Origin of the sequence: Micromonospora qiuiae (genome assembly GCF_016863555.1) — a bacterium.
Taxonomy (GTDB): domain Bacteria; phylum Actinomycetota; class Actinomycetes; order Mycobacteriales; family Micromonosporaceae; genus Micromonospora; species Micromonospora qiuiae.
On record NZ_BOPC01000049.1, the window covers coordinates 1 to 57,671 of the forward strand.

At 72.3% G+C, this 57,671-nt stretch carries 48 protein-coding genes, 1 tRNA gene and 2 pseudogenes (1 of these 51 running past the window's edge); 31 read left to right on the forward strand and 20 right to left on the reverse strand.

The window, feature by feature from the left end; translation table 11 throughout:
- The 3 genes from Vqi01_RS18030 to Vqi01_RS18040 form a co-directional block, all read left to right on the forward strand.
- Window positions 1–1,430, forward strand: a 1,430-nt coding sequence (locus tag Vqi01_RS18030) for a S1C family serine protease (protein ID WP_239098474.1), incomplete at its 5' end; no start/stop codon positions are given.
- Between the two features lie 230 nt (window positions 1,431–1,660).
- Complete coding sequence (locus Vqi01_RS18035; protein ID WP_204035974.1) at window positions 1,661–2,335, forward strand: BON domain-containing protein; 675 nt, start codon at window positions 1,661–1,663, stop codon at window positions 2,333–2,335.
- Window positions 2,336–2,494: 159 nt separating this feature from the next.
- On the forward strand, window positions 2,495–3,556 hold the full coding sequence (locus Vqi01_RS18040) for a glycosyltransferase family 4 protein (protein ID WP_204036023.1): 1,062 nt from the start codon (window positions 2,495–2,497) through the stop codon (window positions 3,554–3,556).
- Window positions 3,557–3,562: 6 nt separating this feature from the next.
- Here Vqi01_RS18040 and Vqi01_RS18045 read toward each other — a convergent pair whose 3' ends face one another.
- Window positions 3,563–5,149, reverse strand: coding sequence for a serine/threonine-protein kinase (locus tag Vqi01_RS18045; protein WP_204035975.1), 1,587 nt, complete (start codon window positions 5,147–5,149; stop codon window positions 3,563–3,565).
- A 209-nt stretch (window positions 5,150–5,358) separates the two neighbouring features.
- On the opposite strand from Vqi01_RS18045, the gene Vqi01_RS18050 reads away from it, so the two are divergent.
- The 5 genes from Vqi01_RS18050 (at window position 5,359) to Vqi01_RS18070 (ending at window position 12,635) form a co-directional block, all read left to right on the forward strand.
- Window positions 5,359–6,189 carry a patatin-like phospholipase family protein gene (locus tag Vqi01_RS18050; RefSeq protein ID WP_204035976.1) on the forward strand — a complete coding sequence of 277 codons (831 nt, stop codon included), beginning with the start codon at window positions 5,359–5,361 and terminating at the stop codon, window positions 6,187–6,189.
- Complete coding sequence (locus tag Vqi01_RS18055) at window positions 6,189–7,205, forward strand: 1-acyl-sn-glycerol-3-phosphate acyltransferase (RefSeq protein WP_204035977.1); 1,017 nt, start codon at window positions 6,189–6,191, stop codon at window positions 7,203–7,205. Before Vqi01_RS18050 ends, Vqi01_RS18055 begins: the two co-directional genes overlap by 1 nt.
- Before the next feature lie 120 nt (window positions 7,206–7,325).
- The gene (locus Vqi01_RS18060; protein WP_204035978.1) at window positions 7,326–11,051 is read left to right on the forward strand and encodes an SCO7613 C-terminal domain-containing membrane protein; all 3,726 of its coding nucleotides are present in this window, start codon (window positions 7,326–7,328) and stop codon (window positions 11,049–11,051) included.
- A gap of 145 nt (window positions 11,052–11,196) precedes the next feature.
- On the forward strand, window positions 11,197–11,490 hold the full coding sequence (locus Vqi01_RS18065) for a 4a-hydroxytetrahydrobiopterin dehydratase (protein WP_204035979.1): 294 nt from the start codon (window positions 11,197–11,199) through the stop codon (window positions 11,488–11,490).
- Window positions 11,487–12,635 carry an FHA domain-containing protein gene (locus tag Vqi01_RS18070; protein ID WP_204035980.1) on the forward strand — a complete coding sequence of 383 codons (1,149 nt, stop codon included), beginning with the start codon at window positions 11,487–11,489 and terminating at the stop codon, window positions 12,633–12,635. Before Vqi01_RS18065 ends, Vqi01_RS18070 begins: the two co-directional genes overlap by 4 nt.
- Before the next feature lie 68 nt (window positions 12,636–12,703).
- Here Vqi01_RS18070 and rocD read toward each other — a convergent pair whose 3' ends face one another.
- The 3 genes from rocD to Vqi01_RS18085 all read right to left on the reverse strand — a co-directional run bounded on the left by rocD (window position 12,704) and on the right by Vqi01_RS18085 (window position 15,814).
- Window positions 12,704–13,918: an ornithine--oxo-acid transaminase gene (rocD, locus tag Vqi01_RS18075; RefSeq protein WP_204035981.1), complete on the reverse strand. Its 1,215-nt coding sequence runs from the start codon at window positions 13,916–13,918 to the stop codon at window positions 12,704–12,706.
- On the reverse strand, window positions 13,915–14,730 hold the full coding sequence (gene ddaH, locus Vqi01_RS18080) for a dimethylargininase (protein ID WP_204036024.1): 816 nt from the start codon (window positions 14,728–14,730) through the stop codon (window positions 13,915–13,917). The genes rocD and ddaH overlap by 4 nt, the downstream gene beginning before the upstream one ends.
- A 322-nt stretch (window positions 14,731–15,052) precedes the next feature.
- Window positions 15,053–15,814: a thrombospondin gene (locus Vqi01_RS18085; RefSeq protein WP_204035982.1), complete on the reverse strand. Its 762-nt coding sequence runs from the start codon at window positions 15,812–15,814 to the stop codon at window positions 15,053–15,055.
- Between the two features lie 401 nt (window positions 15,815–16,215).
- Between Vqi01_RS18085 and Vqi01_RS18090 the strand changes: the two genes are divergently transcribed.
- Entirely contained in the window at window positions 16,216–17,022 is an 807-nt protein-coding gene (locus Vqi01_RS18090; protein ID WP_204035983.1) for an Fpg/Nei family DNA glycosylase, read from the forward strand.
- 14 nt (window positions 17,023–17,036) lie between these two features.
- On the opposite strand, the gene Vqi01_RS18095 is transcribed toward Vqi01_RS18090, so the two are convergent.
- The 4 genes and pseudogenes from Vqi01_RS18095 to Vqi01_RS18110 form a co-directional block, all read right to left on the reverse strand.
- Window positions 17,037–17,780 (reverse strand): aminoglycoside phosphotransferase family protein, encoded by a 744-nt coding sequence (locus Vqi01_RS18095; RefSeq protein WP_239098475.1) that lies wholly within the window; start codon window positions 17,778–17,780, stop codon window positions 17,037–17,039.
- Between the two features lie 110 nt (window positions 17,781–17,890).
- Complete coding sequence (locus tag Vqi01_RS18100) at window positions 17,891–18,232, reverse strand: hypothetical protein (RefSeq protein WP_239098476.1); 342 nt, start codon at window positions 18,230–18,232, stop codon at window positions 17,891–17,893.
- Window positions 18,233–18,273: 41 nt separating this feature from the next.
- Window positions 18,274–19,644 (reverse strand): FAD-dependent oxidoreductase, encoded by a 1,371-nt coding sequence (locus Vqi01_RS18105; RefSeq protein WP_204035984.1) that lies wholly within the window; start codon window positions 19,642–19,644, stop codon window positions 18,274–18,276.
- Window positions 19,629–19,936 (reverse strand): annotated as a pseudogene (locus Vqi01_RS18110) (glutamate-cysteine ligase family protein); the annotation flags it as partial. The gene Vqi01_RS18105 and the pseudogene Vqi01_RS18110, both read right to left, overlap by 16 nt.
- A gap of 222 nt (window positions 19,937–20,158) precedes the next feature.
- Here Vqi01_RS18110 and Vqi01_RS18115 point away from each other — a divergent pair.
- From Vqi01_RS18115 to fabG, 3 genes are all read left to right on the forward strand, one after another.
- Entirely contained in the window at window positions 20,159–21,580 is a 1,422-nt protein-coding gene (locus Vqi01_RS18115; protein ID WP_204035985.1) for a carbohydrate-binding protein, read from the forward strand.
- Window positions 21,581–21,770: 190 nt separating this feature from the next.
- Window positions 21,771–23,414 carry an alpha-amylase family protein gene (locus tag Vqi01_RS18120; RefSeq protein WP_204035986.1) on the forward strand — a complete coding sequence of 548 codons (1,644 nt, stop codon included), beginning with the start codon at window positions 21,771–21,773 and terminating at the stop codon, window positions 23,412–23,414.
- 104 nt (window positions 23,415–23,518) lie between these two features.
- Entirely contained in the window at window positions 23,519–24,277 is a 759-nt protein-coding gene (gene fabG / locus Vqi01_RS18125; RefSeq protein WP_239098477.1) for a 3-oxoacyl-ACP reductase FabG, read from the forward strand.
- A gap of 70 nt (window positions 24,278–24,347) precedes the next feature.
- Here the strand turns inward: fabG and Vqi01_RS18130 are convergent, their stop codons facing one another.
- Together Vqi01_RS18130 and Vqi01_RS18135 are read right to left on the reverse strand one after the other, a co-directional pair.
- Window positions 24,348–24,755 carry a hypothetical protein gene (locus Vqi01_RS18130; protein ID WP_204035987.1) on the reverse strand — a complete coding sequence of 136 codons (408 nt, stop codon included), beginning with the start codon at window positions 24,753–24,755 and terminating at the stop codon, window positions 24,348–24,350.
- Window positions 24,748–25,134, reverse strand: coding sequence for a hypothetical protein (locus Vqi01_RS18135; RefSeq protein ID WP_204035988.1), 387 nt, complete (start codon window positions 25,132–25,134; stop codon window positions 24,748–24,750). The genes Vqi01_RS18130 and Vqi01_RS18135 overlap by 8 nt, the downstream gene beginning before the upstream one ends.
- 124 nt (window positions 25,135–25,258) lie before the next feature.
- Here Vqi01_RS18135 and Vqi01_RS18140 point away from each other — a divergent pair.
- Window positions 25,259–25,738: pseudogene (locus Vqi01_RS18140) on the forward strand (Gfo/Idh/MocA family protein); the annotation flags it as partial.
- A gap of 327 nt (window positions 25,739–26,065) precedes the next feature.
- Window positions 26,066–26,863, forward strand: coding sequence for an ErmE/ErmH/ErmO/ErmR family 23S rRNA (adenine(2058)-N(6))-methyltransferase (gene erm, locus Vqi01_RS18145; protein ID WP_204035989.1), 798 nt, complete (start codon window positions 26,066–26,068; stop codon window positions 26,861–26,863).
- Between the two features lie 76 nt (window positions 26,864–26,939).
- On the opposite strand, the gene Vqi01_RS18150 is transcribed toward erm, so the two are convergent.
- Window positions 26,940–27,131, reverse strand: a complete 192-nt coding sequence (locus Vqi01_RS18150) for a DUF2795 domain-containing protein (protein ID WP_204035990.1) — start codon at window positions 27,129–27,131, stop codon at window positions 26,940–26,942.
- An 84-nt stretch (window positions 27,132–27,215) separates the two neighbouring features.
- Here Vqi01_RS18150 and Vqi01_RS18155 point away from each other — a divergent pair, with 84 nt between their 5' ends.
- On the forward strand, window positions 27,216–28,472 hold the full coding sequence (locus tag Vqi01_RS18155) for an erythromycin esterase family protein (RefSeq protein ID WP_204035991.1): 1,257 nt from the start codon (window positions 27,216–27,218) through the stop codon (window positions 28,470–28,472).
- A gap of 71 nt (window positions 28,473–28,543) precedes the next feature.
- Here the strand turns inward: Vqi01_RS18155 and Vqi01_RS18160 are convergent, their stop codons facing one another.
- Both Vqi01_RS18160 and Vqi01_RS18165 read right to left on the reverse strand, forming a co-directional pair.
- The gene (locus Vqi01_RS18160) at window positions 28,544–30,844 is read right to left on the reverse strand and encodes an MMPL family transporter (protein ID WP_204035992.1); all 2,301 of its coding nucleotides are present in this window, start codon (window positions 30,842–30,844) and stop codon (window positions 28,544–28,546) included.
- A 36-nt stretch (window positions 30,845–30,880) separates the two neighbouring features.
- Window positions 30,881–31,429 carry a TetR/AcrR family transcriptional regulator gene (locus tag Vqi01_RS18165; RefSeq protein ID WP_204035993.1) on the reverse strand — a complete coding sequence of 183 codons (549 nt, stop codon included), beginning with the start codon at window positions 31,427–31,429 and terminating at the stop codon, window positions 30,881–30,883.
- A 127-nt stretch (window positions 31,430–31,556) separates the two neighbouring features.
- Between Vqi01_RS18165 and Vqi01_RS18170 the strand changes: the two genes are divergently transcribed.
- Window positions 31,557–32,033, forward strand: a complete 477-nt coding sequence (locus tag Vqi01_RS18170; protein WP_239098478.1) for an isocitrate lyase/phosphoenolpyruvate mutase family protein — start codon at window positions 31,557–31,559, stop codon at window positions 32,031–32,033.
- A 31-nt stretch (window positions 32,034–32,064) separates the two neighbouring features.
- Window positions 32,065–33,027 carry a DNA polymerase domain-containing protein gene (locus Vqi01_RS18175; protein WP_204035994.1) on the forward strand — a complete coding sequence of 321 codons (963 nt, stop codon included), beginning with the start codon at window positions 32,065–32,067 and terminating at the stop codon, window positions 33,025–33,027.
- 148 nt (window positions 33,028–33,175) lie between these two features.
- On the opposite strand, the gene Vqi01_RS18180 is transcribed toward Vqi01_RS18175, so the two are convergent.
- The 5 genes from Vqi01_RS18180 to Vqi01_RS18200 form a co-directional block, all read right to left on the reverse strand.
- Window positions 33,176–33,838, reverse strand: coding sequence for a 4'-phosphopantetheinyl transferase family protein (locus tag Vqi01_RS18180; RefSeq protein WP_204035995.1), 663 nt, complete (start codon window positions 33,836–33,838; stop codon window positions 33,176–33,178).
- 290 nt (window positions 33,839–34,128) lie between these two features.
- Window positions 34,129–34,203 (reverse strand) — tRNA-Arg (locus tag Vqi01_RS18185).
- A 62-nt stretch (window positions 34,204–34,265) separates the two neighbouring features.
- Window positions 34,266–34,958 carry a winged helix-turn-helix domain-containing protein gene (locus Vqi01_RS18190; RefSeq protein WP_204035996.1) on the reverse strand — a complete coding sequence of 231 codons (693 nt, stop codon included), beginning with the start codon at window positions 34,956–34,958 and terminating at the stop codon, window positions 34,266–34,268.
- 163 nt (window positions 34,959–35,121) lie between these two features.
- The gene (locus tag Vqi01_RS18195) at window positions 35,122–35,778 is read right to left on the reverse strand and encodes a DUF305 domain-containing protein (protein WP_204035997.1); all 657 of its coding nucleotides are present in this window, start codon (window positions 35,776–35,778) and stop codon (window positions 35,122–35,124) included.
- A gap of 1 nt (window position 35,779) precedes the next feature.
- Window positions 35,780–36,583: a thioredoxin-like domain-containing protein gene (locus Vqi01_RS18200; RefSeq protein WP_204035998.1), complete on the reverse strand. Its 804-nt coding sequence runs from the start codon at window positions 36,581–36,583 to the stop codon at window positions 35,780–35,782.
- A 101-nt stretch (window positions 36,584–36,684) separates the two neighbouring features.
- On the opposite strand from Vqi01_RS18200, the gene argS reads away from it, so the two are divergent.
- From argS to rho, 8 genes are all read left to right on the forward strand, one after another.
- Window positions 36,685–38,349: an arginine--tRNA ligase gene (gene argS / locus Vqi01_RS18205; RefSeq protein WP_204035999.1), complete on the forward strand. Its 1,665-nt coding sequence runs from the start codon at window positions 36,685–36,687 to the stop codon at window positions 38,347–38,349.
- A gap of 5 nt (window positions 38,350–38,354) precedes the next feature.
- Window positions 38,355–39,767, forward strand: coding sequence for a diaminopimelate decarboxylase (lysA, locus tag Vqi01_RS18210; RefSeq protein WP_204036000.1), 1,413 nt, complete (start codon window positions 38,355–38,357; stop codon window positions 39,765–39,767).
- Window positions 39,768–39,775: 8 nt separating this feature from the next.
- Window positions 39,776–41,077 (forward strand): homoserine dehydrogenase, encoded by a 1,302-nt coding sequence (locus tag Vqi01_RS18215; protein ID WP_204036027.1) that lies wholly within the window; start codon window positions 39,776–39,778, stop codon window positions 41,075–41,077.
- Between the two features lie 158 nt (window positions 41,078–41,235).
- Window positions 41,236–42,285, forward strand: a complete 1,050-nt coding sequence (gene thrC, locus Vqi01_RS18220) for a threonine synthase (protein WP_204036001.1) — start codon at window positions 41,236–41,238, stop codon at window positions 42,283–42,285.
- A 152-nt stretch (window positions 42,286–42,437) separates the two neighbouring features.
- Complete coding sequence (locus tag Vqi01_RS18225) at window positions 42,438–45,728, forward strand: efflux RND transporter permease subunit (protein ID WP_204036002.1); 3,291 nt, start codon at window positions 42,438–42,440, stop codon at window positions 45,726–45,728.
- Between the two features lie 97 nt (window positions 45,729–45,825).
- Window positions 45,826–47,064, forward strand: coding sequence for an MFS transporter (locus tag Vqi01_RS18230; RefSeq protein WP_204036003.1), 1,239 nt, complete (start codon window positions 45,826–45,828; stop codon window positions 47,062–47,064).
- Between the two features lie 71 nt (window positions 47,065–47,135).
- Window positions 47,136–48,080, forward strand: coding sequence for a homoserine kinase (thrB, locus tag Vqi01_RS18235; RefSeq protein WP_204036004.1), 945 nt, complete (start codon window positions 47,136–47,138; stop codon window positions 48,078–48,080).
- A gap of 295 nt (window positions 48,081–48,375) precedes the next feature.
- Window positions 48,376–50,295 (forward strand): transcription termination factor Rho, encoded by a 1,920-nt coding sequence (gene rho / locus Vqi01_RS18240; RefSeq protein WP_204036005.1) that lies wholly within the window; start codon window positions 48,376–48,378, stop codon window positions 50,293–50,295.
- A gap of 53 nt (window positions 50,296–50,348) precedes the next feature.
- Here the strand turns inward: rho and Vqi01_RS18245 are convergent, their stop codons facing one another.
- Complete coding sequence (locus Vqi01_RS18245; RefSeq protein ID WP_204036006.1) at window positions 50,349–51,245, reverse strand: phosphatase domain-containing protein; 897 nt, start codon at window positions 51,243–51,245, stop codon at window positions 50,349–50,351.
- A gap of 283 nt (window positions 51,246–51,528) precedes the next feature.
- Here Vqi01_RS18245 and rpmE point away from each other — a divergent pair, with 283 nt between their 5' ends.
- A complete protein-coding gene (rpmE, locus tag Vqi01_RS18250; RefSeq protein ID WP_204036007.1) occupies window positions 51,529–51,753 on the forward strand; it encodes a 50S ribosomal protein L31 in 225 nt (74 codons plus the stop codon).
- A gap of 96 nt (window positions 51,754–51,849) precedes the next feature.
- Window positions 51,850–52,938, forward strand: coding sequence for a peptide chain release factor 1 (prfA, locus tag Vqi01_RS18255; protein ID WP_204036008.1), 1,089 nt, complete (start codon window positions 51,850–51,852; stop codon window positions 52,936–52,938).
- Between the two features lie 7 nt (window positions 52,939–52,945).
- On the opposite strand, the gene Vqi01_RS18260 is transcribed toward prfA, so the two are convergent.
- Entirely contained in the window at window positions 52,946–54,499 is a 1,554-nt protein-coding gene (locus tag Vqi01_RS18260) for a GGDEF domain-containing protein (protein WP_204036009.1), read from the reverse strand.
- Window positions 54,500–54,570: 71 nt separating this feature from the next.
- On the opposite strand from Vqi01_RS18260, the gene prmC reads away from it, so the two are divergent.
- The 4 genes from prmC to Vqi01_RS18280 all read left to right on the forward strand — a co-directional run.
- Entirely contained in the window at window positions 54,571–55,524 is a 954-nt protein-coding gene (gene prmC, locus Vqi01_RS18265) for a peptide chain release factor N(5)-glutamine methyltransferase (protein ID WP_204036010.1), read from the forward strand.
- Window positions 55,503–56,165: an L-threonylcarbamoyladenylate synthase gene (locus tag Vqi01_RS18270; RefSeq protein WP_239098479.1), complete on the forward strand. Its 663-nt coding sequence runs from the start codon at window positions 55,503–55,505 to the stop codon at window positions 56,163–56,165. The genes prmC and Vqi01_RS18270 overlap by 22 nt, the downstream gene beginning before the upstream one ends.
- A complete protein-coding gene (locus tag Vqi01_RS18275; RefSeq protein ID WP_204036011.1) occupies window positions 56,165–56,776 on the forward strand; it encodes an arsenate reductase/protein-tyrosine-phosphatase family protein in 612 nt (203 codons plus the stop codon). The genes Vqi01_RS18270 and Vqi01_RS18275 overlap by 1 nt, the downstream gene beginning before the upstream one ends.
- A 96-nt stretch (window positions 56,777–56,872) precedes the next feature.
- Window positions 56,873–57,671, forward strand: partial view of a transglycosylase domain-containing protein gene (locus Vqi01_RS18280; RefSeq protein WP_204036012.1) — the start only. Its footprint extends 1,313 nt past the window's final position; 799 of the gene's 2,112 nt are visible here — the first part of the coding sequence; the start codon lies at window positions 56,873–56,875; its stop codon lies off the right edge, out of view.

Here is a 57,671-nt window from a genome sequence, read left to right on the forward strand (position 1 = left end):
CGACGACGCCGGGCGGCCCCACCGCAGCCCCGCCGCCCTCGGCGCCGCCGGTCTCCGGGCAGCCCGGGCAGCCCGCCTGGGCGCCCGCGGGCCAGCACCCGTACCAGGCCGGCCAGCCCGGTTCCGCCCCGCCCTACCCGGGAGCGCCCTGGTACGCCGGCCAGTCCGGCTGGACCGGCAGCCCGCAGCCGACCTCGCCCGGCGGGCAGCCGGGGTATCCCGGGCCGCACGCGGGCTACCCGGGCGGCCCGCGCACCGGCTACCCGGGCGCGTCGCCCACCGGCTACCCGGGCGGCCCGGCCACCGGCTACCCGGGCGGCCCGCCGACCGGCTACCCGGGGCAGCCGGCACCGTGGACACCGGCACCCTCCAGCGGGGTACGGCCGGCCCGGATCGCCAAGTTCGTCGGTGCCGGTGTCGCGGTGTTCGCGCTGATGCTCGGCAGCGGCGTCGCCGGTGGGTCGCTCGCCCTGGCGTTGAGCGACGGGGGTGGGATCACCCGCACCTACTCCGCCGCGCCGGTCATCGACAGCGCCGACCTGCCCCGCATCGCCGCCTCCGTGCAGGACAGCGTCGTCTCGATCAGCACCGGCAGCGGCGAAGGCTCCGGGGTGGTCCTCACCGCCGACGGATTCGTGCTGACCAACAACCACGTGATCGCCAGCGCGGGCGGTGGCGCCAGTGTCCGGGTGTTCTTCATCGACGGCACCAACGCTCAGGCGCAGGTCGTCGGCACCGACCCGAAGACCGACCTGGCCGTGTTGAAGGCCAGCGGGGTACGCGATCTCAAGCCGGCCACCTTCGGTGACAGCGATGCGATGCAGGTCGGCGATCAGGTGCTCGCGCTGGGCAGCCCGCTCGGCCTGCAGGGCTCGGTCACTGCGGGCATCCTCAGCGCCCGGGACCGCACCATCCAGGCCGGCGGCGGGCAGCAACTGCCCGGCCAGGCGGTCAGCTCGATCTCGGGGCTGCTCCAGACCGACGCGCCGATCAATCCGGGCAACTCCGGCGGCGCCCTGGTCAACACCCGGGGCGAGGTGATCGGCATCAACACCGCGATCGCCACTGCGGGACAGGGCAACACCGGCAACATCGGTGTGGGCTTCGCCATCCCGAGCAACAAGGCGAAGGATGTCGCGGACAAGCTCCAGCGGGGCGAGAAGATCAGCCACCCGTCGCTCGGCGTAAGCGTGAGCAACGCGCCGGACGGGGGTGCCGTGATCAACAACGCCAACCCGGGCAGCGCCGCCGAGCGGGCCGGGCTGCAACGCGGGGACGTAATCACACGATTCGGCGACAAGGCGATCAACGACGCGAACGATCTCGTCGGTGCCGTGCAGGCCGGCAAGGTCGGCGATCAGGTCGAGGTGACCTTCCAGCGAAACGGGGCCGAGGCGACGACAACCGTAACGCTCGCCGAAGCGTCCTAATCGAAGAACCTTCCTCCCTCGGGGCGGCGGGTGGCGCGGCCAAGGGGGTTGGCCGCGCTGCCCGCCGCCCTCCTCCGTCTGCCGCCCGCCGCCCTCCTCCGTCTGCCGGGCGGCCCGCGAGAGCCACCTCCGCCGCCCACCGCGGGTTCACCCCCGCTGGGTGAACCCGCCTCACCCACTCGGCGGGCAGCCTCTTTTCGGTGAAGACCTCGTGCGGCGGAGGGGATGCCATGACCACCACGGCAGCGGCTGCCCGGACCGATGACCGGATCCAGCGCGACGTGCTCGACGAACTCGCCTGGGACGCCCAGGTGCGCTCGAATGACATCGGGGTGACCGTGCACGGCGGTGTGGTGACCCTGACCGGCCAGGTGGACAGCGCCGCGCGCAAGTGGGCCGCAGTCCGCGCTGTTCAGCGGATACGCGGGGTGCGAGTGGTGGCCGACGACATCGAGGTACGTCCGGTCGGGCCGATCGACATCACCGACGACGCGGTGGCCCTCGCGGCCAGCCGGGCGCTGGAGTGGAACAGCTTCGTGCCGGCCGAGCGGCTCGACCTGACCGTCTCGAACGGCTGGGTGATGCTGCGGGGCGAGGTGGAGTTCGGCTGGCAGCGGCGTACGGCCGAACGGGAGCTGCGCCGACTGCGGGGCGTACGCGGCGTGACCAACCTGGTCGAGGTGGTCCCCGCCGCCCCCGCCGACGTCGACCGGATCCGCCGCGACGTGCAGCGCGCCCTGCTGAGGGGGATCGGCACCGAGCGGATCACGGTCGAGGTGCACGACGACACGGTGGCCCTGAGCGGGGTGGTGCGCTCCTGGTGGGAACGCGACCAGGCGGAACGGGTGGCCTGGTCGGCCGAGGGGGTGTGCGCGGTGCGGGTCGACCTGCTGGTGGGCGGCTGAGCGGCGTAGCCGATGTCCGGTTTGCCGGTGTCGACGCCGGGAAAGCGCTCCGGTCCGGCGGGATCTCGGCGCCGGGCGCCGGGATTGACGCACCCGACCGACGGGGGAGGACTCGTGCCCGACAACCACGCCGCGGGTAATCAGGGTTTGCGGATCGCGATGGTGGTGCCACCGTGGCTGTCGGTGCCCCCGCCCGGCTACGGAGGGCTGGAGCAGGTGGTGGCCGGCCTGGTGGACGCCCTGGTCGACCGGGGCCACGCGGTGACCCTGATGGGTGCCGGGGATGAGCACCGCACCGCCGCCGAGTTCCTCGCCATGCTCGACGACCTCCAGTACGACCGGCTCGGCGAATCGTTGCCGGAACTGGCCCACCTGGCCCGGGTGAATCATCTGCTGAGCATGGCCGACTTCGATCTGGTGCACGACCACACCACGGTCGGCCCGCTGGTCGCTGGCCGACGCGCGGTGCCCACCGTGGCGACGGTGCACGGCAACCCGGTGGGCGAGTACGGCACGGTGCTCAGCGACACCGACCGGGGCGTCGGCCTGGTGGCCATCTCGCACGCCCAGCGTCGGCTGAACCCCCGGCTGCCGTGGGTCGGCACCGTGCACAACGCGATGGAGACCGAGCTGTTCCCCCGCAAGAGCGAACCCAGCCACGGCCCGGTGCTGTGGCTGGCCCGGTTCAGCCCCGACAAGGGGCCGAACCTGGCCATCCGAGCCTGCCGCGCTGCGGGCCTACCGCTGGTGCTGGCCGGCAAGTGCACCGAGCCCGCCGAACTGGGCTATTACGACGAGGTGATCCGGCCGATGCTGGGCCCGGATGTCACGGTGGTGCTCGACGCCGACCGGGATGCGGTGCTCCGGCTACTGGTCGAGGCGTGCTGCCTGATCATGCCGATTCAGTGGGAGGAGCCTTTCGGCGTCGTGATGCTGGAGGCGATGGCCACCGGCACACCGGTGGTGGCGCTGCGCCGGGGGGCGGTGCCGGAACTGGTCCGGCCGGGAGTGACCGGGCTGATCTGTGACCAGGCGGACGAGTTGCCGGCGGCACTGCGCGCGGCCTCCGGTCTCGACCCGTCGGAGTGCGTGGCGCACGTCGCGCAGACCTTCTCCACCGAGCGGATGGCGGCCGGCTACGAGGCGGTGTACCGGCGCTTCCTCGCCGGGGGGTTCCCGAACGGCCGAGTGCGGGAAGCGACCCGCAGCACGCCGGGCTGATGCCGGTCAGGTCCGCGCGGCGCCGAGCGCGGCGATGGCCGCGTCGAGCTGTTGGGCGTACGCGGGGCTCAGCGCCTGCTCGCCGAGCCGGGTGGCCACCTTCTCGCGCAGCCGCGCGACTCCCGGCCCCAGCTCGCCATCTCCACCGGCCACCGCCCGGGTCAGGTTGCGCAGCTCGTTTTGCAGGTCGAGGCCGACATCCTCGCGGATGCCGCCGTCGGCGAGACCGGCGCCGATCACCGCTTCGAGCCGGTTCGCGGCCTCGGTCAGGGTGTCCGTCCCGCCCGGCTGGGGCCGTGCGGTGGTCGGGCTGGGCTGGGGAGCCGGAGTGGTCGACGGCGCGACCGGTGGCTGGGCGCTGGCGGTGTTCTCCGGCGGGGGCGGTTCGACCTGCCCGGTCGGGCCGTCGCTGGGCAGCGCGGCGGGCGGCTCGCCGCCGTCCTCCGGGAGCAGCGCCGGAACGGCAAGTGCTGCGGCGACCAGGATCGCCGCCGCGGGCACCAGGAAAGCAGGGCGTAGCAGCCGCGATGGCCCGGACCGTCGTTGGTCGGGTTCGGAGCTGTCCGGATCCGGCCCGGCGGGCCCGGTGGCCGCCTCCTTGTGGGGCTGGCCGCTGGCGGCCGATTGCGACGTCGGGGCGGCAGCGCCCGGTGACGCGGCGGCAACGGCCTGGGGCGTGCCGGCGGGAACGGCGCCGTGCGGCTCGACCGAGGGGAGCGCCACGGTGGGGACGAGCATCGTGCTGGCCTGCGGATCGGCCGGCAGCAGATGGTCGCGGAGCACGGTGGCCACCTGGCGGGCGGTGGGGCGGTCGGCCGGGTCGCGGGACAGGCAGCGCAGGCAGACCTCGGCCACTGTCGGTGGCAGGCCGGGCACGCCGGCGAGCGTGGGCGGTGCGCCCTCAGCCAGTGCGACGCTGAGTTCCTCCCAGGTGTCCGCCGGGTACGGGACCCGGCCGGTCAGCGTCTCGTACAGCAGCACGCCGAGCGAGTAGACGTCGGTCGCCGGCTGGGCCGGCGCCCCGTCGAGCCGTTCCGGCGCCACGTACGCCGGGGTGCCGAAGGTGGCGCCGTCCTCGTCGTCGTCGGGGGTGCCGATCCTGGTGGCGATGCCGAAGTCGAGCACCTTGGCGCCGACCTGGGTCATCATCACGTTGGCGGTGGTGACGTCCCGGTGCACGATGCCGAGCCGGTGCGCGCTGGCGAGTGCGTCGGCGACCTGTGCGCCGATCTCCACCGCCTCGGGCCAGGGCAGCGGCCCCTCGGTGAGCCGGAACTCCAACTCCTCGCCGGAGAGCAGTTCCATCACCACGAACGAGGTGATGGAGCCGTCCGGCGACACCGTCTCGCCGTAGTCGTGCACCGACGTCACGTGCGGGTGGACGAGTTGGGCGGCGGCCCGGGCCTCCTCGCGGACCATGTCGCGGAACCGGGCGTCGGCGGCCAGTGACGGGGCGAGCACCTTCAGCGCGACCACCCGGTCGAGCACCTCGTCGCGGGCTCGCCAGATCACCGACATGCCACCGGCGCCGATCTGGTCGATCAGCCGGTATCTGGTGGCCAGCAACCGGCCAGGCTGCAGCGCTGGCTTCAAGAAATCGCACCTGCCTCTTAGGTGGGAGCGGTATCAGGTTGCGGGAATGTTGCTTCGCTGTCAACGGCACGGCGGGCCATCGCTGTCGACCCGGATCCGATCGGTGCCGGGGATCGCTGGGGTACGCGCAGCGAGCGACGCGACGGACGGCGGGCGCTCGGGCAGATCAGGATGACCGCGCTCGAGCGGGGCGTGCCAGGATTGACGGCATGGGGCGGGGACCGGTGGCGTTCGTGCTCGGGGGTGGAGGTGTCCTCGGCGCGGTGGAGGTGGGCATGTTGCGTGCCCTGTTCCGCGCCGGGATCCGGCCGGACATGGTGCTCGGCACGTCGATCGGCGCGGTCAACGGGGCCCTGGTCGCTGCCGATCCCTGCGAGGCGGTCACCGACCGGCTGGTGCGGCTCTGGGCCTCCCCCGAGGCGAGTGAGGTGTACGGCGACTCGGTGGCCCGGCAACTGCGTCGCTTCGCCGCCCGTACCCACCTGCACTCGCCCCGGCCGCTACACAAGCTGCTGGAGAGCGAGCTGGGCGCGGAGACCACCTTCGCCGACCTGAAGATCCCCTTCCGTTGCTGCGCGGCGAACATCGAGCGGGCCGCGGAGCACTGGTTCGTCAGCGGGCCGGTGGTGCCCGCGGTGCTCGCGTCGGCCTCGGTGCCCGGGTTGTTGCCGCCGGCACGCATCGGCGATCAGCACTACATCGACGGCGGGATCGTCAACTCCATCCCGATCGGTGAGGCGGTTGCGGCCGGTGCCGGCCGGATCTTCGTACTCCAGGTGGGCCGGATCGAGCGGGCGCTGGCTCCGCCGCGGCGACCGTGGGAGATCGCCCAGGTCGCGTTCGAGATCGCCCGCCGGCACCGGTTCGCCCGGGAGATGGCTGCGCTGCCCGAGGGCGTGGAGGTGCACGTGCTGCCGACCGGCGGGCTGGAACCGCGCGACGACACGCCGTGGGCGTACCGGGACATGGCGGCGGTGGGCCGGCGGATCAGCCGTGCCTACGCGGCCTCCCGGCACTACCTGGCGAACCTGGAACGCTGATGCCGCTGCCTCCCCGTTGGCTCCGCCGCCTGCTGCTGGCGCCGGGCGTGGTGCTGCTGGTGGTCCTGTTGGTGACCACGGTGCCGCTCTGGGCGTTGCTGGCGGTGCTGCTGTCCCCGTTCGTTCCGGGAAGGCTACGGCCCCTGCGGCTGTTGTGGCTCGGCCTGTTCTACCTGCTCTGGGACGCGGCGGCGCTGCTGAGCCTGTTCGGGCTCTGGGTCGCCTCCGGGTTCGGCTGGCGGGTCCGCTCACCGGCCTTCCAGCGCGCCCACTACGTGCTGGCGGGCTGGTTCCTGCGGGTGCTGTTCTGGCAGGCCCGGTGGACGCTGCGGCTCAGCCTCGAGGTGGTCGGCACCGATCCGGACACCGCGATGCCCGGCCGGCCCGAGTTGGTGCTCTGCCGGCACGCCGGTCCGGGTGACTCCTTCATCCTGATCCACGCCCTGGTGAACTGGTTCCGGCGCGAGCCGCGGATCGTGCTCAAGGACACCCTTCAGTGGGACCCGGCGATCGACGTGCTGCTCAACCGGCTGCCGAGCCGCTTCATCGCGCCCGGTCAGGGCGGCCCCGCCTCGCTCACCGAGCAGGTCGGGCACCTTGCGGTCGGTCTGGACGACGACGACGTCTTCGTGATCTTCCCGGAGGGCGGCAACTTCACGCCGCGGCGGCGGCTGCGGGCCATCGCCCGGCTGCGCGACCGGGGGTACGAGCGCATGGCGCTGCGGGCGGAGGCCATGCGGCACGTGCTCGCCCCGCAGCCCGGCGGGGTGCTGGCGGCGTTGGACGCCGCACCGGACGCCGGGGTGATCTTCGTGGCCCACACCGGCCTGGACCGGATGCTCACCATCGGTGACGTGTGGCGGGAGCTGCCGATGGACAAGCGGCTCGTGATGCGATTCTGGTCGGTGCCGCCGGAGGAGATCCCGGCCGGGCAGCAGGAGCGCATCGACTGGCTCTACGAGTGGTGGAGCCGGATCGACCGGTGGATCGCGGAGAACCGAGAAAGTGTCGCGTAGGGTGCGCACGTGAACCTGATCGGCCTGGTGACGACGGTGGTCGGCGCGCGGCTCGAGCAGACCCGCCCCTGAGTACGCGCACTCTGGTGCGGGCGGTACCCGCCTGTCGAGGATGACACCGTGGACAACCACTACCCCTGCCCGGCGTGCGGTGCGGCGGCGCACCTCGCCTCCGGTTGCACCGGCTGTGGCCGGCCGCCGCACCCCGCTGCCGCCGAGGTGACCCGGCTGAACCGGGAGATCGTCGTACTCGACGCGGAGGTGACCCGGGCCCGCCAGACGTACGAAGGGCTGGCCGGCCGGCTGGCCGCGGCCCGGCAACGGCGCAACGAACTGGCCGCCAGGGTGCGGGCGGAGTTCCCGGTCCCGGCCGCCGCTCCGTTTCCCCCGGCGCCGGTTGCCGCCATCCCGATGGCTGCCCGGGGTGCCGCCGTTCCGGGTGCCATCCCGCCGGGTGCCGCCGTTCCGGGTGCCACCCCGCCGGGTGCCGGCGTCCCGGGTGCCCGCGCCGTTCCGGTGAACGGCGGTTGGGTGCCGCTGCCGGCGGCGCCGGCAGCGGGCCGGTCGGGTGGGGCGGAGACCTCGACCCGCACCGTGCAGGGGCTGCTCTTCGTCCTGGGTGGGCTGCTGCTGGGCACCGCGGCGACGGTCTTCACCGCGGTGGCCTGGGCATCGGTCGGGATCGCCGGCCGGGCGTTGATCCTGTTGGCGTTCACCGCGCTGCTGCTCGCCGTGCCGATGGTCGCGCGTTGGCGCGGGCTGCGCGGCACCGCCGAGACGTTCGCCGCCGTCGGGCTACTGCTGGTGGTGCTGGACGGGTACGCGGTGTGGACGGTGGACCTGTTCGGGGTGACCGGTTGGCCGGGCAGCCGATACGCCGGGCTGGTGGCGACGGTCAGCGCGCTCGTCGCCGCCGGGTACGCCCGGCTCAGCCGGCTGACGGTCCCATGGTTCGCCGCGTTGCTGGCCGTGCAGCCGGTGTTGCCGCTGCTCGCCGCCGAGGCGCGCCCCGAGCCGGCTGGCTGGGCCCTGGTCTTCGTCGGGGTGGCGCTGGTCGACCTGTCGGTGGTCGTCGTGTTGCAACGGCGCAGGAGCGCCGCGGTCGAGGGGGCCGCGACGAGCCCGGGGGCCCTGCTCGGCGGGCAGGTGACGGCCGCTACCGGGTACGCCGCTGCACTGCTGCTCGCCGGGGGCTGTGCGCTGGTGCCGCTGCTGGTCGGCCGGGCGGGCGGCGTACCTCTGCTGGCCGGTGTGCCGATGCTGCTGGTGGCGTTGACCGTGTTCGCGGCGGCGCTGCTGCTGGGGGGCGGGACGGCGCGGGCGGTCGCGGCCGGTGCGCTGGTGCCGGTCCTGGCCGGTGCGCTGCTGCGCCCGGCGGTGGAGCTGCGGCCGTCGGTGTCGCTGGTGGTGGCGGCGTTGATCGTGGTGGCGTTGACCGGTGCCGTACGGCTGCTTCCGGCCGGATGGCGACCCGGTCCCCGGATCGGTGCGCTGCTGGTGGCCGGCGGCGGCGCGGCGGTGACCACCTTGATGACGGTGGTGCTGGCCAATGTCGCCGTGGGCCGGTCGGTTCCGCCGTGGCGGGGGGCCACGGCGGGGCCGGCCTTCGCCTGGGGCTGGCAGCTGCCGGTCGCGGTGGCCCTGGCTTTGCTCGCCGTGGGCTGGTTGCTGCCTCGGGCCGCCCGACCGTCGATCGCGGCGGCCGGCGTGGCCGTGACCGCGCTCGCCGCGCCGGTGGCCTGGGCCGCGCCGTGGCCGGCGGTGGTCGCCATCGACCTGGTGGTCGGGGCGGCGGTGTCGGCCGCCGCGGTGGCCCGCCCGGCGGGACGAGGGGCGACCGCGCTGACGTCGGCGCTGGCCGGTGCCGTGCTGCTCGGGCACGGGCTGCTGGTCGGGCTGGCCGGCCCGGCCGGTGCCGGTGCGGCCTGTGCCGTGATCCTGGCGGTCGGCCTGGGGGTGGCCGTCACCGGCCGGCACGGTGGGCCGGTGCAGAAGCGGGTGTCCGGGTTCGGGCTGCTCGCGGCAGTGCTCGTGGTGCCGGTCGGAGCGGCGGTCGCGCTGATCGGTGCCGGGGCGCCGCCGTGGTGGCAGGCCCGGGCCGCGCTGGCCGCCGTTGCGCTGCCGGCGGTCGGGCTGCTCGCGCTGCGTCGATCCTGGCCCGACCTGAGCGGGTACGCCTCGGCCGGGCTCGCCGTGGTGGCGGTGCTGACCGGTCTGTCGCCGTTGGTGGTGCCGGGCGGCGAGCGGGTGACGGCCTACGCGGCGGTGGCGGCGTTGCTGGTCGGGCTGGCCGGGTTCCGGACCCGCCCGTCGGCGGTGTTGCCGGTGGCCGGGCTGGGCCTGGCCGCGGTGGCGGTGCTGGCGGCTCTCCCGGTGGTGGTGACGGCCCTGGTCACCCCGTACGGCCCGCCGCCCGGTATGTGGTCTGGCGTGCCGGACGCCGAGCCTGTCCCGGGCGCGTGGCCGGTCGGTCTCGCCCTGGCGGTCCTGGCCCTGTCGGCGGCGCTAACCCTCGCAAGGAAGGGCCCCCTGTTAACGCCTGCGGTAGAGGAAGGGCCCCCTCTTAACTCCGCCAGCTGGCGAGTGGCGGCGGTGGTGCTGCCGTTCGTGGCGGCTGCCGGGCTGGTGCTGCTGGTCGCCGGCGGAGCCCCCTGGCCGGTGGTGCCGGCGGCGGCGCTGCTCGGCGGCGTGGCCCTGCTGCTCTTCGTCGCGTTGGCCGCGCCACGCGGTCCGTTCCTCGGGGCCGCCGTGCCGGTGGGGCTGGTGCTGACCGGGTCGGGGCTGCTCAATCTCCAGGCCACCCGGGCGGGCACGCTCGCCGGGCTGGGTCTGCTGGTGGTGGCAGCGGCCAGCGCCGCGGTGGCCGGGCGGCATCCCGGCGTACGCCTGGCCGGTTGGCTGCTCGCGGTCACCACGGCGACGGCGTTCGCGGTCACCGCCCCGCTGGCCGGTGGGCAGCCGCTGCGCACGGCCGGGTTGGCGGTGCTCGGCGTGGCGGCCCTCGCCCTCGCCCTCGCCGCCGTGGCACCCGAACGTTGGCACGCCGTTCCGCAGGTGGCCGCGCCCGCCGGTGCGGCACCCGAACGTTGGCACGCCGTTCCGCAGATGGCCGCGTCCTCCGGGCCGGGGGGACCGCAGGCGACCGCCTACGCGCGTGCGGTGCGGGTCGTGCCGACGATGCCGCGGGTGAGCCGTGTGCTCGACGCGGCCGCGCAGGCGGTGGCGCTGCTCGCGCTGCTGCTCACCCTGGGTGCGCCCCGGCACGGCGCGACGGTCTGCGTGCTCTGGGGCGTCGCCGTCGGGGTGCGGCTGCTGCGCCGGGGCGAGTCGACCGGCCGGCGGTGGGCCTTCGCGGCCATCGCCGGAGGCAGCGAACTGCTCGCGACCTGGTTGTTGCTGAGGGCGGGCGGGGTGACGGTGCTGGAGGCGTACACCCTGCCGCTGGCGGTGCTGGCGCTCGTCCTGGGCGCGGTGGCGCTGCGGAGTTGGCCGGGTCTGACGAGTTGGCTGGCGCTCGGGCCCGGCCTGGCCGCGGTGCTGTTGCCCAGCCTGGCCGCCGTGCTGGTCGGTGCCGAGCACCACCCGTGGCGGCGACTGCTGCTCGGGGCCGCCGCCCTCGCCGTGACGCTGCTCGGGGCCGCCCGCCGCTGGCAGGCGCCGGTGGTGCTGGGCGGCGGGACCCTGGCCCTGCTCGCCCTGTACGAGCTGGTGCGCAGCTGGGACCTGCTGCCCCGGTGGATCTACCTCGGCGCCGCCGGGCTGGCTTTGATCGGCCTGGCCGCCACCTATGAGCGGCGCCGCCGCGACCTGCGCCGGCTGCGCTCCGCGGTGACCCGGATGACCTGAACCGGCGTCGTGGTACGGGCGCACCCGGCGACGGGAGAGCCCGTACCACCGACCGGTAGGCCGAAGTCTGAGTAGCTGCCCCTGTTTCGCGGCCGTCGGCGCTGCCCCCAGCGCTGTGGACGGGGCTCACCGGTAGGGTCTGGCCATGGCAGAGGTGCTCACCGCCGAGGCGGTACGAGACGAGCTGGGTGGGCTGGCGGGCTGGTCGGGAGACCCCGCCGGGATCACCCGCACGGTGGAGCTGGCCAGTTTCCCGGACGCCATCGAGGTGGTCGACCGGGTCGCCGTGGCGGCCGAGGAACTGGACCACCACCCCGACATCGACATCCGGTGGCGCACGGTCACCTTCCGCTGCGTGACGCATTCGGCCGGTGGGGTCACCCGGCGCGACATCGAGTTGGCTCGGCGGATCGACGAGATCGTGGGGGAGGGCCGATGAGATTCGAGATCAGCAAGGTGCTGGACGCGATCGAGGGTCGGGTCTGCACCGACCCTCAGCTGGTCCGGGCGGTGATCGACCTGGCCGAGATCATTCGGTACCAGGACCTCGACGGCGGGCGCCCGGCCAGCACGCTGCGTCTCGGTATGGTCATCGACGCGCTGGCGCGCAGCCTGGAGGAGGACAGCGTCCCGGTCTACGCGGTGGTGCACCGGGGGGTGCTCTCCGACGCCGACCTGACCTCCAACGAACGCATGGTGGTCCGCCGCTGGGCCGACGACGGCCTGGTCGAGGTGCTCGACAACCCGGGTGACCGGATGCTGGAGGTCGCCGACCTGCTCGGCTTGCCGGTGCTCAGCCGGGTCCGTTTCGACGGCCTGCGCGGGCGGTTCCCCTGGCTGGTCGAGCAGCCTGGCCGGGCGCTCGCGCCGGTGCCCGGTGCCGGCGGGCCGGTTTTCATCGCCCACGTCGGTGGCGGTCACACGCCGGTGCCCGGGCCACCGTCGCCGGCCGCGGCGAAGCTGCTCGCCCGGGAATGGCGCTGCCCGGAGTCGGGCTGCAACCTGTTCGGCGGTGGTGGCGGAGGCGGTGCCTTCGCCGACCTGGCCCGGGTGGACCGCGCGCCGACCGGCCAGCCACCACCGTCACTCCGGGGCGGCGTGCCGACCTGTCCTCGGCACGGCACCCGGCTCCGCGACGTCGGGCCCCGGCCGCGCAGCGAGGTCCTCGCGGTACGCGTCGGCGGCCTGATCCGGCGTCGCTTCGTGCTCACCGAGGAGCAGCCGGTGACGGTCGGTCGGGCGCCGGACGGCTCCAACGGAATCATGCTCGGCCAGTGGCTCAACGACGAGGCCCGCCGGTGGATCAGCCGCAGCCACCTCCGGTTCGAGCTGCGCGGCGCCGACGTCGTGGCCACCGACGTGAGCACCAACGGCTCCGGCATCCGGCCGGCCGGCTCGATGGCGGAGGCGGACCGCATCCCCCTGCCACCGCAGCAGTCCCGGGTCCTCGGCGCCGGCGACATGGTGGAGCTCTATCCCGGCGTTCAGATCGCTCGTCCGGGAGACCTACCGGCCGGCGCACCGTACAACCCCGACTCGGTGATGTCCGAGGCGCCCACCATGGCGATGCGCCTGCCCCGCTGAGCCAGTCGGCGTGACGGAGGCGGGCGCGGGGACCACGCCCCGGCGCCCGCCGCTGTCGTTGCGATCGCTCAGCCGGCCAGCACGGCGGCCAGTTGCGCCACCGCGTGGTCGATCTCCTCGGCGGTGATCACCAGCGGTGGCGCGAGCCGGATGATCGAGCCGTGCGTGTCCTTGGCCAGCACGCCACGCTCCATCAGCCGTTCGCAGGCTTCCCGGCCGCTCATCAGCGCCGGGTCGATGTCCAGACCGGCCCAGAGCCCTCGGCCACGAACCGCGACCAGGCCCTTGCCGACCAGCGCGCGCAGGCCGGCGTGCAGCCGCTCGCCCAACTCGGCCGAGCGGCGCTGGAACTCGCCGGTGGCCAGCAACCGGACCACCTCGTTGGCCACCGCGCAGGCGAGCGGGTTCCCGCCGAAGGTGGAGCCGTGCTGGCCCGGCTTGAGCACGCCCAGCACGTCGGCGTCGGCGGCCACTGCGGAGACCGGCACGATGCCACCGCCGAGTGCCTTGCCCAACAGGTACATGTCCGGCACCACGCCGTCCTGGTCGCAGGCGAAGGTGGCGCCGGTGCGGCCCAGGCCGGACTGGATCTCGTCGGCGATGAAGAGCACGTTCCGATCGGTGCAGAGCCGGCGGACGCCCGGCAGGTAACCCTCCGGCGGCACCACCACGCCCTGCTCGCCCTGGATCGGCTCCAGCAGCACCGCGACGGTGTGCTCGTCGACCGCGTCGGCCAGCGCGGCCAGGTCGCCGTAGGGGACGATCCGAAAACCAGGGGTGTACGGCCCGAAGTCGGCCCGCGCGTCGGAGTCGGTCGAGAAGCTGACGATGGTGGTCGTACGCCCGTGGAAGTTGCCTTCCGCGACCACGATGTTGGCCTGCCCGGCCGGTACGCCCTTGACCTGGTAGCCCCACTTGCGGGCCACCTTGATGCCGGTCTCCACGGCCTCGGCGCCGGTGTTCATCGGCAGCACCAGGTCCTTGCCGCAGAGCGCCGCCAGTTCTCGGCAAAAGTCGGCGAACTGGTCGTGGATGAAGGCCCGGCTGGTCAGCGTGAGCTTGTCGAGCTGGGCGTGCGCGGCGGCGATCAGCGTCGGGTGTCGGTGGCCGAAGTTCAGTGCGGAGTACCCGGCCAGGCAGTCGAGGTAGCGCCGACCGTCGACGTCGGTCACCCAGGCGCCCTCGGCGGAGGAGATCACCACCGGCAGCGGGTGGTAGTTGTGGGCGGTGTGGCGCTCCGCATCCTGCACCGCGGCCGGAGTCCGCAGCATGTCCTCGATCACTGGCTCGCCTTTCCCTGACGGAGTCGCAACGTGCAGCACTTCGGTCCACCGCCGGCCTTGCGCAGCTCGGACAGGTCGACACCGATGGTCTGGTAGCCGCGGTCGCGCAACTGCGCGGCCAGGCCGGTGGCCTGGGCAGGCAGTACCACGTGCCGGCCGTCGCTGACCGCGTTGAGGCCGAGCACCTCGGCGTCGGCCATGCTGGCGTGCACCGCGTCCGGGAACAGCCGGCGCAGCACGGCCTGGCTGCCGGCGCTGAACGCCTCGGGCAGGTAGGCCACGGTCTGCTCGTCGAGCACGGTCAGCGCGGTGTCCAGGTGGTAGAAGCGCGGGTCGACCAGCTGCATGGTGATCACGGGATAGCCGAAGACCTCCTGCAACTGAGCGTGCGCGGCGTGCGCGGTGCGGAAACCGGTGCCGGCGAGCAGGTGATCGCCGGCCAGCAGGATGTCGCCCTCGCCCTCGTTGACGTGCTTCGGGTCGTACATCTCGAAGCCGGCGGCCTCGAACCAGGCGCGGTACGCGGGCGCCTCGTCGGCGCGCTGCGGGTCGCGGAACTGCACGGCCATCGCCTTGCCGTCGATCACGGTGCCGCCGTTGGCGGCGAAGACCATGTCGGGCAGGCCCGGCAGCGGGGCGATCTCCTCGACGGTATGGCCCAGATCACGGTAAACCTGGCGCAGCCGCTCCCACTGACGCACGGCAAGGTCGGTGTCGACCGGTGCGGTCGGGTCCATCCACGGATTGATCGCATAGTCGACGGCGAAGTACGTCGGCCGGCACATCAGGAAGCGCTGGCGGGTGGCGTCCATCGTCATTGTCCTGCTCCCAGGGTCTCCGCGCGCCCGGCCACCGTCGGCCAAGGGGCTGGCGCCGTTTCTCAACGTTATGCGGCGCCGACCCGCAGGATCCACCGCCGAGCATTGCAGAAATCGGCTGATCGTTGCGTGTATGCCGCACCTGTCGGCTGTTCGTTGCGTGGGTCGAGAGGCGGAGACGACGTCAGGGGCGGCGAAAACGCCGCCCCTGACGGGAGAGTGCGCCCGGCTGGTGAACCACCAGAACTGGTCGGGCTTCGGCCGGTAACTCGCCGGCCGGGCGCCGGTGAACCACCGGCGGGCCGAACAATGCCCACTAGAGACGATCGAGAATCTGTGAGTCGAGCCACTCGCGGAGGCGGATCACCACGTCGCCGTCGGTGGTCGGCCAGTCGTACTGCCCGGTCATCGCCAGCACACCGAGGACCACTGCACCCACGCCGAAGGCCATCCCCAGCAACGCGTCGGACTTGCCGGCCACGTGCCGCCGCCGGGTGGCGATCAGCCCGAGTACGGCGAGCACCGCGCCGGCCGCGCCGAGGGCGATGCCGTACCCCGCGAGTGCTCCGGTGAGGACGAGACCGAGGCCGGCCAGCCCGCCGATCAGACCGAGGGTGGCCAGCAGGCTTGCTCGGGGTCGCGGCCCCGCCGGTGCCGGTGGGGTGTCCGGCGCGGGCGCCCGATCAACCGTCGATTCTCGGTCGGCGACGTGGTCGGGGGAGACGGTGGTGTCCCGGTGGACGCGGTTCGGGGTGACGGTGGTGTTTCCGCCGACGGTGCGGGCCCGATCTGCGGACCGGTCGAGATCGACGGTCCGGTCCGGGTCGGGTGCGCCGGTGGGGGCGGCGGCGCGGGCGTGTCGGGCGCCGCCGATGCTGGAACGGGCGGTGGCGGCCCGGGCAGCGGCGGCCCGCTCGTCAGCGGGCTGCTCGGCCGTCTGATCGGTGGCGGTGCGGTCGCGGCCGTCAACGCGATCGGTGGTGCGGGTGTCGGTGGCCACCGCCCCACTCCGTTCGGTGTCGTCGCCGGCCGTCGAGGGCGCGGGCTCCGTGTGGCGCGACAGAGAAGGAAATCTCATGGCTTGACCTCCTGGTAGTGCGTGAGGGCGCCGCAAGCCGGCGTGAAACGTCACCACCCACGCGCGTCAATGACCGGCAGATACCCACCCGCTCGCTCGCCGACACCCGGACCGGCCAGCGACGGCTTCCGCCCACCCAGTAGCAGGACCGCCCGCTGCTCCCGACCGGGTGAACTCGGCGGCGGTGACCGGCCCGGGTATGTCTCACCCTCTCCCTTTGCTCTGCTTCACTCCACGCAACAACTACCGGCCAAAACCGTTGCGTACGTTGAAGCAGAGCAAAGGGGGAGCGGGGAACAGGGGCGGGCTGAGGCCCCGGAAGTGCACGTGCCCCGACAGCCCAGCTGCCAAGCACGCGCAGCTGGCAGGCCCGATCGCCGGTCGGACTAGGCTTGGCAGCCGTGCCAGAGGGACACACCATTCATCGCCTGGCGGCCCGGCACGCCGAGCTGTTCGCCGGGGACAAGGTGCTCGCCGCCAGCCCGCAGGGCCGGTTCGCCGAGGGCGCCGCACTGCTCTCCGGCACTGTGTTGGAGCGCACCGAGGCGTACGGCAAACATCTGCTGCACCACTACGCCGGTGAGCTGATCCTGCACGTACACCTCGGGTTGTACGGCAAGGTCACCGACGGTGTCGGGGTGCCGCCGGAGCCGGTGGGGCAGATCCGGCTGCGGCTGAGCAACGACCGGCACTGGCTCGACCTGCGCGGGCCGACCGCCTGTGAGCTGTTCACCCCGCCCGAGGCAGCGGCACTGCGCGCCCGCCTGGGTCCCGACCCGCTGCGCCCTGACGCCGATCCGGAGCGGGCGTACGCCCGGATTCTGCGCAGTTCGACGCCGTTGGCGGCGCTGCTGCTGGACCAGTCGGTGGTGGCCGGCACCGGTCTGATCTTCGTGACCGAGGCGTTGTTCCGCGCCGGGCTGCCGCCTACCCGGCCCGGCCGTGAGCTGACCCGAACCAGCTGGGACGCGCTCTGGGGCGACCTGGTGGAGCTGATGACGCTCGCCGTCAGCACCGGTCGGATCGACACCGTCCGCCCCGCACACCTGCCCGAGGCGATGGGCCGCCCGGCCCGCGTCGATCGGCACGGGGGAGAGGTGTACGTCTACCGCCGCGCCGGCCAGCCCTGCCACGTCTGCGGAACCCCGGTCAGCCGGGGCACCATCGCCGCCCGCAACCTCTACTGGTGCCCCACCTGCCAGATGTAAGAAAGGGCACCTTTTTAACGCCTGATGTATAGGAGGGGGCCCTTCCTAACACTCGGTGTTAGGAAGGGCGGCAACCTCGCCGCTCGCCGAGCAGCCAGCTCGCCGACCAGTGGCTTCGGGTCGATCACCAGCCACGGCTCGCGCTCGGCCCGCAGCACGTTGGCGGCGTGCAGGTCCTGGTTGACCAGCACCTGCTCGCCCTGGCTGCCGGCCAGGCCGGTCAGCAGGTCGAGTGCCATGTCCACCAGTCGCCGCTCGTACGGCCGGCCGGTCCGTTCCCAGGCGACCGGCAGATTGGTCGCCCAGCCGGCCACCGCGTCGGCCAACGACGTGTACGGCCGATCCGCGGGCACCCAGAGTCGGGGAAGCAGCCCCACCACCACGTCGAGTGCGTCGTCCAGCGGCAACGCGTGCAGCGGCGTGCCGGGACAGCAGCGCTCCGCCAGCAGCGCCCGCAGGTCAGGGTCGTGGGCGAGCAGCCGGACCGCGCCCTCGCCGCGCCAGTGCCGCAGCGCGGTCGCCTCGTGCTCGCTCTCCGCGTCAGGGAACTGCAACTTGAGCACCGCACGGGTGCCGTCCGGCAGGTCGGCCGGCATCACCAGCGAGGCGAAGGCGTACCCGAAGGGCGCCCCGACCCGCAGCGACCAGCGCGCGGCGCAGGCGGCCAACCGCTCGGGCAGCTCAGCAAGCCACTGCGGGCCGCCCGCCATGCCGCGCAACCAGGTCAGCTCGTCAGGGATTCGCAGCGCGCCGGTCACCGGTGCAGCGTGACCGAGTCAGGTCTGCCGACGCAACCACGGCCGTCGGCCAACGCTGCATGCGGCTTGCCGCCGATCCGATCGGGCCGTCCGGCGGGCACCGTCGCCAGTCAGCGCAGCCGGCGGATGTCGCCGTACGCCCGGTAGAAGCTGCCCCGACCGGACTCCCGGACCTCGGTCACCAGATAGCGCGCGCCGGGCTCGCGGATGCCCTTGGGGAACTGCACGGACCAGTCCCGGTGGTAGCCGGTGGAGAGGACCTGCACGCGCAGCCGCCCGCTCCGCTCGACGCACTCCACGATCACGCCGTCGCTGGCGTAGCCGACCACCTCGACCTCGGTGACGGCGGCCGGCTCGGGCAGCCGGGCCGGGGCCTTGACGTCGACCACTTCGGGCACGCTGCCCGCCTCCGCCGCCCGGATCGCCGGCTCGCTGGCGTCCACCACGCTCACGCTAAGCCCCACCACCGACAGAAAAGCGTTCCGTCGGTGGGTCAGCGGCCGAGGGCGGCCATGGTTTTGCGGGCGGCGACCAGCACCGGATCCCAGACCGGGGCATACGGCGGGGCGTAGCCGAGGTCCAGCGCGGTCATGTCGTCCACCGTCATTTCGTTCCACAGCGCCACGGCCAGCGTGTCGATTCGCTTCGCTGCCTCGGACCAGCCGACGATCTGCGCCCCGAGCAGCCGCCCGCTGGGCCGCTCGGCGATCAGTTTCACGGTCATCGGTCGGGCCCCCGGGTAGTAGCCGGCGCGGTTGGTCGACTCGGCGATCACCGAGACGAACTCGAAGCCGGCGGCCAGGGCGTCCCGCTCGCGCAGCCCGGTACGCCCCACCTCCAGATCGCAGACCTTGGTCACGGCGGTGCCGATCACCCCGGCGAAGGTGGCGTACCCGCCGCCGATGTTGATCCCGGCCACCCGGCCCTGCTTGTTGGCGTGCGTGCCGAGCGGCACGTGCACCGGCATCCCGCTGACCCGGTGCAGCGTCTCCACGCAGTCTCCGGCGGCCCACACCCCGGGTACCCCGGTGACCCGCATCCGGCGGTCCACCCGGATCCCGCCGGCCGGGCCGAGCGGCAGACCGGCCGCTTCGGCGAGCGCGGTGTTAGGGCGTACGCCGAGGCCCAGCACCACCAGGTCGGCCGGGATGTGGCCGCTGTTGGTCTCCACCCCGTGCACCCGGCCGTCGCGCTCGGACAGCCCGGTGACCCGCACTCCGGTGCGGATGTCGACGCCCACCCCGCGCATCGCCTCGGTGACCAGCCGGGCCATGTCCGGATCCACTGTCGACATCGGCTGCTCGTTGCGTTCGAGGAGGGTGACCGACAGGCCGCGCAGGACCAGCGCCTCGGCCATCTCGACGCCGATGTAGCCGCCGCCGGCCACCACCGCGCGTCGGGGCCGCGGTTCGGCGTCGAGCCACTGCCGTAGCGCCGAGCCGTCGTCGAGGGTCTGCACGCCGAAGACGCCGGCCATGTCGGTCTGCGCCCAGTCCGGCTTGATCGGCACCGCGCCGGCCGCGTACATCAGGGTGTCGAAGCGCTCGCGGACCTCGCCGCCGCCGTCCAGGTCGCGGGCGAGGACCTCGCGGCGGTCCAGGTCGATCGCGGTCACCTCGTGCCGGATCCGCACGTCGATGTCGAACTGCTTCCGGTGGGTCGCCGGGTCGCGGGCCACCAACTGCTCGCGGTCGCTCACCAGGCCACTGATCCAGTACGGGATGCCGCAGGCGGAGTACGAGGTGAAGTGCCCCCGCTCGAAGGCGACGATTTCCAGGTCGCGCCGATCCCGGCGCCGCCGTGCCTGGGCGGCGGTCGCCATCCCGGCGGCGTCTCCGCCGACCACGATCATCCGTTCCGCCACCGCAACCTCCTGTCACCCCGGGGCCTCCCCCGGGTCTGTCGCGCCACCTCCGACACCACATCCTCCATCCGGCCGGTGCGGGCGTACGCGGAACGCTGCCGCGCCGCGCCGGTGCCGTGCTGGCGCAGCTTCTCCAGCAGGCCGGTCACCTCGGCGAGGTCGCCGTGATGTCGTCCAGCGCGGTCGCCACCAGGGCGCGGACCAGCGCGGCGACCAGCACCGCGTCGTCCACCGTCGGGCAGACGTCTCCGATGCGCAGCTCGACCGTCGGGTACTTGGCCGACAGCCGGGCCGTCGCCTGCCTGACCATCGCCACGACCGTCCGCTCTCTGCCAGTGCGGTCCGTCCGCGCCCGGTCGGCCGGGCATGTACCCCCGGTGGTGGCTGCGGGAAACGCCGGGCGGGCAGCTCCTCGTCCTCCGCATCGGCTCATCGACATTGACAACTGTGGGAGTGGGACGTACAACTCGTGAGAGAGCGCTCTCTAGTCCCGTCCCGTAGAGAGGCAAGTCCTATGGCACCTGCCCCGGCGGCTCCCGCCGCCCTGCCCGCCCGGCGTCGCCTTCCGCTCACGGTGGCCCTGCTCACCGCCGTCACCACCGGCCTGGCCGGGCTCACCGCGACCGCCGACGCCGCCGTGCCGCCGCCCCCGTCCGGCTGGAGCCTGGTATGGAGCGACGACTTCACCGGCGCCGCCGGCACCCTCCCGTCGGCCAGCAACTGGATCATCGACACTGGCACCAGCTACCCGGGCGGCCCGCCCAACTGGGGCACCGGCGAGATCCAGACGTACACCAACAGCACCGCCAACGTCAGCCACGACGGCGCCGGCAATCTGCGGATCACCCCACTTCGCGACAGCGCCGGCCGTTGGACCTCGGCCCGCATCGAGACGGTACGCAGCAACTTCAAGCCGCCGGCCGGCGGCGTGCTGGCCATCGAGGGCCGGATCCAGATGCCCAACGTGACCGGCGCGGCCGCGGCCGGCTACTGGCCGGCGTTCTGGGCACTCGGGTCGCCGTACCGGGGCAACTACCAGAACTGGCCGGGCGTCGGGGAATTCGACGTGATGGAGAACGTCAACGGGCTCAACACCGTCTGGGGCGTGCTGCACTGCGGCGTCGCGCCGGGCGGCCCGTGCGACGAGTTCAACGGCATCGGCGCCTCCCGATCCTGCCCGGGCAGCACCTGCCAGTCGGCGTTCCACACCTACCGCTTCGAGTGGGACGCCTCGGTCAGCCCTCAGCAGCTGCGCTGGTACGTCGACGGGCAGCTCTACCACACGGTCAGCCAGACCCGCGTCGGCGAGCCGTACTGGTCGCAGATGACCAGCCACTCCGGCTACTTCCTGCTGCTCAACGTGGCGATGGGCGGTGCCTTCCCGGACGGTGTGGCCGGCAGCGCCACGCCGACCGGGGCGACCGTGCCCGGCCGGCCGATGCTGGTCGACTACGTGGCCGTCTACAGCCGCGGCGGCGGCACCACCCCGCCGACCACCCCGCCCCCGACGACCCCGCCGCCGGGCGGAGTACGGGACGCGTACGCGACGATCGAGGCCGAGTCGTTCAACGCGCAGAACGGCGTGATCGTCGAGGCCTGCTCCGAGGGCGGGCAGAACATCGGGGCACTGCGCAACGGCGACTGGGTCCGCTTCGACAATGTGGAGTTCGGCTCCACCGGCCCGCGTGACTTCGTGGCCCGGGTCGCCTCGGGCGCAGCTGCCGGTGTCAGCGGCCTGGTGGAGGTCCGACTGGACAGCCCGACCAGCACCCCGATCGGCAGCTTCGCCATCGCCAACACCGGGGGTTGGCAGAGCTGGCGTTCGGTGCCCGGCAACGTCTCCTCGGTGACCGGCCGGCGCACGGTCTACCTCACCTTCAGCAGCGGCCAGCCCAACGACTTCGTCAACGTCAACTGGTTCCACTTCCGCCGTTGAGGTGTAAGGAAGGGCCCCTTCTTAACGCCTCCGGTAGAGCAGGGGCCCCTTCTTAACACCACACCCCGGCAACCCTGGGCGAAACAGTTGACACTCTTCGCCCCGGGTGCCTGGGTCCCCTTTAGCGGGGGCGGCGATCGGGTACGGCGGGGGGTTTGCCGCCGAACCGGATCGGAGAAGGTACGGCAGCATGTCTGACAGGTGGTACTCGGAGGCGGTGGTCTACTGCCTCGACATCGACACGTACTCGGACTCCAACGGGGACGGCGTCGGAGACATCCCGGGCCTGATCAGCCGGCTGGATTACCTGGCCCGGCTGGGCGTGACCTGCCTCTGGCTGCACCCCATCCACCCGTCGCCCAACGACGACGACGGGTACGACGTGACCGACTTCTACAACGTCGACCCCCGCTTCGGCACCCTCGGCGATTTCGCCGAACTGCTGCACCAGGCAAGCAACCGGGGCATCCGGGTGATCATCGACCTGGTCGTCAACCACACCTCGGACCAGCATCCGTGGTTCCAGTCCGCGCGCTCCTCGCCGGACTCGCCGTACCGCGACTGGTACGTCTGGTCCGATCAGGAGCCGGCCGACCGCCACCAGGGCATGGTCTTCCCCGGCGAGCAGCACGAGACCTGGACCTACGACCGGACCGCGAAGGCGTGGTACTACCACCGCTTCTACAAGTTCCAGCCGGATCTCAACACCACGAACCCAGAGGTACGCGCCGAGATCAAGAAAATCATGTCGTTCTGGCTCCAGCTCGGAGTGGCCGGCTTCCGGATGGACGCGGTGCCGTTCATCATCGAGCGCACCGAGCCCGGCGACCCGAATCCGGAGCTGGACTTCGAGTTCCTCACCGAGCTGCGCCAGCACGTGCAGTGGCGCCGGGGCGACGCGATCCTGCTGGCCGAGGCGAACGTCGAGCCGGACGAGCTGCCCGCTTTCTTCGGTGACAGCGGCGGCTCAGCGAACCGTCTGCACATGCTCTTCGACTTCATGCTCAACGGGCGGCTGATGCTGGCCCTGGCCCGGCAGGACCCGGAACCGGTGATCGAGGCGCTGCGCGACACCCCGGCCCTGCCGGAGGGCGGGCAGTGGGCAACCTTCCTGCGCAACCACGACGAGATCGACCTCTCCCGGCTCACCGCCGAACAGCGCAACCAGGTGTACGAGCAGTTCGGCCCCGAGGAGCACATGCGCATCTACGACCGGGGCATCCGCCGCCGGTTCGCGCCGATGCTCGGCAACGACCGGAGGCGCATCGAGCTGGCGTACTCCCTGCAGTTCTCGCTGCGCGGCACGCCGGTGCTGCGCTACGGCGAGGAGATCGGGATGGGCGAGGACCTCTCGCTGCCCGGGCGGGAGGCGATCCGTACCCCGATGCAGTGGTCGAGCCAGACCAACGCCGGCTTCTCCACCGCGGAGCCGGAGAAGCTGCTCCGTCCGGTCATCGAAAATGGCGAATACGGGTACGGGAAGGTCAACGTCACGCTCCAGCGCCGGGACCGCAACTCGCTGCTGGCCTGGTTCGAGCGGATGATCCGTACGCTCCGGGAGGCACCCGAGACCGGCGTCGGCAACACCACCCACATCGACGTGCCGATGCCCCCGGGCGTGCTGGCGCACCGCGCCGACGGGCCGAGCGGCACGATGGTCTTCCTGCACAACCTGGGTACCGCCGACGCCGAGGTGGATCTGAGCCTGCTGCAACCCGAGGCGGACCTGCCCATCGACGTGCTCGCCGACCGCAACTACGACGACATCGGCAAGCTGGACAAGTTGAAGCTGGCCGGCTACGGCTACCGCTGGATCAGGCTCCGTCGATCCTGATCACCCCTGACTGGTCCCGCGCGGCCTGTGGTGGTCTGCGCCGGTTTTGCGGGGCCGGGGTGGGTTAGGCTCCTGCGACCGAGCTGAGTTACCGGGAGGTAATCGTGTCGCAGGGGCAGCGGGTCGCCATCGTGACCGGGGCGGCGCGGGGGATCGGCGCGGCCACCGCCAAGCGGCTGGCCGCCGACGGGCTGGCCGTCGCCGTGATCGACATCGACGAATCGGCGGCCAGGGAGACCGTGGACGCCATCGCCGCCGCTGGCGGCCGGGCCCTCGGCCTCGGCGCGGACGTGGCCGACCGGACCCAGGTGGAGGCCGCCGTCGAGCGGGTCGCCGCCGTGCTGGGCGCACCGGCCGTGCTGGTCAACAACGCCGGTGTGCTCCGGGACAACCTGCTGTTCAAGATGACCGACGCCGACTGGGACAGCGTCCTCGGCGTACACCTGCGCGGAGCGTTCCTGTTCAGCCAGGCCGTGCAGACGTACATGGTCGAGCGCCGGTGGGGCCGGATCGTCAACCTCTCCAGCACCTCCGCGCTGGGTAACCGTGGCCAGGCGAACTACTCCGCGGCAAAGGCCGGCCTGCAGGGCTTCACCAAGACCCTCGCCATCGAGCTGGGCCCGTTCGGGGTGACCGTCAACGCGGTCGCGCCGGGGTTCATCGTCACCGACATGACCGCGGCTACCGCGGCCCGGATGAAGATCGACTTTGAGGCGTTGCAGAAGCGCGCCGAGGCGGAGATCCCGGTCCGGCGGGTGGGCCGGCCCGAGGATGTGGCCCACACCATCTCGTTCCTGGTCAGCGAGGGAGCGTCCTTCGTCTCGGGCCAGGTCGTCTACGTGGCGGGCGGCCCGAAGGACTGAGCGCCGGGCGGGTGCTGATTGTTAAGAAGGGGCCCCTCCTATACACCAGGCGTTAAAAAGGGGCCCTTCCTTACCGGGTCTTCGCGAGCCAGGCCAGGCCGAGGATGGGGAGCAGCAGGGGGATGTAGCCGTAGCCGCTGCCGAAGCCGGACCAGACCGTCTCGTCGGGGAAGAGATCGGGCCGGACGAGGCTGAACGCGCCGATCCCGACCACGCCGACCAACTCCACGGTGCAGCAGGCGAGAGCGACGCGGCGACCGGTGTGGCCGGCCCGGGCCAGGCCCACCGCCGCCACGATGTAGACCACCGCGGCGAGCGCGGAGAGCAGGTACGCCAGCGGTGCCTCGTCGAACTTCGTGGCGATCTGCAGACCGGCACGACTGGTGGCCGCGATCGCGAAGAGCAGGTACACCGCGATCAGCAGCCGGCCGGGGCCGGCGTTGGTCCTCGTCGTCCGGGCGGTGCGCAGCTCAGCCACCGAGCAACTCCCAGGTCTGCTGGAGCCGGACCACGACCACCGGCGTCACCAGGCAGATCGCGCAGACGATCGCCGAGCCCCAGCGGGTTGGCTCCATCCGGGCCAGCACTGCGGCCAGCGGCGGCAGGCAGACCAGCGTCACCAGGTAGCCGAAGAACGCCCCCGGCTCACCGGGCCGTTCGCCACCGGCGAGCGCCACCCCGGCCAGCACCGCCAGGCCGAGCAGGATCAGTTCCAGCACGGCCAGGCCGATCAGCTGCACCCGGTCCGGTGCCCGGTGCCGTAGCGTGGCCACCAGCGCCCAGGCCGCGACCAACAGGGACACCACGATGGCGGCGACGGCCGGTACGCCGTCGATCGGTGACCCGGTGCCGCTCACCGGCGTCGCCCGACGCTCAAGTCGTTCACCGCCCCACTCTACTAACCGCCGTAGTAAAGCCCCGTAGGGCCCGCCGGTCACCCCTGCCGTCGGTGAGCGCCGCGACGTCACGCCCGTTTGGGGGGCGGCTGCGGTCCGGTCCGTCTCGATCCGCCAGCCCGGCAGCCCGTACGCGCAGTCGCCCTGGCGGCGTGAGTACGGCGCGCTGTGGGACATCGGCCCGCATGCCCTGGCGATCCTGCTGCCGGTGCTCGGCCGGGTGGCCCGGGTGGTGGCCGTCGACGGGCCGGGCGGCCTGGTGCACCTGCTGCTCACCCATGACGGCGGGGCCGTCAGCACGGTGTCGCTGGCCCTGGACGCCCCGCCGGCGGCGGTGGCCGGCGAGTTCGTTTTGTACGGCGAGAACGGCGTCGAGCCGGTCCCGATCCCGGACGGGAGCCCGGCGACCGCGTTCGGGGTGGCGATCGACCAACTGTTGGCCGAGAACGACGCTGGCACCCGGGACCACCGCTGCGACGTGCGCTTCGGGCGTGAGGTGGTGGCCGTGCTCGCCGCCGCCGAGGCCGCCCGCGCCCAAGCCACCCCCGTCGATCTGCCCAGCTGAGCAGACCGGAAAAGCGGTGGATGGGGGAGGCGGCAATCGGTAGGGTCGCGGCCATGGCTATGTACGCTCTGATCAACGCGGCCGTCGCGTCGGCCGCGTTCGGGCCGCTGTTGCAGGCCCGCCCGCGAGTCCGGCGTCCGGCCCTGGCCGGCGCGATTCCCGACTGACGCCTCCGCGTACGCCTCCGGCACCCGCCTGCCCATCGCAGGTCGCCGTGCCCTCGCGCCATCTCACCAGGGTCGTCCGAGTCTTTGATCCCTCGGACAGGCCCCGCTCGCGGCTGCCTGTCCGCATCCGTCGCCGTCCGGCGACAGACAGGACGACGCCATGGCATCCCGCCGAACCCGCACCACCGAACGCGACCGGTCCCGTCGCGTACTCTCGCAGAACTTTCTCGCCGACCCGGCCGCAATCGCCCGGATGGTCGACGCTGCCCGCCCGGATCCCGACGGACTGGTGCTCGAGGTGGGTGCCGGGCGTGGGCAACTGACCCGGCCACTGGCCGCGCGCTGCGGCCGGCTGGTCGCGTACGAGGTGGATCCCGACGCCGGGGCGGAACTGGCCAAAGTCTGCGCGACCCTGCCCACGGTCACCCACCGCCAGTCCGATTTCCTCGCCGCGCCGCCGCCGCGCGAGGAGTTCGCTGTGATCGGCAACATCCCGTGGTCGCTGACCGCGGCCGTGGTGCGCTGGTGCCTGGCCGCGCCCCGGCTACGTACGGCGACCCTGTTGACTCAGTTGGAGTACGCCCGCCGCCGCGCCGGTGACTACGGCCGGTGGACCCGGCTGACTGTACTGACCTGGCCGGAGTTCGACTGGCGGTTGGTCGGGCGGATTCCGCGCACCGCGTTCCGCCCGGTGCCCCGGGTCGAGGCGGGCATTCTGCGCATCGAGCGGCGGAAACAGCCACTGGTGGCGGCCTCTGCTCTGCCGTCGTACCGCCGGATGGTCGAGCTGGGCTTCGGCGGCGCCGGCGGTTCCCTCGCGGCGTCGTTGGCCCGCCGGTACCCGCGAGCCCGGCTGGCGGCGGCCCTGCGAGCCAGCCGACTCGACCCGGCCGTGCCGGTCGGGCACGTCTGGCCCGAGCAGTGGCTGACCCTGTACCGCCTGCTCCACGCCCGCTGACAGATGTAAGGAAGGGCCCCCTTTTAACGCCTGGTGTATTGAAGGGGCCCCTTCCTAACATCTAGCGCACCCCGGGTCAGGACGTCGCGCGCAGTGCCTCGGCCAGCTCGGCGGGGGAGCTGAACTGCTCCACGGGCAGGGCTCGTACGGCCTGCAACTGCTCCGTACTCGCGCCGTTCTCCTGGCACCAGCGAACGAGGTCCTCCCGCGAGACGGGATAGTCCAGCCCCGAGAGGTGCTCGGGCAAGGACAAACGGCTGTCGGACATGCCCTCCGACCTACCCGGACGACCACCTCCGCACACCACCGGGCTGCCCGCGTTTGCCCGCCGAGGTGTCGGGTAGCCGCAGTCATGCTCGTACAGCGGCTCGGCGCGCCGAGCGATTTCGACCCCTTGCTGGAGCGCGTTCGGGACGCCCGGGTGGTGATGATCGGGGAGGCCACGCACGGCAGCTACGACTACTACCGGATCCGGGAGCAGCTCACCCGCCGGTTGATCGCCGAGTGCGGGTTCAGCTTCGTCGGGGTCGAGGGCGACTGGCCCGACTGCGACCGGGTGCACCGCTCGGTGACCGGGGCGTCGGGTGGGGCGGTCGAGCCGCAAGCTGCGCTGGAGCGCTTCGAGAGGTGGCCGACCTGGATGTGGGCGAACGCCGAGGTGGCCCGCTTTTGTCGCTGGCTGCGCGCGTGGAACATGGAGCGGCCCGAGCCGGCCCGGGTCGGTTTCCACGGCCTCGACGTCTACAGCCTCTGGGAATCGATGCAGGCGATCTTCGATTATCTCGGCGAGGAGGATCCGGCGTCGCTGGAGGCCGCGCAGGACGCGTACCGCTGCTTCGAGCCGTACGGCAAGCGGATCGAGGAGTACGGGGACGCGGCCCGGTTCGTCTCCGCGCGCTGTGAGCAGGAGGTGGTACGGCTGTTGACGCGTACCCGGGAACAGGCCGCTGTGGACGGACCGGGAGCCTTCTCGGCCTGGCAGAACGCGGAGGTGGTGGCGGGCGCGGAGCGCTACTACCGGGCGATGGTCGCTGGCGGCCCGGGTTCGTGGAATGTCCGGGACACCCACATGGCCGACACGCTGGACCGGTTGCTGGATCACTACGGGCCGGGCGCCCGGGGGGTGGTCTGGGCGCACAACACGCATGTCGGCGACGCGCGGGCGACCGACATGGCCGCCGACGGCATGCTGAACATCGGCCAGTTGGCCCGGGAACGCCACGGCGCCGACGAGGTCGTACTGATCGGCCTCGGTAGCTGGCGCGGGACGGTGATCGCCGCGCCGAGGTGGGGCGCGCCGGCCGAGGCCATGCTCGTGCCGCCGGCCCGTGCCGGCTCGGTGGAGCAGCGGTTGCACGAGTTGATGCCGGAGCGCGCGGTGCTGGTCTTCGGCGGACCGGACCAGCCGGGCTGGGTCACCGACATCCTCGACCACCGGGCGATCGGGGTGGTGTACGACCCGTCCTTCGAGTCGTGGGGCAACTACGTGCCGACCCGGCTGGGGCAGCGGTACGACGCCTTCATCTGGTGCGACGAGACGACGGCGCTGCATCCGTTGCCGGCGCTCACCGCCGCGGGCGAGATGGAGACGTATCCGGCCGGCGTCTGAGTCACGCGGCGGCGGGGTTGGTTAATAGGGGCCCCCTGCTATGCACTAGGCGTTAACAGGGGGCCCTTCCTTTACATCTTGTCGAGCTGGGCGCGGAGCTTTTCACCCTCGATGTCGACGTTGGGCAGTGCGCGGTCCAACCACCGTGGCAGCCACCAGGCCGCCTTGCCGAGCAGCGACATCACCGCCGGAACGATGGTCATCCGTACCACGAAGGCGTCGATGGCCACGCCGATGGCGAGCGCGAAGCCCATCGACTTGATCACCGGGTCGTCGAGGAAGACGAAGCCACCGAAGACCGACGTCATGATCAGTGCGGCCGCGGTCACCACCCGGGCGCCGTGGCCCATCCCGTTGATGGTGGCCTGCTGGGCGGTGTCACCGTGTACGAAGTCCTCCCGCATCCGGGAGACCAGGAAGACCTCGTAGTCCATGGCCAGGCCGAACAGGATGCCGATCAGCAGGATCGGCAGGAAACTGATCAGCGGGCCGGGGGTGTCGAGGCCGACCAGGTCGGCGAGGTGACCCTGCTGGAACACCGCCACCGTGATACCGAACGTCGCGGCGACGGTGAGCAGGAAGCCCAGCGCGGCCTTGACCGGCACCAGCAGCGACCGGAACACCAGCATGAGCAGCAGGATCGACAACCCGACGACCAGCGTCAGGTAGACCGGCAGGGCGTCGGAAAGCTTCTCCGAGATGTCGATGCCGATCGCGGTCACGCCGGTCAGCAGCACGTCCGCGTTCGGCACGCTGGCGACGGCCGTACGGATGTCGTGCACCATCGCCTCGGTGGCCGGGTCGGTCGGGCCGGTCTGCGGGATCACCCCGAGCAGCGCCGTCCGGCCGTCCGGGCTGAGCTGCGGCGGGGCCACCGCGAGCACGTTCTCGGTGCCCTGGACGAGGCCGGTCACCTGCGGGATCGCCGCGGCGGTGGCCTGGGCGTCGTCGCCGGCCACGACCACCGCGAGGCGACCGGTGAAGCCGGGACCGAAGCCCTCGGTGATCAGGTCGTTGGAGACCCGGGCCGGTGAGCCGGCCGGTGCGGTGCCGGCATCCGGCAGGGCGAGGCGCATGTCCGGCGCGGGCAGCGCCAGCAACCCGAGACCGAGTACGCCGACCAGGATCGCCGGGATCCGGAAGCGGGTGACCAGACCGGCCCAGCGGAAACCGAACGCCGAGCGATCCTCGCCGGCGAGGGCCCTGGCCTCCGGTGCCGCACGATCCAGTGCCGCGCTGCCGCCGCCACTGCTCCCGCTGCCGCTGCCGGTGGTCGGTGCGCCCTTGCCGCCCGTGGCCGCTGCGCCCTCGCCGCTGGCCGCCGCCGGGTCGCCGGTGGTGGTGGTGACCGGGACCGACGCGCGTAGTCGGCGGGGCAGCACCCGGCCACCGGCGAAGCCCAGCAGGGCCGGCTGAAGGGTGATCGCCACCAGCACCGCGACGGTCACCGTGCCGGCCGCGGCCAGACCCATGACGGTGAGGAAGGGAATGTTCACCACGGCCAGGCCGGCCAGGGCGATGACCACCGTGGCCCCGGCGAAGACAACGGCCGAACCGGCGGTCCCGACCGCGCGACCGACCGCCTCGTCGGCCGGCAGCCCGTCGAGCAGGTTCTGCCGGTAGCGCGAGGTGATGAAGAGCGAGTAGTCGATGCCAACGGCGAGGCCGAGCATCAGCGCCAGGATCGGCGCGGTGCTGGTCAGCTCGACGACGTCGCTGAGCGCGTACAGCCCGGCCATGCCGACGCCGACCCCGATCAGCGCGTTGAGCATGGTCATTCCCGCCGCGACCAGCGAGCCGAAGGTGACGACCAGGACGACGAGCGCCACGGCAACGCCGATCGCCTCGGTGGAGCCGACCTCGGGCTCGGTGTTGAGCACCTCACCGCCGGGAGCCACCTGCCAGCCCTGCGCCGTGGCGTCGGCACCCACCTTCTCGTAGGCGTCCCGCTGTTCTTCGGTCACCGTGTCCGCGCCGCCGTTGAACTGCACCTGGATCAGTGCGTACTGGCCGTCGGGCGACACGGCGCCGACCTGGAAGGGGTCGACGGCGCCGACCACACCGGGCAGGGTCATGGCCTCCTGCGTGATCGCCTGGACCACCGCCTGGCCCTCGGGCGTGCCGAGTTGGCCGGCGCCTGGTGCCTTGACCGCGATGGTGCCGGTGGCGCCGGCTGCCGCCGGGAACTGCTCGTCGAGCAGGTCGAGCGCCCGCTGGGACTCGGTGCCGGGCATGGTGAAGTTGCTGGCCGTCGGGCCGCGCAGGGTCGCCGCGGCCAGGCCGAGCCCGACGAGTACGACGAGCCAGATCGCGGCGACGAGTCGCCGTCGGCGCATCGAGCCCCGGCCGAGCCGGTAGAGCAGGGTCGCCATGAGGTCCTTTCCCTCGATCGTGGATGGTGGGACGGGTCAGTGGACGGGCGCCAGAGCCCGTCGCAGCAGCGCCAGCAACGCGTCGCGCAGTTCCTCGTCGGCCACGTCGGAGAACTCGCCGCAGGTCTCGGCGATGCCGGCGAGCAGTACGAAGGCGGCGATCCGGGCCGAGGCCCGCTCGGATCGCCCGGCCAGCGCGGCGAGTAGCCGCTCGGAGATTTGCTGGATGTGTGCGAAGTCGGGCTGTTGCAGCAGCTCGGGGAACTCGCCGCGAAGCAGGGCGATCTCACCGCGGAAGCGGACGGCAAGGTCGACGAAGCCCTCGGCGGCGACCCGCTGGGCCGACGCCGGTTCGGGCTGGGCCGCGATCCGCTCGTCGAGTGCCCGCAACACCTCGATCGCCGGTGCCATCAATTCGGTGAGGATGGCCTCCTTGTTGGCGAAGTGGTAGAGCACTGCTGCCTTGGAGCAGCCCACCTCGCTGGCGATGTCCTGTAGTGAGGTGCCCCGGTAGCCGGTGACGGCGAAGCGTTTCGCCGCGGCGGCGAGGATCTCGCCGTGGGTCTGCGGAGCGGGGCGGGCCATGGTCCTCAGCATGCCTGACCGATCGGTCAGGAGCTGACCGGTCGGTCAGATCAGTGGCGTGCCCCACAGCCGCCGGCAGCCGATTGGCTCTCCAGGGCAGGCCGCCGCTCGCCCGACAATCGACCTCATGACCGTTTCCCTGGCCGAGCAGGCGAGCCGGCTGCGGGCCCTGCACCGGCCGAACGATCCGCTGGTCCTGCCCAATTCCTGGGACGCCGGGTCGGCCCGGGCGGTGGCCGACGCCGGTTTCCCGGCCGTGGCCACCGGCAGCGCCGCCGTCGCCGAATCGCTCGGTCACACCGACGGGGAGAACCTCCCACGTGACGAGATGTTCGGCGCCGTGACCCGGATCACCCGGGCGGTCACCGTGCCGGTCACCGCCGACCTGGAGCGCGGTTACGGCCTGGGACCGGACGAACTCGTCGGCCGCCTGCTCGACGCCGGGGCGGCGCCGGGGCACCGGCGGTCGCCGAGTTGGCGGCCCTGGGGGTGGCCCGGATCAGTTACGGCTCCGGCCTGTACGCGGCGACCCGCGCGCACGCCGCCCGTCTGCTCGCCGCGATCGCCGCCGGAGACTCGCTCGCCTGAGCCGCGTTCCGGTTGACCGCCGGGCGCCGGGCCGGGATGGTGGTCGGGTGAGCGAGGCGGAGGAAACCCGGGCCGGGGTGGCGCTGACCAACCTCGACCAGGTGCTGTTCGACGGCTCCGGCGCGGTCAAGCGCGACCTGGTCGACTACCTCGACGCGGTGGCCGACCGCATCGTTCCGCAGCTGCGGGACCGTCCGCTGTCGGTGGTCCGGGTGCGCCCGGGCCAGCCGCCGTTCATGCAGAAGAACCTGCCCCGCTACACCCCCGACTGGGTGCGCCGGGTGCCGATCTGGGCCGAGGCGTCCCAGCGGGAGATCGCGTACGCGCTCTGCGACGACCGCCGTACGCTGCTCTGGTTCGCCAACCAGCGGGCAGTGGAGTACCACCCGACCCTGGCCACGGTCGACGACCTGAGCCGCCCCACCCACCTGGTGCTCGACCTCGACCCGCCGTCCGACGGCGGTTTCGCCGCCGGGGTGGGTGCCGCGCTGCTGGTCCGGCAGGCCCTCGCAGACGCCGGGTTGGCCGGCGCGGTGAAAACCAGCGGGGCGAAGGGACTGCACGTCTTCGTCCCGGTCACCGCCGACGCGGACGCCGAGGAGGTGGGCGCGGCGACCCGGGCCCTCGCGGCGCGCGCGGAGCGGCTGGATCCGGCGTTGGCGACCACCGCGTTCATCCGCGCCGACCGGGGCGGCAAGGTCTACGTCGACCCCACCCGATCCGGCGGCGCGACCGTCGTGTCGGTCTACAGTCCACGGCTGCGTCCCGGGGTGCCGGCCTCCTTCCCGGTGTCCTGGGCGGAGCTGGAATCGGTGACCCCTGCGGACTTCACCATCCGGACCGTCACCGAGCTGGTGGCGGAGCGGGACCCGTGGGCGGAGCTGATGCCCCCGCCGCAGCAACTCCCGGCCGACCTGGTCGAGGAGGGCCGGAGCATTCCGGTGCCGAGGGTGCAGGCAATGCACGAGGGTCGCCGCCGGGCCCGCGCCCGGCGCGCCGCCGCCGACTGAGTACGCGCCGGCCCAGCGCGTGTTCGAGCTCCTCATCGCCGTTTCGTCGGCGGCCGTTTCGCCGTAATGGCGGTGTCCTGACCGATCGGATACCGCCGTACCGACGGAACAGAGTCGATCATCTGACTGCCGGTATTCCGCGCGGTGCTCAGCCGGCGGTGGCCGGCACGGCGATGGCGGTGAGCAGCAGGCCCCGGTCGACCAGGAACCGGCCCTGGAAGCTGGTCACGGGGGTTCCCCCGAGCAGCGGGCCGGGCACCAGCAGCCGGGCGACGAACGTGCCGTCCGGGGCCAGCTCGATGTCCGCCTCGTCGAAGCCCAGCCATCGGCCGGTCAGCGGAAACCACGCCTTGTACACCGACTCCTTCGCGCTGAACAGCAGGCGGTCCCAGCAGACCGCCGGCTGGTCGGCGGCGAGCGCCGCGGTGCGGGTCCGCTCGCCGGGCAGGGCGATCGCGCCGAGCACGCCGTCCGGCAGCGGCGCGTGCGGCTCGGCGTCGACGCCGATGGTGGCGATCTCCGCCGAGCGGGCGAGGGCCGCGCCGCGGTAGCCGTCACAGTGGGTCATGCTGCCGACCACCCCGTCCGGCCAGACCGGGGCGCCCCGGACGCCCGGCAGGATCGGCGCCGGCGCCAGGCCCATCTGTCCCAGCGCCCGCCGGGCGCAGTCCCGCACGGTGGTGAACTCGCGTCGGCGCTTCTGCACCGCCTTCGCGATGACCGCCTCCTCCTCGGGGAAGAGCATCGCCCCGTCGGGGTCGCTGAAGGACTCGACCACCACCACGGCCGGAGGCAGGATCCGCTCGATCACGGTGATCGATGATATGCGAGCACGGCCGGGCCGGTTGAGGCTGCGAGTTGCGGTGTCTTGCGCGGGGGCCGGCGAAGGAGTGTGGCTGCGGAGGGTGGATTTTTGCTGGTCGGCGCGGGCACCTCCGGGGCATGGGTGCAACCTGCGTGAGGCGTGTGCCGGGCAATCTTGGACATTTTCTGCCCCTAGCTTGGCTTTCCGCGTCCAAGATCTACTGGGGGGACTTTCGGGGCCCAAACGAACAAGCCGGACGGCAGCGGCCGTCCGGCTTGGTGTGCATATGGTCTATCTGGTGCCCCCGGCAGGATTCGAACCTGCGCCCCCGCCTCCGGAGGGCGGTGCTCTATCCCCTGAGCTACGGGGGCTCAGTGACTGGAGAAGACTAGCAAACCCCGTAGCCGATCGCCGAATCGGTATCGGCGGGCTGTCAGGCGGCCAACGCCCGCCCGCAACTGGGCAGCGGATGCGGCACGATGCGGCGGGGAAGCCGGCGCGGCCATTCGTTGCGGGCCCAGGAGCCGTCCACGATGAGATGTACGGTGCGCTGCTCGGCGCCGCTGAGCCGGAGCACGAAGTCCCGGGGCATCCGCGGGTCCACCGACGGTGTGGTGACCATGAAGCGTACCCGGCCCCGTGCGGAGACGGCCGAGATCACGTCGGCCGCCGGCATGGTGCCCCGGAGCCGGACCCGGCCGATCCAGTACACCTCGGCGAGGTGCTCCTGCGCGGCCCGGGTGATCGCCGGATACTCGCTGCGTACCCAGCGTTCGACCGAGCCGACGCAGAGACCGCAGGCCCGCTCCCGGGGCTCCCGCGGGCCCAGCCCCCAGGCGCGCAGATAGGCGCCGACGACCCCGAGATCCAGATTCAGCCCGAAACGCTGCTGGATCAGGGCGTGCAGACTCTGTCGGGTCCACAGCTCCTCGTCCAGGCCGAAGGCGTCGGGGTGGACACCCCGGAGGGTGTCGATCAGTTCCAGCTCCTGTTCGCGGCTGAGTGTTCCCGGCTCACCCTGCCGCTGTCCGCGACGGACGGCTGCCACCGTCCCGTCACCGCCGATGGTGTGGCGCCGGCACCAGCTGGTGACCGAGCGCTGCGCGTCTCTGAGTGCAACCCCCACGTGCTGGACAACGAGTGCAGTTCCCCCCAAGTAACCCCTAGAGGGAAAATCGGTCTTATGGTCACAACACGGAGCGGAAGCCCCTATCTCCGACCTTTGATACGACGACGCCGCCCCGCTCGTGGTGAGCGGGGCGGCGCTGGATCGTACGGTTGCGGGCGGCTCAGCCGCCGGCCTGCTGGAGCTTGCGCAGCTCGTTGATCTCCTTCTGCTGCGACAGCTTCATCGCCTCGGCCATCCGGACCACCTCGGGACGGTCGGAGGCTTTGAGCACCCCGTCGGCCATGTGGACGCCGCCGATGTGGTGCTTGATCATCAGCTCGATGAAGAGGCGGTCGACCTCGGCGCCCTGCGCCTCGTGCAGTTGGGTGATCTGCTCGCGGGTGGCCATGCCGGGCATCAGCCCGTTGTTGTCCACCGTGATCCCGTCGGGCATCCACTCCATCGCTGGCCGGGAACCCGTCGGGAGCAGGTTCCACTCCTGCAACCAGCGCTGCATCTGGCCGATCTGGCCCTGCTGGGTCAGCGCCATGTCGTACCCGATCTGCCGGATCGCCGGGTCCTGCCCCTTGGCGTACGCGATCATGGCCATCTCGACCGCCTGGGCGTGGTGGCGGGCCATGTCCCGGGCAAAGCCGGCCTCGGGCGAGTTCTCGCCCGGGGTGCGCCCGGCGACCAGCGTCGCGGCCGTCCAACCGACACCGAGCAGCAGCAGTGCCGCCAGGGCCAGCGTCAGGTAGCGCAGCAGCCGAGGGCTCCGGCTGGCTTCCGCCGGGCCCGTCCGCTCCTCCACCGAGGGGTCCTGAAGCGCGGTGGCCACGTCAACCACCCATCGACGGCTCGAGCTCGCGCGGCTCCGTGCCGGTGCCGGTGGTGTAGTTGCCGGAGGAGCACGGCACGCCCGGCTCCACCGAGGCGTTCTGCGCCAGGACGGTGGCGAACTCCTTGAGCCGCGGGTCGTCGGCCTTGTCGACCTTGAGCTGGTAGCCCCATGCCTGAATGGAGATCGGGGCGTCGAGGCCCTCGTACGGGCTCATCAGCATGAAGTCGTTGTTGCGGATCACGCTGGCCAGCTTCTCCACGTCGGCGGCGGGCAGGTCGGGGCGGTAGGTGAGCCAGACCGCGCCGTGCTCCAGGCTGTGCAGCGCGTGCTCGTTGGCGATCGGCGCGTCGTAGACGTCGCCGAGGCAACGCTGCCAGGTGGCGTTGTGCGGACCGCCGACCGGCGGGCTCTGCTTGTACTCGATCTTGCCGGTCCGGTGCTCCTGATTGCTGATGCTCTCCGGGTCCGTCTTGCGGAAGTTGACGATCCCCTCGATCTGCGCCGCCTTGTCCTGCCAGGACTGGCTGCCCTTGAAGGTCGCCCAGGCGCCGTATCCGATGATCGAGGCGGCGAGCACACCAACGGCGACGAAGAGGGCGATCGGTCCCCAGGACCGGCCCTGGCTGACCTTGACCGGGGTTATCGGCTTGCGCGGCCCCTTGCCGCCGCCGGAGCGCTGGGGGGTCGCGGGCTTGCCGGAACCGGCCTTGGCGCCGGCGGCCGGCCGACCCGCCGCCGGCTTCTTGCCGGTGCTGACCACGGTCGGGCGGCGCTGCGGGCCGCCCGGGGTGCTGATGCTCATCGTGCCTCGTCAGGTCGGTCGGTCAGAGGAGTCCGGCGGCCCGGCCCCCGATGCCGGGTCGCCGCCGCGGGGACCGAGTCTACCCCCGATAACATGGATCGGTGACTCCCGCAGAACTCGCCGAAGCTGTCCTCGCCGCCGCTCACGCCGTCTTCGCCGACCGAGGGCTGGACCGCTCCGCGCTGCCCGAGCACACAACGGTCGAACGACCCCGTAATCCTGAACATGGCGACTACGCCGCCACGCTGGCGCTCCAGCTGAGCAAGAAGGTGGGCGTCCCGCCCCGCGAGCTGGCCGCGGCGCTGGCCGCGCAGCTCGCCAGCACGCCGGGAATCAAGTCGGTGGAGATCGCCGGGCCGGGCTTCCTGAACATCCGGCTGGACGCCGCCGCCGCCGGCCAGCTCGCCCGGACGATCGTGGAGGCCGGCACGGAGTACGGCCGCAGCGACCGGCTCGCCGCTCTGAAGATCAATCTGGAGTTCGTCTCGGCCAACCCCACCGGTCCGGTGCACATCGGCGGAGTCCGATGGGCGGCGGTCGGCGACGCGCTGAGCCGGCTGCTGCGAGCCACCGGGGCGGAGGTCGGCACGGAGTACTACTTCAACGACGCCGGTTCGCAGATCGACCGGTTCGCCCGGTCGCTGCTCGCCGCCGCCAGGGGCGAGGCGGCCCCGGAGGACGGCTACGGCGGCGCGTACATCGGCGAGATCGCCGCCCAGGTCACCGCCCGCCGGCCGGACGTGCTGGAGCTGGACGAGGCCGCCGCGCAGGAGGTCTTCCGGGTGGAGGGCGTCGAGCTGATGTTCGAGGAGATCAAGTCCTCGCTGCGCGACTTCGGGGTGGAGTTTGACACCTACTTCAACGAGAAGGACCTGCACGACCGGGGCGAGCTGGAGCACGCCCTGACCCGGCTGCGCGAGCAGGGGCGGGTCTTCGAGGCCGACGGCGCCACCTGGCTGCGGACCACCGACTTCGGTGACGACAAGGACCGGGTGCTGCGCAAGTCCAACGGCGAGTGGACGTACTTCGCCGCGGACTGCGCATACTACCTGGACAAGCGGGAACGCGGCTTTGAGCGGGCTGTGATCATGCTCGGGGCCGATCATCACGGCTACGTCGGCCGGATGAAGGCGATGGCGGCCTGCTTCGGCGACGACCCCGAGGTGACCCTGGAGATCCTCATCGGTCAGTTGGTCAACCTGCTCCGGGACGGAGCGCCGATGCGGATGAGCAAGCGCGCCGGCACCGTGATCACCCTGGAGGACCTGGTCGACGCGATCGGGGTGGACGCCGCCCGATACGCCCTGGCCCGCTACTCCAGCGACTCGCCGATCGACATCGACATCGAACTGTGGACCCGGGCGACCCGTGACAATCCGGTCTATTACGTGCAGTACGTCGCGGCCCGGACGGCCAGCGTCGGACGCAACGCCGCCGAGGTCGGGCTGACCCGGGGCGATGCCGTGTCGTTCCGCCCCGAGCTGCTCGACCACGACAAGGAGAACGAGCTGCTCAAGGCGCTCGCCGAGTTCCCCGCCGTGGTGGCCGCCGCCGCCGAGTTGCGCGAGCCGCACCGGGTGGCCCGCTACCTGGAGGACCTGGCCGGGGCGTACCACCGGTTCTACGACAACTGCCGGATCCTGCCCCGCGGTGACGAGGAGGTCACCGACCTGCATCGGGCCCGGCTCTGGCTCAACGACGCCACCCGGGTGGTGATCGCCAACGGGCTGCGCCTGCTCGGCGTCTCGGCCCCGGAGAGGATGTAACCGCCATGCGTGCTCACGAAGCCGGTGCGATGCACGGCGACCTCGGCAGCCGGGGGCCGGCCTGGCTGCGTACCCCGGTCGACGTCAATGCCCTGGTACCGCAGCTGTGGCCGCGCAACACCCGGCGCGGCGACGCCGGCGCGCTGGTCGTCGCGGGCCTGGACGTACGCGACATCGCCGCCGAATTCGGTACGCCGGTGTACGTGCTGGACGAGGATGACCTGCGGTCGCGTTGCCGGGACTTCCGGGCGGCGTTCCCGAACGAGGACGTCTACTACGCGGGCAAGGCGTTCCTCTGCCGCGCTGTGGTCCGGATGATCGCCGAGGAGGGCATGTTCCTCGACGTGTGCAGCGGCGGCGAGCTGGCCGTGGCGCTGGCCGGCGGGATGCCGCCGGAACGGATCGGCTTTCACGGCAACAACAAGTCCGTCGCCGAGCTGCGCCGGGCGCTGGACGCCGGAGTCGGCCGGATCATCGTCGACTCGTTCGCCGAGATCGACCGGCTCACCGCGCTGGCCCGCGAAAGGGGCGTACGTCCCCGGGTGCTTCTCCGGGTCACCGTCGGGGTCGAGGCGCACACCCACGAGTTCATCGCCACCGCCCACGAGGACCAGAAGTTCGGCTTCTCGCTGGCCGGCGGGGCGGCCATCACCGCCGCGCTGCGCATCCTCGACGAGGATGTGCTGGAGCTGCGTGGCCTGCACTCGCACATCGGCTCGCAGATCTTCGACACCAGCGGGTTCGAGGTCTCCGCCCGCCGGGTGCTGACCCTTCAGGCGCAGATCCGCGACGCCCGCGGGGTGGAGCTGCCCGAACTTGACCTCGGTGGTGGCTTCGGCATCGCGTACACCACCCAGGACAACCCCTCGACGCCGGAGGAGCTGGCCAAGCGGCTGCGCAAGATCGTGGATTCCGAGTGCGCGGCGGAGCGGCTGGCCGTACCGCACCTGTCCATCGAGCCCGGCCGGGCGATCGTCGGCCCGGCCGTGTTCACCCTCTACGAGGTGGGCACGGTCAAGTCCGTACTGATCGGCACTGGTAACGATCCAGCCGATGGTCGTCGTGCCTATGTCAGCGTCGACGGCGGGATGAGCGACAACATCCGCACCGCGCTCTACGACGCTTCCTACTCCGCGACGCTCGCCTCCCGAGCCAGCGTGGCGGAACCGGTGCTCGCCCGCGTGGTGGGAAAGCATTGTGAGTCCGGGGACATTGTGGTGAAGGATGAATTCCTGCCCGCCGACGTTCAGCCCGGAGATCTTGTCGCGGTGCCCGGCACGGGCGCCTACTGTCGCAGCATGGCCAGCAACTACAACCACGTGCCCCGACCCCCGGTGGTCGCGGTACGTAACGGCCAGGCTCGGCTGATCGTTCGGCGGGAGACTGAAGAGGACCTGCTCGCTTTGGACGTGGAATGAAGTCACCTGTGCGCCTGGCCCTGCTCGGTTGCGGCACCGTTGGTGCCGAGGTGGTCCGGCTGCTGCATGAGCAGTCGGCGGACCTCGCCGCCCGGATCGGTGCTCCCCTGGAGATCGCCGGCATCGCGGTACGCCGGATCGGGCGCGACCGCGGCGACCTGCCGGTCGACCCGGCCCTGTTCACCACCGACGCGCTCGGGCTGATCAAGCGCGACGACGTCGACGTGGTGGTCGAGGTGGTCGGCGGGCTGGAGCCGGCGCGTAGCTGGCTGTTGGAGGCGCTGCGGGCCGGCAAGAGCGTGGTCACCGCGAACAAGGCGTTGCTCGCCGAGGACGGCGGTGCACTGCACGACGCGGCGGCCGAGGGCGGCGGCGACCTCTACTACGAGGCGTCCGTGGCCGGGGCGATCCCGCTGTTGCGCCCGTTGCGGGAGTCGCTGCACGGGGACCGGGTGACCCAGGTCACCGGCATCGTCAACGGCACCACCAACTTCATCCTCTCCGCCATGCACGCCACCGGCGCCGGCTTCGCCGAGGCGCTGGAGGAGGCGACCGAGCTGGGGTACGCCGAGGCCGACCCGACCGCCGACGTGGAGGGCTTCGACGCGGCGGCCAAGGCGGCCATCCTCGCCTCGCTGGCCTTCCACACCCGGGTCAGCGCGGCCGACGTGCACCGGGAGGGCATCACCGAGGTCACCGCGGCCGACATGGCCAGCGCGAAGGCGATGGGCTGCACGATCAAACTGCTCTGCATCGCCGCTCGGGGCGCGGACGCGGCCGGCCGGGAGACGATCAGCGTGCGGGTGCATCCGGCGCTGATCCCGCTGAGCCACCCGCTGGCCAGCGTCGGCGACGCGTTCAACGCGGTCTTCATCGAGGCCGAGGCCGCCGGGCAGTTGATGTTCTACGGGCGTGGCGCGGGTGGCGCGCCGACCGCCAGCGCGGTGCTCGGCGACGTGGTGGCGGTGGCCCGCAACCGGCTCGCCGGGGTCCGCGCGGCCAGTGAGTCCGCGTACGCGGCCCTGCCGGTCCGGCCGATGGGGGAGGCGCTCACCCGCTACCACATCAGCCTCGACGTGGCCGACCGCCCGGGTGTGTTGGAGGCGGTGGCCGGGGTGTTCGCCCGGCACGACGTCTCCATCGCCACTGTGCGGCAGGGCCCGTCGGGTGGCGGCACGGGCGACGCCGTACTGGTGATCGTGACCCACGTGGCGCCGGACGCGGCACTCGCGGCGACCGTCGACGAACTGCGCGGCCTGGAGATCGTCCGGTCGGTGGCGAGCGTGCTGCGCGTCGAGGGCGGCCTGTGACCAACACTCGGCCACGGATGCTGTGACGGCTCGGCCACGGACGCTGTGACGGCGGCGTCCCGGCAGGTGGGTGGCCGGGGGTGCGCCCGGAACCGCTCCGCAGGGCTGCGCCAGGCTGGCGGTGGCCGAACGGGCATGACGAGGATGAGGAGAGCGACATGTGGCGGGGCTTGATCGACGCCTATCGGGACCGGTTGCCGGTCACCGAGGCCACGCCCATTGTCACCCTCCACGAGGGCAACACCCCGTTGCTGCCCGCGCCGGTGCTCTCCGCCAGGCTCGGCTGTGACGTCTACCTGAAGGTGGAGGGCGCGAACCCGACCGGCTCCTTCAAGGACCGCGGCATGACCATGGCGGTCTCCAAGGCGGTCGAGGCCGGCAACAAGGCGATCATCTGCGCCTCCACCGGTAACACCAGCGCCTCCGCCGCCGCGTACGCCGCCCGGGCCGGGGTGACCTGCGCGGTGCTCGTGCCCCAGGGCAAGATCGCGCTGGGCAAGCTGGCCCAGGCGCTGGTGCACGGCGCCAAGCTGCTCCAGATCAACGGCAACTTCGACGACTGCCTGGCGCTGGCCGCGAAGCTCTCCCAGGACTACCCGGTGGCCCTGGTCAACTCAGTCAACGTCGACCGGTTGCACGGCCAGAAGACGGCGGCGTTCGAGATCGTCGAGGCGCTCGGCGACGCGCCGGACATCCACTGCCTGCCGGTGGGCAACGCCGGCAACATCACCGCCTACTGGATGGGCTACACCGAGGACCGGGACGCCGGCAACGCCAGCCGCACCCCGAAGATGTACGGCTTCCAGGCCGCCGGCGCCGCGCCGATCGTCACGGGGAAGGTGGTGTCCGAGCCGTCCACCATCGCCACCGCCATCCGGATCGGCAACCCGGCGAGCTGGACGAAGGCCCTCGATGCCCGGGACGCCTCCGACGGCCTGATCGACGCGGTCACCGACCGGGAGATCCTCGCCGCCTACCGGCTGCTGGCTCGGGAGGTCGGCGTCTTCGTCGAACTCGGCAGCGCGGCCAGCGTCGCGGGCCTGTTCCAGCAGGCCGCCGCCGGCCGGGTGCCGGCCGGGTCCACCGTGGTCTGCACGGTCACCGGGCACGGTCTGAAGGACCCGGAATGGGCGATCTCCACCGCTCCCGCCCCGGTCACCATCGCCAACGACCCGATCGCCGCCGCCCGCTCTCTCGATCTCACCTGACCCCCACCCACCCCATCTTGATCATGGGGTGTGACGGCGGAATCGCCGGTGGCGTCGTTGCGGATCGGTGCCGCCCCGGAGACCGACGGGCGGATCGGTTCGGGCACACTGCTCGTACCCAGGACCGTCTCCCTCAGGAGTGAGCCACGCCGATGTCGCTGCTCGCCAGATTCAGCCTCGCCAACCGGGGGCTGGTAGCCCTCATCGCGGTGGTGACCACAGCGTTCGGTGTGTACGCCGTGCCGTCGCTGAAGCAGCAACTCCTGCCGTCGCTGGAGTTTCCCGCCGCCTTCATCGTGGCCTCGTACCCCGGTGCCGCCCCGGAGGTCGTCGAGTCGCAGGTGACCGAGCCGATCGAGAACAGTCTGCGGGGCATTCCCGCCCTCGACACCGTCACCTCCACCTCCCGTGAAGGCCTCACCACCATCACCGCCCAGTACGAGTTCGGCACCGACCTGGACGACGTGGTCGGCAAGATGCAGACCGCGCTGAACCGCACCCGCCTGCCCGAGGGCGTCGACCCGCAGGTCTTCGCGGGCAGCACCGACGACCTGCCCGCCGTGGTACTGGCCGCGAGCGGTGGTGGCGACGAGCGCGCCCTGGCCGGCAAGCTGCGCGACATCGTGGTGCCGGAGCTGGCGGCGATCGAGGGCGTCCGCAGCGTCGAGCTGACCGGCGTCCGGGACGACCTTGTGGTGATCATGCCGGATCCGACCAAGCTGGCCAGGGCGAAGGTGCAGCTGACCGCCATCGGCACCGCCTTGCGGGCCAACGGGGTGACCGTACCGGCCGGCGCCGTGGCCGACGGCGAGCGCACCCTGCCGGTGCAGGTCGGTTCTCCGCTGGCCACGCTGGACGAGCTGCGCGGGATCGTCGTCGCGCCACCGGCCGGCAAGAAGGGCCCCGTCCGCCTCGGCGACGTCGCCACCGTCACCGAACAACTCGCCCCGCCCACGGCGATCACCCGCACCAACGGCGCGGAGAGCCTGGGCATCGCGGTCACCGCGGACCCGGACGGCAACGCCGTGGAGATCTCGCACGCGGTCACCGACCGGCTCGCCGAGCTGCGCGAGGCCACCGGTGCCGAGCTGACCGTCGTGCTCGACCAGGCTCCCTTCGTGGAGAAGTCCATCAAGACGCTGAGCACCGAGGGCCTGCTGGGTCTGATCATGGCCGTGGTGGTCATCCTGGTGTTCCTGCTGTCGGTGCGCTCCACGGTGGTCACCGCGGTCTCCATCCCGCTGTCCGTGGTGGTCGCACTGCTCGCGCTCTGGATCGGCGACTACTCGCTCAACCTGCTCACCCTCGGCGCGTTGACCGTCGCCGTCGGTCGGGTGGTGGACGACTCGATCGTCGTGCTGGAGAACATCAAGCGCCACCTCACGTACGGCGGAGCCAAGCGCGAGGCGATCCTCACCGCCGTCCGCGAGGTGGCCGGAGCGGTCACCGCGTCCACCCTGACCACGGTCGCGGTCTTCGCCCCGATCGCACTGGTCGGCGGTTTCGTCGGCCAGCTGTTCGCACCGTTCGCGATCACCGTCACCGTGGCGTTGCTCGCCTCGCTGCTGGTCTCGCTGACGGTGGTCCCGGTGCTGGCGTACTGGTTCCTCAAGCCGGTGACCGGGGCCGACGGTGCCGCGATCCGCCGGGCCGCCGAGCAGCGGGAGCTGCGCAATCCGCTGCAACGGGCGTACCTGCCGGTCATCCGGTTCGCCACCGGCCGGCGAGCGTACCGCTGGGCGACCCTGGCCGCCGGCCTGCTCGTGCTGGTCGGCACTTTCGGTCTGGCCCGTCAGCTGGAGACCAACTTCCTCGACGACTCCGGCCAGGACACCCTCAACGTCCGGCAGGAGCTGCCGGTCGGCACCGGGCTGGCCGGCACCGACGCCGCGGCCCGACGCGTCGAGGCGGTGCTGGCGGAGACCCCGGGTGTCCAGTCGTACCAGGTGACCGCGGGCGGTGGCGACACGCCGTGGGCCGGGCGTGCCGGCAACAACGTGGCCAGCTACGCGCTGCGGCTCGACGGCGACACCGACGCCGCCGAGATGCGCGGCATCCTGCGGGAGCGGTTGGCGCAGCTCGGCGCGGCGGCCGGCGAGATCACCTTCCCGGCCGGTCAGGGCGGGGCATCCGCCAACGAGCTGGCGGTGGTGGTCCGGGCCGCCGACCCGGAGGCACTGGCCCGCGCCGCGGAGCAGGCCCAGGCGGCGCTGGCCGGTATCGCGGGGGTCGAGGACGTGTCGACCACCCTGGCCGACCGGGTGCCGCGGATCGAGGTGAAGATCGACCGGGTCGCCGCCAGCCGGGCCGGGCTCAGCGAGGCCGCGATCGGCGAGCTGGTGGGGCAGGCGTTCCGCGGTACGCCGGTGGGCCAGGTGAGCCTGGACGGCGGCCAGCGGAACGTGGTGCTGCGCCTGTCGGCGCAGCCGCCGGTGACGGTGGAGGAGCTGAAGGCGCTGCCGGTCGGCCCGGTGCGGCTGGACGCCATCGCCGAGGTCACCGAGACCGAGGGGCCGCAGCAGGTCCGGCGGATCGACGGCGAACGCAGCGTCTCGGTGACCGGCACGGTCACCGGCTCCGACCTCGGCGCGATCAGCAAGGAGCTGGAGAGCCGGCTCGACGCGATCGACGTGCCGGGTGCGACGCTCACGCTCGGCGGGGTCAGCGCCGAGCAGCGGGACACCTTCGGCGACCTGTTCCTGGCCGTGCTGGCCGCGATCGCGATCGTCTTCCTGATCATGATGGCGACGTTCCGCAGCGTGGTCCAGGCGCTGATCCTGCTGGTCTCCATCCCGTTCGCGGCCACCGGCGCGGTGGTCCTGCTGCTGGCCACCGGTACCGCGCTGAGCGTGCCGGCGCTGATCGGCGTGCTGATGCTGGTCGGCATCGTGGTGACCAACGCGATCGTGCTGCTGGATCTGGTGAACCAGTACCGGGCACAGGGGCTCGGGGTGCGCCAGGCGGTGGTCGAGGGCGGCCGGCACCGACTGCGCCCGATCCTGATGACCGCGATCGCCACCATCTTCGCGTTGATGCCGATGGCTTTCGGGCTCACCGGCGAGGGCGGTTTCATCTCCCGGCCGCTGGCGATCGTGGTGATCGGTGGGCTGCTCAGCTCCACCCTGCTCACCCTGATCTTGGTGCCGACGCTGTACGCGATGGTGGAGGACACCAAGCAGTCGCTACGGACGCGGCGCCAACGCCGATCCGGCGCGATCGCCGTCGACGAGGGGCCGGACGGCGGCCCGCACCGGGCCGACACTGAGCCGGCCGGGCCCATTCCGGTGGGCGCCTCGGTCGGCAGCGGGTCGGCCGACGTCCCCGCGCCGCAGAGCCGGCCGGTGCCGGCGGCACCCTCCGGCGCGCTGGTGGACGGCACCGACCAGTTCGAGGTGCTCCGGCTGCCGAAGAGCCACAAGTCGCCGTTCCCGCCCAGCGGCTGATCCGCCGGCGACGTCCCGGCGGGTCTCGATCCGCCGGGACGTCGTGTGTCCGGGTTGCGACCAAAGCCGCCGGCAGCCGCCCGGTATGGTCCGCCCCGTGGCGTCCACCCTCTCCGTCCTCACCGGCAACCGGCACTTCCGCAACCTGTTCCTGGCCCAACTGGTGGTGTTCGGCGCTGACTGGTTCGTCATGGTGCCGCTGCTGGTGCTGCTGCCGAACCTGACCGGCAGCGGTGTGTGGGGCGCGTTGGTGCTCGCCGTGGACACCGGCATCGTGGCACTGCTGCTGCCGTACACCGGCACCATCGCGGACCGGTTCGACCGCCGCAAGATCATGATGTTGGCGAACGGCGCCGCGCTGGCCGGCGTGCTGCTCCTGCTCGGCGTGCGCGACGCCGGTACGGCCTGGTTGGCGATGCTCGGCATCGGTGTGGTCGCGGTGGCCAAGGCGTTCTACTCCCCGGCCGCGCAGGCCGCCCTGCCCAACGTGCTCGAGCCGGAAGAACTGGCCGCCGGTAACGCGGTGGCCGGGTCGGCCTGGGGCACGATGACGATCGTCGGCGCGTCGCTCGGTGGCGTGCTCAGCGCCGCGGCCGGGCCGTACGTCTGCTTCTGGGTCGGCGCGGTGGCTCTGGTCGGCGCGGCGGGCCTCACCGCGCGCATCCGCCGACCGTTGCAGGCCCCGCGGCAGCAGGGCGGGGCGACGCCACAGACCTGGGCGGCCATCCGTGAGGCACTGGGCTACATCGGGCATCGCCCGCGGGTGCTGGCGCTGGTGACGGTGAAGTCGGCGGTGGGCCTGGGTAACGGCGTGCTGACCGTCTTTCCGCTGCTCGCCGGGGTGTACGCGGTCGGCCCGGTGGGTGCCGGCCTGCTGTTCGCGGTGCGCGGCGCGGGCGCCCTGGTCGGCCCGATCCTGATGCGTCGGGTGCTGACCAACCGCGCGTGGCTGCTGCCGGGGCTGGCACTCTCCATGTCGGCGTACGGGCTGGCCTACCTCGGCGCCTCGGTGGCGCCCTGGTTCCCGCTGGTGCTGGTACTGGTCTTCGTGGCGCACTTCGCCGGTGGCAGCAACTGGGTGATGTCCAACTTCGCCTTGCAACAAGAGGTGCCGGACCGGTTGCGGGGGCGGGTGTTCGCCACCGACATGATGCTGGCGACCCTGGCGATCTCGGTCAGCCAGCTGGCGGTGGCGGGAGTGGTGGACGCGGTGGATGAGCGAGTCGTGCTGGCCGGCTGCGGCCTGGTCACGCTGGTGTACGCGGTCGGCTGGCGGATCGCGACGCGTCGGCTCCCGCTCGTCACACCGGTCGGCGATCCGACGCGGTCTCGCTGAAACAACCGCCGGCGGATCCCAGGAACCGGGCGGCGTTCGGTGACGTCGGCATCGCGCCCTAGCATGGGCCCGTGTCGACCACATTCGCCACCGGGCCGGTCCGGGTCCGGGTTCCCGCCACCAGTGCGAACCTGGGACCGGGCTTCGACGCGTTGGGTTTGGCCCTCGCGCTTCACGACGAGGTGTCCGCCGAGGTGACGACCGGCGGTGTGACGGTGGCGGTGACCGGCGAGGGTGCCGGCCAGTTGCCGGTCGATGACGAACACCTCGTGGTCCGCGCGATGCGGACGGCCTTCGACGAACTCGGCGGGCAGCCGTCGGGGTTGGCGGTGGAGTGCGTGAACCGCATTCCGCAGGCGCGCGGGCTCGGCTCCTCCTCGGCGGCGATCGTCGCCGGTGTGCTGCTGGCCCGGGCCCTGGTGGTGGGCGGGGAACGCCTCCTCGACGAGGACGCCGTGCTACGGCTCGCCGCCCGGATCGAGGGCCACCCGGACAATGTGGCGCCCTGCCTGCTCGGTGGTTTCACCGTGGCCTGGACGGAACCTTCCGGGGCGCGGGCGGTGTCGCTGCCGGTGGCCGACGGCGTACGTCCGGCGGTGCTGGTTCCCGCCGAGCACGGGCTGACCGCGTCGGCCCGCGCGGTGCTGCCGGCGGCCGTGCCGCACGGCGACGCTGCCTTCAACGCCGGCCGCGCGGCCCTGCTGGTGCACGCGTTGACCACGCAGCCGGCCCTGCTGCTGCCGGCCACCGCCGACCGGCTGCACCAGGACAGTCGCGCACCCTCGATGCCGGGCACGGCTGCCCTGGTCAATGGGTTGCGTGAGATGGGTGTGGCGGCGGTGGTCAGTGGGGCCGGCCCGACCGTGCTCGCCCTTTCTGAGCTGCCCGAAGGCTTCGAACCGGGAACAGATTGGCGAGTTTTGCAGTTGGCGGTAGACGTACCCGGCGCACAGGTCGGACGGGGTAGACTCGGACACGCGGAGCGGGACCCTGTTGCCGCAGGTCGGAAGAGTTGATTACGCTCTAGACTTAGCACAGCCGCGAAGCATGCGATCTTCTGCGGGTCGGCGCACCCCCGAAGCTTTCGGCGGTAAGCCCGTCATCCCTGCCTAGGCCCACGCCGCACCGCAGTCTTCACCGGTCGCCGCAGGCGGCGACACCCGCTCACCGGCTTCCTGGTGGGTCGGGCGACCGACCGGCTGCTGTGTCACAGACTCCCGCAGAGCGTCATGCGAGGCGGGTGCACCGAGGCCGCCCGGCCACCTGATTGTCGATCCCGGGCAGTCCCGGCCTATCGAGGGAAGGAATCCATTGAGCGACACCACCGACGTGACGTCGGATGTTTCCAACGTCGCTGGCAATGCCACCACCGCTGCCCCTGCCCGCCGCCGACGTAGCGGCACAGGGCTGTCGGCGATGCTGCTGCCGGAGCTGCAGAGCCTGGCCGCGTCGCTCGGCATCTCGGGGACGGCTCGCATGCGAAAGGGCGAGCTGATCAGCGCGATCACCGAGCGGCAGGGCGGCGCCGCCGGGGCCCCTCGACCACGGGCCGAGGTCGCGGCGGCCGCCGCCCCGGCCCGCGAGGAGGTTCACGCGGAGGTACGCGACACGGCTGAGCAGCCGCAGGCCGAACGGCGTGACGCCGAGCAGCCGGCGGCGAGCGCCGAGACCGAGGGGCGTACCCGGACCCGGCGCAGCCGGGCAGCCGCGACCGAGCCTCGTGCCGAGGAGACCGTCGCGGAGGCTGCCGGCGAACAGGCCGAGGGCCGGACCGGCCGCGACCGCGGGGAGCGGAGCGATCGTGTCGAGCGCGAGGAGCGGGCTGAGCGCGGTACTGAGCGGGCTGAGCGCGGTGCCGAGCGGGCTGAGCGCGGTACTGAGCGGGCTGAGCGCGGTGCCGAGCGGGCTGAGCGCGGTGCCGAGCGGGCCGAGCGCGGTGCCGAGCGCGGGCAGCGGACCGAGCGGGACAACGACGGCGACGACGATGGCGATGGCGGCGGCCGACGCAGCCGACGCAGCCGCTTCCGGGACCGTCGGCGGGGGGGCCGTGGCGATCGCGGCGAGTCCGACAACGGCCGCGAGCCGCAGGTCGGCGAGGACGACGTGCTCGTACCCGTGGCCGGCATCGTGGACGTGCTCGACAACTACGCCTTCGTCCGGACCACCGGCTATCTCGCCGGGCCGAACGACGTGTACGTGTCGATGTCCCAGATCAAGAAGTACGGCCTGCGGCGCGGTGACGCGATCACCGGCGCGGTGCGGGCGGCCCGCGACGGGGAGCAGCGGCGCGACAAGTACAACCCGCTGGTCCGGCTGGACACCATCAACGGGATGGAACCGGACGAGGCGAAGCGGCGGCCGGAGTTCTACAAGCTCACCCCGCTCTACCCGCAGGAGCGGCTGCGGTTGGAGACCGAGCCGCACATCCTCACCACCCGGGTGATCGACCTGGTCATGCCGATCGGCAAGGGGCAGCGGGCGTTGATCGTCTCGCCGCCGAAGGCCGGTAAGACCATGGTGCTCCAGGCGATCGCGAACGCGATCACGCACAACAACCCGGAGTGCCACCTGATGGTGGTGCTGGTCGACGAGCGGCCCGAAGAGGTCACCGACATGCAGCGATCGGTCAAGGGCGAGGTGATCGCGGCCACGTTCGACCGTCCGCCGCAGGACCACACCACCGTCGCCGAGCTGGCGATCGAGCGGGCCAAGCGCCTGGTCGAGTTGGGCCACGACGTGGTCGTACTGCTCGACTCGGTGACCCGGCTGGGTCGGTCGTACAACTTGGCGGCGCCGGCCAGCGGCCGGATCATGTCGGGTGGTATCGACTCGACCGCGCTTTACCCGCCGAAGCGGTTCCTCGGTGCGGCCCGCAACATCGAGAACGGCGGCTCGCTGACCATCCTCGCCACCGCGCTGGTGGAGACCGGCTCGATGGCGGACACGGTCATCTTCGAGGAGTTCAAGGGCACCGGTAACGCGGAGCTGAAGCTGGACCGGAAGATCGCCGACAAGCGGACCTTCCCGGCCATCGACATCCACCCGTCCGGTACGCGCAAGGAGGAGATCCTGCTCGCGCCGGAGGAGCTGGCCATCGTGCACAAGCTCCGCAAGGTGCTGCACTCGCTGGACTCGCAGGCGGCGCTCGACCTCCTGCTGGACAAGCTCAAGCAGACCCGGACCAACATCGAGTTCCTGATGCAGATCGCCAAGTCGACGCCGGGGGAGTGATCCTCTCCCGAGGAACGAAGGGCGCAGCCGTTCCGGTTGCGCCCTTCACCCGTTCAGAAGTCGCCCTCGGCGACCTGGAAGACGGTGAGACCGAGTTCCCGCCACATCTTCACCACCTGCGCCCGGTCGTCGAAGACGCCGACCACCCGGTAGCGGCCCTCGATCTCGTGCTCGAATATCTCCCGTTTGACGATCGAGTCCTTGCGTGAGTCGCCGACCGCCCGCAGGTGCAGGGCCAGGTACGGCACCTTGACGTGCCGGGCGAGCCACGCCTCGGTGGCGGCGCGGGCCGTGGCGTCCCGGCCGGAGCAGAAGATCACGCCGTAGCCGGCGGCGTGCATCGCCCGGATCGCCGCGATCACGGCAGGGTTCGGGGCGTCCTCGCCGACCCGGCTCATGTCGTACGGGCTGCGTGACACATTCAGCGCCACGGTGCCGTCGATGTCCACCAGGACGATCTCCGGTGGTTCGGCCGACGGCGGGTGCACCGCCGCGGGCCGCCCGGTGCGGGCCTGCGGTACGGGAAGCGGCAGCGTCCTGCCCGCCAGGTAGCGCTCGTGCAACCGCCGGATCGCCGCCTCGCCGACCCGGTCGGCCTCCGGGCGGGCGGCGTCGCGGCGCAGGCACTCCTGAAGCGGTACGTCGGTGAAGTCGTGCACCTCGAACTCGGCGCCGTAGCGGGTGGCCAGGTCCGCCCAGTCCCGCAGCCCACGGGAGCGCAGGTTGGTGTCGTCCACGCAGACATCGGCGCCGGCCCGGAGCAACGCCTCGACCTGGGCCCGCTGGGCGACGGTGACCTGCCATTCGGCCCGCTGGGTGAAGAGTCGTTCGCCGTGCAGCATCCGGCGCAGATCGTCCCGGTTGACCCGGACCACGGACGGCTGAAGGGTCCGGGCGAATGTGGTCTTGCCGCTGGCGGGCAGGCCTCGGGTGGCGATCAGGCGGGCCATGGCTCCTCCGTGTCGTCGTACGTCCGGGTGGTCTCGCGGACGCCCGTAGCCGGGCGCCCGGGCGGGGCACGCGGACCGTACCGGGTGAATGCCCGGCGCGGCGGCGGGAATACGAGATGGCCAGGTGCACGTTGCCGATGCCGGACCTGTGGTGCGGCCCGCTTTCCGGGCTGGCTGACGCCCGTGGCACACTGGTCAGTCGGCCACCGGTTCCGGTTCACGCCCCGATGAGCGCATCAAGCCCAGGGCGACCCGGCGACCACGACGAGAGGACCGAGGCGACATGAGGCAGAACATCCACCCGGAGTACGTGACCACCGAGGTCACCTGCTCCTGCGGCAACACCTTCACCACCCGCAGCACCGCCAAGGGCGGCTCGATCCACGTCGAGACGTGCAGCGCCTGCCACCCGTTCTACACCGGCAAGCAGCGCGTCCTGGACACCGCCGGCCGGGTCGCGAAGTTCCAGCAGAAGTACGCCAAGGTTCAGGCCAAGAAGGCCAAGTAGCTCCTCGTTCGACGCCCGCGTCCGGTTTCCCGCCGGGCGCGGGCGTCGGCCGTCTTTCGTCCCGGTCTTCCGTCATCCCTAGGAGCAATCCCCCGCATGAGCAGCGAGCGCCTGGCCGCCCTCCTCGACGAGTACGCCGAGTTGGAGAGGCGGTTGGCCGATCCCACGATTCACGCCGACCAGGGCACCGCCCGCCGGGTGGGTCGCCGGTACGCGGAACTGGTCCCGCTGCACAAGGCCGCCGCCGAGCTGGAGCAGGCCCGGGCGGATCTGGCCGCGGCGCGGGAGTTGGCCGCCGAGGACGCCTCCTTCGAGGCCGAGGCCGAGGCGATCGCGTCGACGTTGCCCGGGTTGGAGAAACGGCTGGCCGAGTTGCTGATCCCGCGTGACCCGCACGACGCCAAGGACGTCATCGTCGAGATCAAGGCCGGCGAGGGCGGTGAGGAGTCGGCGCTGTTCGCCGGCGACCTGTTGCGCATGTACACCCGGTACGCGGAGCGGCGCGGCTGGCTCACCGAGGTGATCGACGCTCAGGACTCCGACCTCGGTGGAGTCAAGGACGTCTCCCTGGCGATCAAGACCAAGGGGGTGCCGGAGGGCGGCAACGGGGTCTGGTCCCGGTTGAAGTGGGAGGGCGGCGTGCACCGCGTGCAGCGGGTACCGGTCACCGAGTCGCAGGGACGCATCCACACCAGCGCGGCCGGTGTGCTGGTGCTGCCCGAGGCGGAGGAGGTCGACGTCACCATCGACCCCCACGAGCTGCGCATCGACGTGTACCGCTCGTCAGGGCCGGGCGGCCAGTCGGTCAACACCACCGACTCGGCAGTGCGGATCACCCACGTGCCCACCGGCATCGTGGTCTCCTGCCAGAACGAGAAGTCCCAGTTGCAGAACCGGGAGCAGGCGTTGCGCATTCTCCGGGCCCGGCTGCTCGCCGCCGCTCAGGAGCAGGCCGACGCGGCCGCCTCGGACGCCCGCAAGGCGCAGGTGCGTACGGTCGATCGTTCGGAGCGCATCCGCACGTACAACTTCCCCCAGAACCGGATCACCGACCACCGGATCGGCTACACGGCGTACAACCTGGATCTGGCGCTGGACGGGGAGCTGGACGGCGTGCTCGACGCCCTCAGCGAGGCCGACCGGGCCGCCCGCCTGGCCGGCGAGGCCGAACTCGCCCGGCGCTGATCCGCCTTCAGGCGCTGCGCGGGCGGACCTTCGCCCGCAGCATCTCGCGGTCGGCGGCCTCGAAGGCGGCGCTGAGCGCGTCCCGCTGGCCGGGGCCGCCGGCGCGCACCTCGGAGAAGCCGATGCTCACGCCGACCGGTGTGCCCGGCACGAGCGACTCCCAGTCCTCGGTGCGTACGGCGGCGTCGATGCGGCGGGCCACCTCCGTCGCCTCGGTCATCCCCGCCCCCGGCAGCACCACCACGAACTCGTCGCCGCCGTAGCGGGCCACGAAGTCGCCCCGGCGCATCACCCGGTTGATCACACCGGCGATCCGCTGGAGGACCAGGTCCCCCGAGTGGTGTCCGTGGTGGGTGTTCACCGCCTTGAACCCGTCGAGGTCGCAGACGCCGATCACCACGCGCTCGCCCCGGGACACCACCGCCGCGATGTAGCGCTCCAGCCGGCGCCGGTTCGGCAGCCCGGTCAACGGGTCGGTCAGCGCTTCGCCCTCGAAACGCGCCGCCTCGCGCCGCATCTCCTCGTGGTCGATCCGGGCCGCGATGCCGTCGATGTAGACGTCACGGAGCCGGTCGTGCCGCTGGGCGGCGAGCCGGAAGGCCAGCCGGTCGGCGCGGTGTGCGCCCGCGTGATCCCCCGCCCGGGCCAGCGCCATGCTACGCAGCCGGGCCCCTTCGGCGGCGCCGAGCGTCTCGGCGGCCACCTGGACGGTGTCCAGCCGGGCGATCGCCTCGACCGGTCGGCCGGCGGCGATGGCCAGGCAGACCTGACCGAGCTGGCGCATGTCCCGGGCCCGGGCGCTGTCCGCGCCGTGCCCGAGCAGTCGGGCCGGATCGCTGTCCGCGTCGGCGTCGTCGACGCGATCGCCGAGGGCGGCCCGGCGGGCACCGGCGTAGCCGTAGGCGGCCAGGCTGCTGGGGCGCAGCCGGTCGGCGCGACCGGCCGCGATGAACCGGTCGAGGTCGACCGCGACGTCCCGCAGCACGCGCAGGCAGCCGTCGCTGTCGCCGGTGTGGTCCAGCGCCACGGCGTTGCGCAGCCGGATGCCCGGTGCGGCGAACGTCTCCTCCGGGATCCCGGCGGCGGTGCCGAGCTGCCGGGCTCGCTCGATCGCCCCGAGCGCGTAGCCGTGGAAGCTCAGGTACGAGTAGGCCATCGCCAGGTCGTGCCAGCCCCAGGCGGTGTCCCGGTCCGGGTCGTCCACCGCGTTGAACGCGCGTGCGGCCTTGACCAGATGCGTGACGCAACGGTCCAACGCGCCCTGATGGTGCGCGGCCAACGCGGCCAACGCGTGAAGGTGCCCGTGCAGGTAGGGCTCGGCGAGGTCGCGTACGGCGGCGGCGGCCTCCTCGATCGCCCGGGTGTACTCGGCCGTCCGGCCGAGGTTGATCAGCGCGGAGAGACGCTGTACGAGCGCGTCGGCGCGGGCCTGGGGATCCCGGGTGACCCGTAGCACCCGCTCCAGGATCGCGTACGCCTCGACCGAGCGGCTCACCTCCTGCAGCGCCCGCGCTTTTGTCAGGGCGTCAACCTGGTCATCGACCCGGTCGAGCCAGCCCACCCGCGACCTCCCGTCGGTGTGTCGCCTGCACCTGCTTATGCACGTGCACCGCGACGCCTCATGATTATTGCGTGACCACCGAGCCGCAACACCCGTCCGAAGGGGCGGGACAGCGACGGGCCACTCCCGTAGTGGCCGACGCCGCCCGTGACCTGGCAAAAGCCGGTGTGACCTCGGCGCGGGCCGAGGCCGAAATGCTGGCCGCGTACGTGCTCGGGGTGCCCCGGGGACGGCTGGCCCTGGCCGAAGGCTTCACCGACGGGCAGCTCGAGCATTTTCGGAATCTGGTGCGTCGCCGATCGGCACGGGAGCCGCTGCAGCATCTGACCGGCAGTGCCGGCTTCCGGCATCTGGAACTCGCCGTCGGGCCGGGCGTCTTCGTGCCGCGCCCGGAAACCGAACTGCTCGCCGGCTGGGCCGTCGAGCGGGCCCGGAACGGCGGGGGCGCCGAGCCGTTGGTGGTGGATCTGTGCAGCGGCTCCGGGGCGATCGCGTTGTCGGTGGCCCAGGAGGTGCCGGCCGCCCGGGTGATAGCGGTGGAGCGTTCTGCGGCCGCACTGTCCTGGCTGCTCCGCAACGCGGCGGTGCGGGCCGCCGCGGGGGACCGACCGATCGAGGTGGTCGAGGCGGACGCGACCGATCCGGACCTGCTGGCCGAACTGGCCGACCAGGTGGACGTGCTGGTGTGCAACCCGCCCTACGTTCCGCAGTCGGTGGCCGTACCGCCCGAGGTGGCCGGGCACGATCCGGCGGAGGCGGTGTTCGGCGGGGCGGACGGCCTGGCCGTCATCGGGCCGGTGATCCACCGCGCGGCGACCCTGCTGCGCCCCGGCGGTGGACTCGGCATCGAGCACGACGACACGCACGGCTCGGTGGTCCCCGGCCTGCTCGCTGCGGACGGCCGCTACACGGCGATCGCCGACCACCAGGACCTCGCCGGCCGGCCCCGATTCGTGACCGCGTCCCGCCGCGCGGACCGTCCAGCGCCCGAGCCGGCCGACACATGGCAGACTGGCTCCTCGTGATGCTCTACGACTGCCGGTCGCTCGCCGACCGGGACCGCGGCATCGCTGCGGCCATCGAGGCGGTTCGCAACGGCGAACTGGTCGTCCTGCCGACCGACACGGTTTACGGGATCGGCGCGGACGCCTTCACCCCGTACGCGGTGAAGGCCCTGCTCGACGCCAAGGGCGCGCACGTCCCGCCGCCGGTGCTGATCGGCTCCCGGCACACCCTCGACGGCCTGGTCTACACGCTGCCGACCGCGGCGCGTGACCTGGTGGAGGCGTTCTGGCCGGGTGCGCTGACCATCCTGGTGAAGCACTCGGCGAGCCTGCGCTGGGATCTCGGTGACGACAGCGGCGTGGTGGCGGTGCGGATGCCGCTGCACCCGGTGGCGTTGGAGGTGTTGCGGGAGACCGGCCCGATGGCCGTCGCCTCGGCCAACAAGACCGGCCAGCCACCCGCGCTCACCGCCGACGAGGCGCGCGACCAACTGGCCTACTCGGTGCGGGCGTACCTGGAGGCCGGACCGGCCTCCGATCCGATGCCGAGCACGATCGTGGACCTGACCGGCGACGAGCCGGTGGTGGTCCGGGAGGGCGCGATCGGCCTGGCCGAACTGCGTGACGTGGTGCCGGATCTGCGCGAGAGTCAGGTGGCGTAGTGCCTCCCTTCACCGTCCTGCACGTCTGCATGGGAAACATCTGCCGCTCGCCGATGGCCGAGCGGCTGCTCACCGTCGCCGTGCGGGAGCGGCTGACCCGACGCGACGTCGACCCGGCCCGGGCCGACGAACTGCTGCACAGCCACAGCGCGGGCACCGGTGGCTGGCACGCTGGCGAGGAGATGAACCCGCCGGCGGCTCGCCAGGTGGTCAGCCGAGGCGGCGACGTCTCCGGTTTCGCCGCGCGCCGGCTGCGCTCGGAGCACATCGACGCGGCCGACCTGGTCCTGACCGCCACCGCCGATCAGCAGGAGTACGTCGTGGCGCTGCGTCCCGACGCCGCCGCCCGCACCTTCGTGCTGGGCGAGTTCGGCCGGCTGCTGGCCGCCCTGGATCCGGCCGGGCTGCCGCCGGCCGAGGTCACCCCGGACGCGGTCCACGCCCGTGGCGTGGCGCTGGTCGACACCGCGGACGCCGCCCGCCAGGGCAGCACCCCGTTGCCCTCCGACGACCTCGACGACCCATGGGGGCGCGGTGACCAGTGCTTCACCCGCGTGGCCGACGAGATCGAGGAGACCGTGCACCCGCTGGCCGCGGTGCTGCTGCCCTGAAAGCCTGAATTTCCTCCAGGTATGGGGGAAACGGTAGCCCAGAGGACGATTAGCGCCATTCTGGGAGGGTCCTGACGGCTCCTGCGGGGAGAGCTGATGACCCGGGCCTTTCTGCCGAAAATGTTCACCGTCCTGCTGTCCGGCGCACTGGCCGGCCTGGTGCTGGCGGCGGCGGCCCTGCCGGCCGCGCTGGTGTTCGGCTTCGGCTTCTCGGCGCTCGCCGCGCCGTACGCGGAGCTGCCCAGCACGTTGCGTACGCCACCGACCGCCCAGCGGTCGAACCTGTACGCCAACGACGGCACCACCCTGATCACCTCCTTCTACCAGGAGGACCGGGTGGATGTGCCGCTGAGCGAGGTGGCGCCGGTGATGCGCCAGGCGATCATCGCCGCCGAGGACGCCCGCTTCCACGAACACAACGGAGTCGACCTGCGCGGCATCGCGCGTGCCTTCACCGCCAACCGGCGTGACGGCGTCACCCGGCAGGGCGCCTCCACGCTGACCATGCAGTACGTCCGCAACGTGCTGAGCACCGACCCCCGACTGAACGAGGCGCAGCGGGCCGCGGCCACCGAGGTGAGCACCGCCCGCAAGCTCCGGGAGATCCGTTACGCGCTGGCGCTGGAGCGGGAGCTGAGCAAGGACCAGATCCTCACCCGGTACCTCAACATCGCCTACTTCGGGGCCGGTGCGTACGGCATCGCCGCCGCCAGCAAGCGCTACTTCTCCACCTCCCCGGCGGAGTTGACGCTGGCCCAGGCGGCGATGCTGGCCGGGCTGGTCCGCTCCCCGCACACCGACGACCCGATCAACGGCGATGCGGACCGCGCGCTGGCCCGCCGCGGGTACGTGCTGGACCGGATGGTCGAGTCCGGCCAGTTGGCGCCCGACCTGG

Excerpts from the sequence above, each read along its gene's own strand:
- Vqi01_RS18035 (WP_204035974.1), top strand. The coding sequence starts at position 1,661 with ATGACCACCACGGCAGCGGCTGCCCGGACCGATGACCGGATCCAGCGC.
- Vqi01_RS18040 (WP_204036023.1), top strand. The coding sequence starts at position 2,495 with ATGGTGGTGCCACCGTGGCTGTCGGTGCCCCCGCCCGGCTACGGAGGG.
- Vqi01_RS18050 (WP_204035976.1), top strand. The coding sequence starts at position 5,359 with ATGGGGCGGGGACCGGTGGCGTTCGTGCTCGGGGGTGGAGGTGTCCTC.
- Vqi01_RS18055 (WP_204035977.1), top strand. The coding sequence starts at position 6,189 with ATGCCGCTGCCTCCCCGTTGGCTCCGCCGCCTGCTGCTGGCGCCGGGC.
- Vqi01_RS18065 (WP_204035979.1), top strand. The coding sequence starts at position 11,197 with ATGGCAGAGGTGCTCACCGCCGAGGCGGTACGAGACGAGCTGGGTGGG.
- Vqi01_RS18070 (WP_204035980.1), top strand. The coding sequence starts at position 11,487 with ATGAGATTCGAGATCAGCAAGGTGCTGGACGCGATCGAGGGTCGGGTC.
- ddaH (WP_204036024.1), bottom strand. The coding sequence starts at position 14,730 with ATGGACGCCACCCGCCAGCGCTTCCTGATGTGCCGGCCGACGTACTTC.
- Vqi01_RS18085 (WP_204035982.1), bottom strand. The coding sequence starts at position 15,814 with ATGAGATTTCCTTCTCTGTCGCGCCACACGGAGCCCGCGCCCTCGACG.
- Vqi01_RS18115 (WP_204035985.1), top strand. The coding sequence starts at position 20,159 with ATGGCACCTGCCCCGGCGGCTCCCGCCGCCCTGCCCGCCCGGCGTCGC.
- Vqi01_RS18120 (WP_204035986.1), top strand. The coding sequence starts at position 21,771 with ATGTCTGACAGGTGGTACTCGGAGGCGGTGGTCTACTGCCTCGACATC.
- erm (WP_204035989.1), top strand. The coding sequence starts at position 26,066 with ATGGCATCCCGCCGAACCCGCACCACCGAACGCGACCGGTCCCGTCGC.
- Vqi01_RS18150 (WP_204035990.1), bottom strand. The coding sequence starts at position 27,131 with ATGTCCGACAGCCGTTTGTCCTTGCCCGAGCACCTCTCGGGGCTGGAC.
- Vqi01_RS18155 (WP_204035991.1), top strand. The coding sequence starts at position 27,216 with ATGCTCGTACAGCGGCTCGGCGCGCCGAGCGATTTCGACCCCTTGCTG.
- Vqi01_RS18160 (WP_204035992.1), bottom strand. The coding sequence starts at position 30,844 with ATGGCGACCCTGCTCTACCGGCTCGGCCGGGGCTCGATGCGCCGACGG.
- Vqi01_RS18165 (WP_204035993.1), bottom strand. The coding sequence starts at position 31,429 with ATGGCCCGCCCCGCTCCGCAGACCCACGGCGAGATCCTCGCCGCCGCG.
- Vqi01_RS18170 (WP_239098478.1), top strand. The coding sequence starts at position 31,557 with ATGACCGTTTCCCTGGCCGAGCAGGCGAGCCGGCTGCGGGCCCTGCAC.
- Vqi01_RS18200 (WP_204035998.1), bottom strand. The coding sequence starts at position 36,583 with ATGAGCATCAGCACCCCGGGCGGCCCGCAGCGCCGCCCGACCGTGGTC.
- lysA (WP_204036000.1), top strand. The coding sequence starts at position 38,355 with ATGCGTGCTCACGAAGCCGGTGCGATGCACGGCGACCTCGGCAGCCGG.
- thrC (WP_204036001.1), top strand. The coding sequence starts at position 41,236 with ATGTGGCGGGGCTTGATCGACGCCTATCGGGACCGGTTGCCGGTCACC.
- Vqi01_RS18225 (WP_204036002.1), top strand. The coding sequence starts at position 42,438 with ATGTCGCTGCTCGCCAGATTCAGCCTCGCCAACCGGGGGCTGGTAGCC.
- Vqi01_RS18245 (WP_204036006.1), bottom strand. The coding sequence starts at position 51,245 with ATGGCCCGCCTGATCGCCACCCGAGGCCTGCCCGCCAGCGGCAAGACC.
- rpmE (WP_204036007.1), top strand. The coding sequence starts at position 51,529 with ATGAGGCAGAACATCCACCCGGAGTACGTGACCACCGAGGTCACCTGC.
- prfA (WP_204036008.1), top strand. The coding sequence starts at position 51,850 with ATGAGCAGCGAGCGCCTGGCCGCCCTCCTCGACGAGTACGCCGAGTTG.
- Vqi01_RS18270 (WP_239098479.1), top strand. The coding sequence starts at position 55,503 with ATGGCAGACTGGCTCCTCGTGATGCTCTACGACTGCCGGTCGCTCGCC.